The following is a 46,992-nucleotide window of genomic DNA, read 5'->3' as shown; positions in this document are numbered from 1 at the left end:
ACCGACCCCGACGGCTTCGCCTGACCCACCCCCTGTGAGCGAACGTCGGGGCCATAGCCCCGACGTTCGCTCACATCGGCGGGCTCAGTGGCGGTCGATCGCGAAGATCTTCAGGTCGTCGGGAGTGCCCTTGAGCCGGGTGTGCCAGCGCTTGCGGCGCACCGAGAGCGTCGAGGAGTCGAGGCGGCCCAGCAGGTCGCCGCGCTCGAGCACCGCCTGCCCCAGCTGCAGCCCGCCGAGCCCGACCTCGCGCGTGACGCCGGGCCTGTCGCCGGTCAGCCCGACCACCGCCCGCCCCGCGGACTCGGCGTGCCGGGCGCCGCCGAGCGAGAGCGGGTCGCCGAAGTGGGCGTCGCCGGGCAGCGCGCGGCGCACCCGCTGCACCGCCGTGCGCAGCCCCACCGAGTGGTCGAGCTCCCGGACACGCCGCCCCGCGCGGCCCAGCGCCTCGCGGGCCCGGCGTCCGCGGCTCCCGGCTCCGTCCTCGTCGGCCATGCGGTGATCCTCACGCACCGGCCGGTCGGCGCGCCCGTCAGAGGTCGGCGCGGCGCTCCGCGAGCGTGGCCGCGACGTCGCGCAGCTTGACGTTCAGGTCCTGCGACGCGCGGCGCAGCACGTCGAACGCGGCGCCGGCGTCGAGCCCGCGGCGCTCCATGAGGATGCCCTTGGCCTGCCCGATGACGTCGCGGGAGTCGAGCGCGGTCTGGAACTGGACGTCCTGCAGCTCGGCGGCCTCGGTGACCGTGACGTAGGCGAGCGCCGTCGACACGTGCGCGGCGAGCAGGAGCGCGGCCTCCCGCTCGGTGCGCCCGAAACCCCCGGTGGCGAAGCGGTAGAAGTTCAGCGCGCCCCGCAGCGGCCGCTTCTCGCCGACCGGGAAGAGCCCGACCGCGAACACGCTGCCGGCCCCGAGCTCAGCGGCGGCCGGACCGAAGCGGGGGAAGGTGGCGTCGTGGGCGAGGTCCTCGCTGCCGGCCACGCCGAGGCCGCCCGCCTCGAGCGCCCGCACGCAGGGCCCCTCCTGGTGCTCGTACTGCACCTCGTCGAGGCGCACCGCGAGCTCGTCGGAGTACGCCGGCGTCGAGTAGCCCTCGTTCCCCCCGCGGCGCAGGGTCACGCTGACGACGTCGGCCCCGGCGACGACGCGACGGCTGATGTCGACGACCCGGCTCAGGACCGCGTTCATGCCGCCGGTACCGGGGGCGGCGAGCAGCTCGCGCGTGAGGTCGCCGACCGCGTGCGCCAGCAGCCCGATGTGCGGGCCGGTCGCCGGCGCCGACCCGTTGCCCGGGTAGTCGGCCCGCCCCCTGGCGCGCTCGGTCGCGTCCTCGGCCACGAACGTCGAGCGCTCCGTGTCCCAGTCGACCTCGCTGCCCTGCCTGGTCACCGCATCTCCCCTCGGTCCGGTCGCCGCCGTGACCGCCCATGGTGCCCGGATCGGGCGCCGGGTGCCGACTACACCACGGCGAGCGCCGCCGCGACCTGTCCCGCGAGGGCCACGTTGCCGCGGTAGACCGCGACGTTGACGTCCAGACTGCGCCCCGCGGTGGCGCGGTGGACGTGATCGAGCAGGAACGGCGTGGTGTCGTGGCCGGCGATCCCGCGGTCGGCGGCGTCCGCGAGCGCCGCGTCCAGCACCGCGCGGTGCTCGGCCACGTCGAGCTGCGCCTCGGCGGCGACGGGGTTGGCCAGCAGGACCGCGCCGGACAGGCCCAGGGCGTCGCGGGCACGGACCACCGCGGCCGCCTCCTGCGGCCCGTCGACCCGCGCGGGCACCGGGACCCCGGCGTCGTGGACGTAGAAGCCGGGGAACGCGTCGGTCCGGTAGCCCAGCACGGTCACGTTGAGCGTCTCGAGCCGCTCGAGGGTCGCGGGGACGTCGAGGATCGACTTGACGCCCGCCGACACCACGAGGATCGGCACCGCGGCGAGCGCGACGAGGTCCGCCGACTCGTCGAACGTCCTCGACGCCCCGCGGTGCACGCCGCCGAGCCCGCCGGTGGCGAACACCGGGACGCCCGCGCGGTGGGCGAGCAGGGCCGTCGCGGCCACCGTCGTGCCCCCGTCGGACCCGCGGGCCACGGCCACCGGGAGGTCGCGGACGCTGAGCTTCTCGACCCCGTCCCCCGCGGCGAGCCGCACGATCTCCGCGTCCGCCAGCCCGACCGCGGGCCGGCCGCCGACCACCCCCACCGTCGCGGGCACGACCCCCGCGTCCCGCAGCAGCGCCTCGGCCTCCCGCGCGACCTCGAGGTTGCGGGGCCGGGGCAGGCCGTGGGTGAGGATTGTCGTCTCGAGGGCCACGACGGGGCGGCCCGCGGCGACCGCCGCGCGCACCTCGTCCGCGATGCGCACCGCAGGGGACATGACTGCTCCTCACTCGAACGGCCTCTGGATCATCGACGCCTTGGACGGAACCGTACGGAGCGTGACGAACACGGCGGCCGAGCCGGTCGACCCCGCGCCGACGGCCCCACCGCATCCTCCCGGCGTCCACCCCTCGGTCGAGCAGATCGTCGGCGCCCTGCGCGCCGCGGGCGACCGCGTGGTGCTGCGCCACCCCGACGGCGAGACCACCGGCGCCGGGCTGCTGGCCCTCGTCCACCGCTACGCGCGGGCGCTGACGAGCCTGGGCCTCGGCTCCGGCGACCTCGTGGCCCAGTACGCGCCGAACCGCCCCGAGGCGCTCGCCGTGCGCTACGCGACGCACCTGGTCGACGCGGGGGCGGTGTACCTGTCGGCGCCGCCCGGGGCGGACCGGCGGGCCCGCCAGCTCGAGCAGATCGACCCGGCGCTGGTCGTCGTGTTCCCGCAGACCGCGCACCTCCTGCCCGCCACGAGCGCCCCGGTGGTCGCCGTCGGGCCGGTCGCGGGCGTCCCGCGCCGTCTCGACGAGCTCGCCGCCGCGCAGTCCCCCGAGCCGTTCGCGTCGCGCTCGCGCCTGGCGGACCTCGGCACGGTGCTGTCCTCGGGCGGGACCACCGGCATCCCGAAGAGCAGCGTGCGCGACGTCGCCGCGTGGGCCGCGGCGGTCGCCACCCCGCACCGTCCGGAGCGCCGCCAGCTCGCCTCGGGCGCCGAGGCCTACCTCACCCAGATCCTCGTCGCCCAGACGCTCATCGGCGGCGGCACCGTGGTGCTGCGCGACGACTCCGAGCCCGCCGCCCTGCTCGCCGCGATCGAGGCCGAACGGATCACCGACCTGTTCCTCGTCGAGCCGCAGCTGGTCGCGCTCATGGACCACCCCGACGTCGCGCGCCGCGACCTCTCCACGCTGCGGACGCTCACCCACATCGGGGCCTCCGCGCCGCCCGCCCTGCGCCGGCGCGCCCGCGAACGCCTCGGTCCGGTGCTCCAGCACACCTACGGCGCCAGCGAGATGGGCATCGTCAGCGCGCTGCGCCCCGACGAGTACGACCCCGACGACTCCGAGCGCGCCACGAGCGCCGGGCGTGTCCTGCCCGGCGTCGAGGTCCGGTTCCGGCGCCCGGGAGAGTCGGGCTCCGACGGCGCGCTCGACCCCGGGTACGGGAGCATCGAGGTGCGCTCCGCCGCCATGGCCCACGGCTACCGCAACCGCCCCGTGGAGCAGGCCGAGCACTTCGTCGACGGCTGGTACCGCACCGGCGACCTCGGCCGCCTCGGCGCCGACGGCCACCTGCACATCCTCGGGCGGGCCGCCGACTGCGTCGTCGTCGACGGCCGGCTGGTGACGCCGACCGGTGTCGAGGACACGCTGATGCGCCTGCCCGCCGTGCGGTACGCGGTGGTGGTGGCCGACGCCGGACGACGGGTGGCCGCCGTGCAGCCGTGGGACGGCGCGACGGTCGACCCGCAGGCGTGCCGCGACGCGGTGGCCGGCGAGCACGGCGCGGACGTGGCCGCGACGCTCGTGGTCGTCGTCCTCGCCGACGTCCCGCTCACCGAGCAGGGCAAGCCCGATCGCGCCGCGATCCTCGCGCAGGCCCCGGCCGGGATGGGAGATTCCCGCCCGTGAGCGAGTACACCGTCGCCGACCACCTCATCGACCGGCTGGCGGAGCTGGGGGTGGACCGCGTGTTCGGCGTCCCCGGCGACTACAGCCTCGCGATGCTCGACCACGTCACCCACCACCCGACGGTGCGCTGGACCGGGTGCACCAACGAGCTCAACGCCGGCTACGCCGCGGACGGCTACGGGCGCCTGCGCGGGATCGCCGCGCTGTGCACGACGTTCGGAGTGGGCGAGCTCAGCGCGATCAACGCGATCGCCGGGGCCTTCGCCGAGCACGTGCCGGTCGTGCACATCGTCGGCGCGCCGGCGCTCACCTCGCAGGCCCAGCACCGCCCCGTGCACCACACCCTCGGCGACGGGGTGTTCGGCCACTTCACCGCGATGCACGCCGATATCACGTGCGCGCGGGCGTCGCTGACCCACGAGAACGCGGTGGACGAGATCGACCGGGTGCTGCGCGAGGTCCGCGACCGGCGCCTGCCCGGCTACCTCGTGGTCCCCGCCGACGTCGCCGCCGGCCCCGCGGAGCGGACCCGCCCGGCGCTCCCCGCCACCGTCGACACGACCGATCCCGAGGCGCTCGCCGGGTTCGTCGACGCCGCGCGCCGGCTGCTCGAGTCGGCGTCGACGCCCGACGACGTCGCGCTGCTCGCCGGCCTGACCGTCCACCGGCTCGGCGCCGGCGAGACGCTCGCCCGGCTGCTCGCCGCGGGCCCGCTGCCGCACGCGGTGACGCCGTGGGCGAAGAGCCTCGTCGACGAGAGCGCGCCCCGGTTCGCGGGCACCTACACCGGCGCCGCCAGCCCGCCCGCCACGCGCACGGCGGTCGAGGACGCCGCCGTGCTCGTCGTCGCGGGCGTCGTGTTCACCGACCTGGACAGCGGCATGTTCACCCAGCGGATCACGCGCCACCGCACCATCGACATCGGCCCGCGCACCGCGGCGGTCGGCGCGGCCACGTTCTCCCCGGTCGAGCTGCCGACCGCGCTGGCGGCGCTCGAGCCCCTGGTCGCCGAGGTCGCCGCGCGCCGCGCGGGCCCCGCGCCGTCGGAGCCCCTCGCCGCCCCCGCGCCCGCCGCCGGGGCCGCAGCCGACGGCGAGGCGCTGGGCCAGAACACGCTGTGGGCCGAGGTCAGCGGCTTCCTGCGCAGCGGCGACATCGTGCTCGCCGACCAGGGCACGAGCTTCTACGGGATGGCGCCGCACCGCCTGGCCGCGGGCGTCACGTTCGTCGGGCAGCCGCTGTGGGCCTCGATCGGCTACACGCTGCCGGCCCTGCTGGGCACGTGCACCGCGCTGCCCGGGCACCGCGGCGTGCTGCTCATCGGCGACGGCGCCGCGCAGATGACCGCGACCGAGCTCGCCACCGTGCTGCGCGAGCGGATCCCGGCCGTGATCGTGGTCGTCGACAACGACGGCTACACCGTCGAGCGCGCGATCCACGGGCTCGCGGAGCCCTACAACGACATCACGCCCTGGGACTGGCCCGCGCTCGCCCGCGCCCTCGGCGGCGGCGAGCACCTCGTGGCCATGCGCGCCACGACCGTCGGCGAGCTGCGCCTGGCCTTCGCGGCGGCCGCGGCGAACCCTGCGCGCGTCACGCTCGTGCAGGCCGTCGTCCCGCGCGACGACGTCCCGGACCTGCTCGCCGCCCTCACCCGGGTGCTGGGGTCGCGGCCGGCCCCGGAGCCCGCGCCGACCTCCTGAGCTCGCGGCGCATCGCGCGTCCCCCGCGGGCGTACCAGCCGGCCATCACCGCGACGGCGAGGGCGATCTCGAGCGCGGTGCCGCCGTGGTACATGACCTGCGCGCCGAGCCGGATCTCCTCGGGGGTACCGCCGTGCGCGGGCAGGGCGCGCGCGTACATCAGCTTGGCGAGCACGTCGTGGCCCGCCGCGGCGACCAGGAGCGTGAGCAGGCAACCGACGAGGCCGGGGCGGCGCGGCAGCGGGTCGGCACCGACGAGCAGGACGGCGAGCAGCAGCCCCGCGAGCACCATGTGCAGGTGGACCAGCGCCATGAGCGGCGGGTGCGCGTGGGCGAGGGCGAAGAGGTCGGTGAGGTAGAACGCCGCCATCCCGCCGAGCTCGAGCACCAGCACCACCGGCGGCGCGATCAGCAGGCGCGCGGGCCCGCTGTGCAGCACGCGCAGCAGGCGCCGGCGCCCGCCCGGGGGCAGGGCGCGCAGGGCCAGCGTCACGGGCGCGGCGAGCGCGAGCAGCAGCGGCGCGAGCATCGCGAGCAGCAGGTGGGCGACGACGTGCACGGCGAACGGGGCGGCGGGCAGCGCCAGGGCCGTGGCCGTCGCGGCGACCCCGCCCGTCGCGGCGAGCCAGCGCGGCGCCGGCCAGCGGTCGCCGCGGCGGTGCAGCCGCAGGCCGCCCGCGAGGTAGGGCAGCGCGACCACCAGCACCGCGAGGGCGGGCCAGGCGCCGGCACCGCCGCCGTGGTCGTGCATCCCGGTCACGGCGCGTCCACCCGGCGCGCCCGCCCGGTCAGCAGCACCAGCCCGAGGACGGCACCGAGCGCCCCGCTGATGTTCCAGGCGAGGTCGTAGGGCAGAAGGTCGACCTCGTAGCGGATCTGGTGCAGGCCCAGCACCTTGTGCTGGAACAGCCCGTCGTAGACCTGGAAGACGCCCCAGCCGAGCAGGCCGCCGGCCCACACCCGCTTCGGCACCGTGAGGTGGCGGCGCTGCAGGTCGGCGAACAGGAACAGCCCGACGACGATCGCGATCCAACCGCCGGCGTGGAAGAGCCCGTCGGAGACGAGGCCGGTCTCGAGCCCCGCGCCGTCGTAGAAGTGGTGCCAGTGCAGCAGCTGGTGGAATACGGTCTCGTCGAGGAAGGCGGCCACGCCGACCCCGATGAGGACGCCGGCGAGGACGGAGCGCCCGGTGGCGGTCATGCGACGTGGTGCCCGGCCCCGGCCGGGCCGCACACCGTGATTCAGCGCAGGTTCCTGTAGCCCGGGTGCACGCCGGGGGTGAGGCCCTGGTCGGCGGCGACCTTGGCGAGCAGCTCGCGCAGGCGCGCGCGCTCGTCGGCGTCCAGCGCGGCGAGCACGGCGTCGTCGTGCTCCCGGGCGACCCGCCCGATGTCCGCGAGCAGCGCGGTGCCCTCGTCGGTGAGGTGCACGGCGTGCAGCCGGCGGTCGGACGGGTTGCGGCGGCGCTCGACGAGCCCGCGCTGCTCGAGGCCGTCGACGAGCGCCACGAGCCGGGTCGCGGGGGTGCCGAGCAGCTCCGCGAGCGCCTGCTGGCTGCTGCCGGGCGCGCCCGCGACGGCGCGCAGCAGCCCGGTCTGCGGCGGGGTCAGGTCGAGCTCGCCGATGCGCTGCGCGAACGCCTGCGCGGCGTGCGTCCCGACCTGGGTGAGCAGGAAGGCACTGCCCGCGGGGGGCGGGTCGCTCGGCGGCACGGGGAGAACGATAGCCCTTGACAAACGATGCCACCACGCCGATCGTTACATCTTGTCATCGTTTACCGGCCAGAAGGACCTGCCATGGCCTCCCCGACCCGGCCCCGAGAGCTGACCTGGCCACGCGTGCTGTGGGCGGCCGGCGCGGTGCTGCTGGTCGCGATGGTCGTACACGTCGTGGCGCCGGTGCTGCTCGGCGGCCCGGTCGGCGGGCCGGTGTCGCTGCGCAAGCCCGCGACGTTCGCCGAGACCGGCTGGCTGCTGTGCTGGTCGGTCGCGATCGTGCTGCCCGCGCTGCGCACGCGCGCCTGGCAGCGCCACGTCGTCGGGGCGACGGTGCTGGCGCTCGCGCTGGGCGAGACCGCGATCATCGGGGTCCAGGCGTGGCGCGGGGTGCCCAGCCACGACAACGTCACCACCCCGCTCGACACCGTCCTCATGCGCGGCGGCGCGGCCGGGACGGCGGCGGTGTTCGTCGTCGGCATGGTCGTGCTGCTCGTGGCGACGCTGCGCTCGGGCTCCACGCCGCCCGCGCTGCGCCTCGGCGTGGCCGGCGGGTCGGCGTGCTGCTCGTCGGCTGCGCGGTCGGCATGGTCATGATCTCCACGAACAGCGGTGTCTACCGCGGCGGGATCGGCAGCGGGTTCGGGCGCACCGGCGCGTACTTCGGCCCGGACGCCGCCACGGTCGGCCCCGACCTCGCCGGGTTCCGCCCCGCCACCGCCGGCGGCGACCTCGTGCTCCCCCACGCCATCGGCGTGCACGGCCTGCTCCTGCTCGCGGTGCCCGCCGTCCTGCTCGCCGGCACCGCGCGGCGCGACCGCCTCGCCCCGGTGGCGACGATGGTCGCCGCGGTCGGCGTCGCGCTCGCGGTCCTGCTCGCGCACGCCCTGCGCATGCTGCCGCTCGACGCCCTCGGCGCCCCGGCGCTGGTGGTGCTGGCCGCATGCGCGGCGGCCTACCTGGGCGGGCTCGCCGTCACCGGGCGGGCACTGGACCATGATCGCCGTTCCGGTGACGATCGCCGTCGGATCTGACGTGGATCGTCACCGAGACCGCGACCTTGCGGCCAGGGTGCGCCGGAGGGTCGACAGGAACGTGTCCGGGTCGCCGGTCAGCTCGTGCCAATGGGTGCGCAGCACGAGCCAGCCGGCCGCCGCCAGCGCGGACTGACGGGGGCCGTCGAGCAGGAAGGCCCGCTGACCCCGGTGGTACGCCCATCCGTCGATCTCGAGGACGACCTTCTCCTCGGCGAAGACGACGTCGCCCAGCGCGCGACCGAAGCCAGGCAGGACGATCTCGGTGTTGGCCGTCCAGCCCACGATTCCGCCGTCACGCATCAGCCGGTGCGCGCGCCGCTCGGCCTCCGACCTGGCCCCGCCGCCGGCCATCACCAGGAGCTTCCCCGCCAGCGGAGCTCCCCGTCGTCCCAGCCCGCGGTGGTGCGCCTCGCGCAGGGCGGGCAGGGTCACGCGACGGCGGAGCAGGGCGTTGTCCATCACCCGTGCCCCGTGCTGCAGTCCGAGGCCCGCAGCGGCGTCCAGGACCGTCGCCGGCCGGCATGTCACCGTGAGCCGGCGACAGCGCGTCCGGTCGGCGGGCGAGATGTCACGGCGTTGCAGCCGGACGCCGTCACGAGGACGCACCTGACGCGCCACCGCGATGTCGACGAGGGCGGGTGGGCGCTCGTACAGGTCCCACCACCACGCTGCGGACAGGCCGACCAGCACCGCGCCCTCGCCGACCGACAACACCGCCGCGACCGTGCGCGACGCGGGCGTCTCCTCGTGCTCGGCGACCAGGAACACGCGAGGGCCCGCCGGCAGCCACGCGCGGGACGCGACGCGGCGACGGAGGGTTTCGTCGCTCAGGCCAGCAGCGCGGGCCTGCCCCAGGCTCACCACGCCGTGCTGGGCGCGGACGTGACGTCGGATGGCGGCGTCGGCGGACGAGGTGCTCATGCCGGGTTCGACGCAGCCGGGCACCCCACGGATCCATCCGCATCGCGGCGAGATCGTCGTCTCAGTGACGATCGCTGTCAGGTCCGACAGCGATCGTCACCCAGATCGCGATCATGGACCTCAGGCCAGGGCCAGCGGCTCCACGGCAGGCTCCGCCACGCCTAGCTGCTCCCGCAGCCGGCGCGTCACGCCCGCGTAGGCCGACGGGTCGACGGGGTTCACCTACTGCTTGAACCGGGCGCCGCGGGAGACGTCGAGGTCGCCGAGCACCTCGTCGACGTTGTGCAGCGAGAACGGAATGATCTTCGTGCCCCGGGCGTGGTGCCCGTCGGTGGCGGCGTCCATGAACGCGATCTGCCACGAGGTCCGCACGTGGCTCGTCGGCCTCGCCGCGGCGGGCGCGCCGCTGCGGTGGTCGAGCGACGAACCGGCGCGGAGTGGATCACGGGGATGGGGAGCGGGGCCTCCCCCGTGGCGTGAGCCCGTCGCCTGGTCAGCCGAGGTGGGCGATCACCGCGCGGTGGTCGCTGCCGGGCAGATCCAGCACGCGCGTGGAGCGCACCGCGATCCCGCCGCCGGCCAGCACGTGGTCGATCCGGAACCCGAGCCAGCGCGGCCAGCGGGCGGGCCAGGTCGGCGGCCCGCCGGGGGCGCGCGCGTCGCCGAGCGCGGCGAGCGCGCGGTGCTCGGTGGTGCTGTTCAGGTCGCCCGCGATCACCGTCGGACCGCCCGCCGCGGCGCGCCACGCGGCGAGGAGGTCGAGCTCGTCGGCCCAGCGCCCGACGAGCCCGGGCGTCGGGGCGACGGGGTGCGCGGCGAGCACCCGCACGTCGTCGAGCGCACCGCCGGCGACCTCGAGCCAGCCGTAGCGCCCGCCGGCCTCGACGGGCGTGACGCGGACGTCGCCGAGGCGCCGTGCCGCGAGCACCGTCGTCCACGGGCCGTCGGGGTGGTCGGGCACGCGGCGGTGTGCTCGGGGTGGGTATGCGTGCGGCGGGGGTGCGGACCAGGCGCGGTGGTCGAGGTCGCCGGTGTGCTCGGCCAGCCGCGCCACGAACCGCTCCCCCGCCTCGGGCAGGACGACGAGGTCGGGGCGCTCGGCGCACAGGATCGCCGCGAGCGCGGCCGGGTCGGCGCGGCCCTGCCAGACGTTCGCGACGAGCACCGTGAGGGTCGTCGGGCCGGGCGTCGTCCGCGCGCGACGTCGGGGACCGGCGACCACGACCCCCGCGGCGCCCGCAGCGCCGAGCGCGACCGGGCGCAGGCGCGGGGACAGGGCCGCGAGCGCGGCGACGGCACCGACGCCGCCGGCGAGCGCGGGCCGGGCGGCGAGCAGGATCGGCCACGGCCGGAGGCGCTCGCGCCCCCGGAGCTCGGGGACGAGCAGGGCGGCCGCCGCCGCGGCCCCGGCGACGACCCCCGTCCAGCGCCTCATTGACCCCCCGTCACCCCCTGGCCAGGCTGGTGGCACCGCACCGGGTGACGCGGGAGGGGGACGGCCGATGTCCGCTCAGGTGGACGGGATCCTGCAGGTCAAGCTGCCGGTCACCGATCTCTCCCGCAGCGTGGCCTGGTACCGCGCGGTGCTCGGCCTGCGCCTGTGGATGGAGTTCGTCGAGGACGGCGAGCTCTGCGGCGCGGGCCTCATCGACGACGAGGCCGGCTATACCATCGCCCTGCGGGACCGCCGCGCGACCGTCAGCGGCCCGGACCTGCGCGGCTTCGACGTCGTCGCCCTCCACCCGACCTCCTCCGCCGCGCTCGAGGCGCTCGCCGCCCGGTGCGACGAGCTCGGCGTCGAGCACTCGGGCATCCGTGGCACCCCCGACGGGTCCTACCTCGACGTCCCCGATCCCGACGGCACCGTGCTCCGCTTCTATCACTACACGGGGCCGACCGCCGGGTTCACCGGCATGGAGATGCGCGACGGCGCGTTCGTCGGCACCTACGACACGCCCCGATCCCTGGCCTGAGCCCAGACCGCCTCCGGCGCCGTGTCCGACGGGTCCATGACCGCGTCGACGCCGCGGGCCAGGATCCCGGCCATGACGACGCAGACCCGCCTGGTGAGCACGGTGATCGCCCGCCCGTGGACGGACGTCTACGCCTACGCCTCCGACCCGCGCCACCTCGCCGACTGGGCCGCCGGGCTGGCGCGCGCGCAGGTCGAGCCCGCCCCCGACCGCCCCGGCACGTGGATCGCGGACTCGCCGATGGGGCGGGTCGAGGTCACCGTCGCGCCGGAGAACGACCTCGGCGTGCTCGACTACGTCGTGCGCCTGCCCGACGGCACCGAGGTCCCGAACCCGCTTCGCGTCGTTCCGCTCGACGACGGCGCCGAGGTCGTGTTCCACGTGCGGCGCCGCGAGGGCATGAGCGAGGACGACTTCGCCGCCGACGCCGAGGCCGTCGCCCGGGACCTGGAGACCCTGCGCAGGATCCTCGAGACCGACTGATCGCCGACCCACGTTCGACATCCGCGGGGACTACGGTCCCGTCACATGACCGAGCGCGAGGTGGAGTCCGTCGCCTACCCCGGACCCGGGTCGCGGCCCTTCCGTCGCGATCTCGACCCGATCGCCCCGCACGTCATCGTGCTCTTCGGCTGCACGGGCGACCTCGCCAAGCGCAAGCTCCTCCCGGGGCTCGCCTACCTCGCCGAGTCCGAGCTCGCCCCGCAGATCCGCATCGTCGGCACCGCGATGGACGACCTCGACACCGAGGGCTTCCGCGACCTCGCCCACGACGCGGTGCAGAACCACGGGATGCACCGGCTCGCGGAGGACGACTGGGACGACTTCGCGGCCCGCCTGTCCTACGTCCCGCAGGGCGCGGGCCCCGAGGGGCTGACCTCGGCGGTCAAGGAGGCGCAGTCGCAGCTCGGCGACGACGCGCGGCTGCTGCACTACCTCTCGGTGCCGCCGAAGGCCGCACAGGCGGTCCTGGAGATGCTCCGCGACGCCGACCTCACCTCCGGCGCCCGCGTGATCATGGAGAAGCCGTTCGGCCACGACTTCGAGAGCGCGGTCAAGCTGAACGACTTCGTCCACCACGTCTTCGACGAGTCGCAGGTCTTCCGCATCGACCACTTCCTGGGCAAGGAGGCGGCGCAGAACATCCTCGCGTTCCGCTTCGCCAACGGCCTCTTCGAGCCGATCTGGAACCGGAACTTCATCGACCACGTCCAGATCGACATCCCCGAGGAGCTGGGGCTGGACACGCGCGCCTCGTTCTACGAGGCGACGGGCGCCTACAAGGACATGGTCGTCACCCACCTCATGCAGGTCATGGCGTTCGTGGCGATGGAGCCGCCCACGGCGCTGGAGCCGCGGTCGATCAGCGAGGAGAAGAACAAGGTCTTCCGCTCGATGCTGCCGATCCACCCGAGCGACGTGGTGCGGGGCCAGTTCGGCGGCTACCGCGACCACCCGGACGTCGCGAACGACTCGGACACCGAGACGTTCATCGCGCTGCGGGTCGGCCTGGACAACTGGCGCTGGGCGGGCGTCCCGTTCTACCTGCGCACCGGCAAGCGCCTGGCCGAGGGCCAGCGGATCATCTCGATCGCGTTCAAGGAGGCGCCGCGCACGATGTTCCCGCAGGGCTCGGGTGTCGGCACCCAGGGCCCGGACCACCTGACGTTCGACCTCGCCGACTCGTCGCGGGTGTCGCTGTCGTTCTACGGCAAGCGGCCGGGGCCGGGGATGCGCCTGCAGAAGCTCTCGATGCAGTTCTCCACCCAGGAGACGGGCGAGGCGTCGGACGTCCTCGAGGCCTACGAGCGGCTGATCCTCGACGCGATGCGCGGCGACCACACGCTGTTCACGACCTCGGAGGGCATCGAGTCGCTCTGGGAGCGCTCGATCCCGCTGCTCGCCGACCCGCCGCCGGTCAAGCCGTACCCCGTCGGCTCGTGGGGCCCGAACGCCATCCACCAGCTGATCGCGCCCAACGCCTGGCGCCTGCCCTTCGAACGGGCGTGGCGGGAGAAGAAGCAGTAGGGCCGGCGGTTCCCGCCGTCAGTCCGGCAGCATCGGCATCTCGAGCCCCTGGTCGCGCCCCAGCAGGGTCGCGCGGGTGACCGCGGAGAGGCCGTAGCGCTCGCGGACCTCGTCGACGGCGCTGTCGAGCTGGATCGGGTGGGTGTCCCCGGCGAAGGGCAGCTCCAGCTGGCTGCCGCCGGTGTCGTCGAGGTTGCCGACGTTCACGCCGAGCATCGTCAGGCCGCGCTCGTACATCAGCGGCGCCGCGGCCTGCGCGAGCACACGGATCGCGCCCATGATCGCGTCGGTCTCGGCGGTGGACCGGGCGAGGGTGTGCGAGCGGGTCGCGCGGCTGAAGTCGCCGAAGCGCAGCCGCAGGGTGACGGTGCGGCCCGTGCGCCCCGCCCGCCGCATGCGCCGGGTGACGCGATCGACCAGCCCCATGAGCACGGCGTCGACCCGCTCCGGCGGGATCGGCCGGTTGCCCATGGCGCGCTGCGCGCCGATCGACCGCCGGCGGCGCCCCACCTGCACGCGGCGGGGGTCGCGGCCGTGGGCGAGGGCGTCGAGGTGCCGCCCGGCGGCCTTCCCCAGCAGCGACTCGAGCCCCGGCGCGCCCATCGCCGCGAGGTCGCCCACCGTGGCGATGCCCTGGCCCCGCAGCTTGCGCGAGGTCACCTCGCCGACGCCCCACAGCACCTCGATCGGCAGCGGGTGCAGGAACTCCAGCTCGCCGCCGGGCTCGACGACGAGCAGCCCGTCGGGCTTGGCGACGCGGCTCGCGACCTTGGCCAGGAACTTCGTGCCCGCCACCCCGACCGTGATCGGCAGCCCGACGTCGTCGGCGACCTCGCGGCGCAACCGCGCGGCGATCTGCGCGGGCGGGCCGGCGATGCGCCGCAGGCCGCCGACGTCGAGGAACGCCTCGTCGATCGAGATCGGTTCGACCAGCGGCGTGACCGAGGAGAACACCGAGAAGACCGCCCGGCTGGCGCCGCTGTAGGCCTCCATGCGCGGCGGCACCACGATCGCGTCCGGGCACAGGGCGCGGGCCATGCGCCCGCCCATCGCGGTGCGCACCCCGCGGGCCTTGGCCTCGTAGCTGCAGGCGAGCACCACGCCACCGCCGACGATGACGGGCCTGCCGCGCAGCGCCGGGTCGTCGCGCTGCTCGACCGAGGCGTAGAAGGCGTCGAGATCCGCGTGCAGGATCGTCGGCTCGCCGGGCACGAACACACGTTCGCACGCCGGACCGACGCTCGGGAATCCCTTCATCGACCTCTTGCGCAAACCTGTAGATCGAGCTATAACTATGTGCACGGCAGTCAGTAGGAACGCAGTGCGTCGATGAGAGGAGATGACCGATCGTGCTGCTGAACCACGACCCCTTCGACACCTTCCGCGCCCTCGAGCGTCTCACCGGCGCTGCTCGCCAGCAGGCGGCGAGCGGCATGCCCATGGACGCGTACCGGGCGGGCGACCACTTCGTCGCCTCGTTCGACCTCCCCGGGGTCGACCCGGGATCGATCGACGTGTCGGTGGAGGGGAACGCCCTGACGGTCACCGCGGCACGCACGGCCCCCAGCGGTGACGGCGACTACCTGGTCGCCGAGCGCCCCCGCGGCCGCTACAGCCGTCAGCTCGTGCTCGGACGCGACCTCGACTCCGACCAGTTGCACGCGTCGTACACCGACGGCGTGCTGACGTTGACCATCCCGGTCGTCGAGAAGGCGAAGCCGCGTCGCATCGAGATCGAGCACGGCGGCGCCGCGACCACGATCGAGGGCGCCCGTCCCGAGCACAGCGAGGAGGCGCCGACGTCCTGACACCCCTCCGGCCCGACACGACCATCACCGAGACGTGAGCACCCGCCGGGCAGGGCCCGGCGGGTGTTCACGCGTGCTCCCGTCCTGCCCGAGAGGAGGGCCTCATGGGCGTGGAACGCCTGGACGACCTCGACTACCCGTCGCTGACCATCGGTCAGGCCGCGGAGCTCATCGGCGTGGCGCCGGCCTTCCTGCGCAGCCTCGACACCGCCGACCTGCTGCACCCGCACCGCTCGGCCGGCGGCCAGCGCCGGTACTCACGGCGGCAGGTCGACTTCGCCGCGCGGGTGCGCGAGCTGTCCGACGAGGGCCACACCATCGCGGGCGCGGCGTCGATCCTCACCCTGCGCGGTGACCTGGCCGACGCGCAGCGGGACCTCGAGACCGCCCGGGCCGAGCGGGACGAGGCCCGGACCGAGCGCGACGAGGCCCGCGCGGACCTGGAGCGCGCGCACGACGACCTGGACCGGCTGCGCCACGAGGGGTGAGACGTGTCAGTTCCGCAGCCGGAGGATGACCCGCTCGGCGCCGGGGCCGCGGCCGACGAGCTCGGCGAGCCGTCCGACCAGGCCCATCAGGTTCACGAGGCGCCACTGGAGTCCGTACTTGGCGGCGAGCGCACGCCGCGGACCCTCCTGGGCGGCAGCGTCCGTGACGACCTCCGCGCGCCCCTCGACGCTGGGCGCGTCGGGCGCCACGGTGCCGCGCCGGTCGCACGGGCGCAGGACGACGCGGGGATCGCGGCGGCTGCGCTTGACCTTCCCGCTGGCCGCGGACGTGATGACGACGAGCGCGTCGCCGTCGCGGGCCACCCAGACCGGGGTCGGCACCGGCTCCCCCGTCCGGCGGAACGTCGTCAGGGAGACGAACTCCCTGTTCCCCAGGGCGGTCACGTCGGTGGGCGCGCTCACGGATTCACCCCACCACGTCCCCGGTGCCCCGGCACGTCGGGGGGAACATGACCTCCATGGCCACCACGACCACGGCCACCACCGCCGCGGCCACCACCGCCACCGGGGCCACCACACCGTCCGGCCGACGCCGGCGCGCCCGCCCGGCCGACCTCGTCCTCGAGGGCGGCGGGGTCAAGGGCATCGGACTCGCCGGCGCCGTCGCGGCGATGACCGACCGCGGATGGACAGCGCACCGCATCTCGGGCACGTCGGCGGGCGCCCTCGTCGGCGCGATGGCCGCCGCGGGCGCGGTGGGCGAGCAGCTCGGAGAGATCACGGCGCGGCTGAACTTCCGCGAGGTCGCCGACCGCAGCGGCATCGGGCGTCTGCCGCTGGCCGGGCCCGCGCTCGCGTTCCTCGGCGGGCAGGGGCTCTACCAGGGCGAATGGCTGCACTCGTGGGTGGCCGACGAGCTCGCCGCGCTCGGCGTCCACACGTTCGGCGACCTGCGCATCGAGGACGACTCGCTGCCGCGCGACCAGCGCTACCGGCTGGTCGTGACGTGCTCGGACCTCACGCTCGGCCAGCTCGTCCGGCTGCCCTGGGACTACCGCTCGGTGTACGGGCTCGACCCCGACACCCAGTCCGTGGCCGACGCGGTGCGCGCCTCGATGGCCATCCCGTTCCTGTTCAAGCCGACCACGCTGACCAACCCCCGCACGGGCCTGACGTCGACGCTGGTCGACGGCGGCCTGCTGTCGAACTTCCCGATCGACTCGCTCGACCGCACCGACGGCCGGGAGCCGAGCTGGCCGACGTTCGGGGTCACGATCACCACCGCGCCCAAGCCCGGCATCGGCGACCGCGTCGCCCTGTTCCACTCGCGGTGGTTCGACATCCCGCAGCCCGCGCCGTTGCGCCTGCTCGAGCAGCTGATCACCACGATGATCCTCGGCCGCGACCAGGCCGTCCTCAACCAGCCGTGGGTCGCCGCGCGCACCATCCACGTCGACGCCGGCGCGGTCGGCCTGCTGGACTTCGGGATCAGCCCGGACCGGGCGCGCGCCCTCTACGAGAGCGGCTACGCCCAGGCCGCCGAGTTCCTCGAGCACTTCGACTGGCGCCGCTACAAGCGCCGCTTCCGCCGCGACAGCAGTGAGGCCGTGAGCGGCGCGGTGTGACGGGCAGACTGGTCGCGATGACCACCGGCCGTGGACCGAGCCCGCGCGTCCGCGCCGAGCGCGCCGCGCGTGAGCGGCTCGTCGCCTCGCTGCTGCGCGAGCTCGACCCGCCCGCGGTCCGCGACGGCGACACCCTCGCGCTGGCGCTGCCCGCGGGCACGCTCACCCTGGGCATCGCGTCGTGGTCGCCGACCGGGCACCACCGGCTGACCGGCGAGGTCCTCCTCGACGACCGGCCCGCGAGCCACGACGAGGTCGTCGCCGCGGTCCTCGACACCGTCGGCGGGGGCGAGCCGCCCGACCGCCTCGCCGCGCTGGTCGCCGGCAGCGTCGACCGCACCGCCCGCTACCTCGGCGCACCGGTCCGGAGCAGCGGCGACCCGACCCGTGACGCCGAGCAGGCGGTGCGCTACGGCCACCCGCTCCACCCCACCCCCAAGAGCGCCGAGGGGCTCGACGACGCCGACCTCGCCGCCTGGATGCCCGAGCTCGGCGCGTCGTTCGTCCTGCACCACCTCGCGGTGCGGCCCGACCTGGTGCTCACGGGCGGCACGCCGGGCGACCCGCCGCCGGCGGTGGCGGCGCGCCTGCCCGCGGGCTGGACGGCGCTGCCCGTGCACCCGTTCCAGGCCGGGGTGCTCGCCCGCGACCCCACGCTCGCGCTGCTCGAGGCCGAGGGCGCCGTGCGGTGGCTCGGGCCGCTCGGCGACCCGGTGTGGCCGACGTCCTCGGTGCGCACGGTCGTCGACGGGGCGACCGGGGCGTCGTGGAAGCTCCCGCTGCGCGCCCGCCTCACCCACTTCGTGCGCACCACGCCGCTCGAGCACGCCCGTCGCGCGACCGACGCCGCGGCGGTGGTGGCGGGGCTCGGGGCGCTGCCGCCGGGCTTCGGGGTGATCACCGACCGCGGGTTCGCCACCCTCGACCCCGCGGTCGGGGGCGAGCGGCTCACCGCCGACCTCACCGTCATCACCCGCGCGCCCTTCCCGCCCGGCCGTCCCCGGGTGCTCGCCGCGCTGCTCGAGGACGGCCCGCAGGGCGAGGAGCCGCCGCTGCTCAGCGAGGTGCGCGCCGCCGGCGACGTCCACGCGTGGCTGCGCCGCTGGCTCTCGGTGTCGCTGGTGCCCCTGCTGCGGCTGTTCGGGTCCGCGGGCCTGGGGTTCGAGGCGCACCCGCAGAACACGCTCGTGGTCACCGACGCCGGCGGGTGGCCGACGGCCTGCTGGGTGCGCGACCTCGAGGGCGCCCACCTGCGCCGCGACCACCTCCCGGCCGGCGTGGCCGCGGACTCCCCGCTCGTCTACTCCCCCGAGGAGGCGTGGCAGCGCCTGCGCTACCACGGGGTGGTCAACCACCTCGCCCTGCTCGTCGCCGTCCTCGGCCGGCACACCGTCGGCGAGCGGGCGCTGTGGGGCACGGTCGCGGCGGTGCTCGCGGAGGTGACCGACCCCGACGCCGCGCCGTGGGCGCACGACCTGGCGACCAGCCCGACGCTGCCCGCCAAGGCGCACCTGCGCAGCTGGGCGGCCGGGCGCGGCGAGGACCCGGTGTTTGTCGACCTGCCGAACCCGATCAGGATGGGCCCATGAGCTTCACGCACGTCGTCACGTTCTCCTGGACCGGCGACGCGGCCGACGACCCCGCCGTGGTCGACGGGATCGCCGAGAGCCTGCGCCGCTGGGTCGCCGAGGCCGACCTCCCCGGCCTGCGGTCGTGGACGTGCGGGACCGACGCCGGCCTCGCCGCGAACAACGCCGACTTCGCCGTGGTCGCCGTGTTCGACGACGTCGACGCCTACACCGCCTACCGCGACGACCCCGAGCACCGCCGGATCATCGACGAGCAGATCGCGCACCGTGTGGGGCAGCGCACGGCGGTGCAGTTCGCGGGCTGATGCCCGCAGGCGCACGATCGGGCCATGACGGGCTTCGAGCTCGGGACCGACGGGCCCGGCACCATCCTGGTCGGGGTCGACGGGTCGATCACCTCGCTGCGCGCCGGCGCGTACGCCGCGGGGCTCGCGCGCCGCCAGCACGCCCACCTGCTCGTCGTCACGGTGGCGACCACGTCGTCGCTGGCGGCCATGGCCCCCGGCGCGCTCGCGGTGCTGAGCGACACCGCCCAGCAGCTGGCCGCCGAGGTGCAGGGCGAGGCCAAGCGCTACCTCGAGGACCTCGCGCTGACCGGCGAGCTCGTGCGCGTGGCGGGCGATCCTTACCACGAGATCGTGCGGCTGGCCGACGAGCGGCGGGTCGACCTCGTCGTGGTCGGCGCCTCGACCAGCGCCGGGCACCGCATCGTCGGCTCGCTCGCGGGCCGGCTCGTGCGCGCGGGGAAGTGGCCGGTCACGGTGGTCCCCTGACAACCACCCATCCAGCCCAGCGGCGGTCGCACCGCTTCACCTACAGTGAACCGGGTCGCTACTCCCGCCGTGCCCCCGAGGTCGCCGTGACCACCCGCTTGACCCCCGCCAGCCCCACCCACCTGGCGCCGTCGTACGCGACGCCGGCCTGGCTGCTGCGAGGGCTCACCAACGAGCCCGGGGTGCTGAGCCTCTACGCGGGGCGGCTGCGGCTGACGACGAGCACCGGCGTCGTCTTCGACGCGCCGCTCGGCGCGGTCGAGCGGCTGGCCTTCCCCTGGTACCACGGCTCGAGCGGAATGCGGATCACCGTGGGCGGGCGCCGCCACCGGGTCACGCTGACCCGTCCGAAGGGGTCGGCGTTCCCGGCGCCGCGCCTGCTGGACGCCTCGCGCTCGGAGCCCGGCGTCGAGCGCAGCAACGGCGTCACCGTGCACACGGTGCTGCAGGGCCGGGGGGCCGGGCGCGTCTGGCGCACGCTGCTCGACGTCTGAGGACGCCGGCTCAGCCCATGTCCGGCTGACCGACGGGCATCGGCTGGCGGGCGCAGACCGTCTCGTCATCGTCTCGTCGTCGGAGCGCGCACCCTCCGACATCTCGGTGGCCGTCAGGCCCATGCCCGAGCCGCCGCCGGCGAGAAGGTCACCTCGGGTGGCGGGACCCGCCGACCTAGGTCACGCTGACCTATGTGTGGGTGGACGTCCTTCTGCTGAGCCAGCTGGCCCGGCGCCCGTCGCACGGCTACGAGCTGCGCCGCCGCGTCGAGGCCGCCACGGGCATCAAGCTTCACAACAACTCGCTCTACCCGGCGCTGCGGCGCTTCGGGGAGGCCGGCGCGGTCACCCGCACGCTCGAGCCGCAGGAGGGGCGCCCGCCGCGGCACGTCTACACGCTCACCGACGTCGGCCGCGAGCTGCTCCACGACCAGCTCGCCGACCTGCCCGAGGAGCTCGCGGGCGACGAGGCCGAGTTCCTGGCGCGCCTCGCCGGCTTCGGGCGGCTCTCGCCCGACGAGCGGCGCGGCGTCCTCGCCGCCCGCGGGCGGGTGCTCGCCGAGCGGCGCACGCGCCTCGCGGGCCTCGCCGAGGCCGCCGACGACCCCTGGGCCGGCCTCGTCCTCGACGAGGTCCTGCGCCGCATCCGCGAGGAGCAGGCCTGGCTCGACCGGCTCGCCTCCCGCACCGACGATCCGACCGTGCCCGACCCCGGCGAGGAGACGACGTGACCACCACCAGCACCAGCTCGACCGCGCACGACCCCACCGGAGACCAGGCCCCGGATCTGCCCCAGCTGCCCTTCCCGCGCGAGGGCGTGCTGGCGATCTCCCCGCTCTACGAGCGCCTGCGCGCCGCCGGGCCGATCACCCGCGTGCGGACGCCCGCCGGCGACGTGGTGTGGCTGGTGACCCGCTACGAGGAGGCCAAGGCCCTCTTCGCCGACCGTCGCCTCGGCCGGTCGCACCCGAAGCCGGAGGAGGCCGCGCGCGTCTCGGACGCCGGCGTGATGGCCGGCCCGACCGGCGAGCACGAGCACGAGGACGCCGACCACGCGAGCATGCGGCGCCTGCTCACCCCCGCCTTCTCGGCGAAGCGGATGCGCCGCCTGCACGACCGGGTCGCCGAGCTCGCCGAGGGCCTGGTCGACGGCCTCGCGCCCGGCGAGGACGGCGTCGTCGACCTCCACGCCGGGTTCTCCGTGCCGCTGCCGATCTTCGTGATCTGCGAGCTGCTGGGCGTGCCCGTCTCCGACCGCGTCTACTTCAAGGACCTCTCCGAGCGCATGGCCACCCTGACCGGCGACGACCCGGCGGTCGCCCGCGCCGAGTTCGAGCGCTACACGGCCGGTCTGGCCGCGGCCAAGCGCGCCGAGCCCGGCGAGGACGTCATCTCCGACCTCGTCGCGGCCCAGGAGCACGACCCGCGCCTCACCGACGCCCGCGTCGCCGAGCTGACCGCGGGCCTGCTGTTCGCGGGCCACGAGACGACGGTCAACCGGCTCTCGCTGGGCGTCGTGCTGCTGCTCGTCAACCCCGAGGTGCGCGACCGGCTCGTCGCCGACCCGGAGGGCTCGGTCGACGCGGTCGTCGAGGAGGTCCTGCGCCTCGCCGAGCCCGGCGGGATGGGGCTGCTGCGCTACGCGCACGAGGACGTCGTCGTCGGCGACGGGGCCGACGCGGTCACCATCGCGCGCGGCGACGGGGTCGTCATCGTCACCAGCGCCGCCAACCGCGACGAGGGCGCCTTCGACCACGCCGGCGCGTTCGACCCCGACCGCAGCCCCAACCCGCACCTGTCCTTCGGGCACGGGCCGCACTTCTGCATCGGGGCGAGCCTCGCCCGCACGGAGCTGCGCGTCGGGCTGACGACGCTGTTCACACGCGTGCCCGGGCTGGCGCTGGCCGTCGACCCCGACTCGCTGACCCTGCACACCGAGCGGCTCACGGGCGGGCTGGACACCCTGCCGGTGCGCCTCCCCGGGCAGGGTGGCTCTAGAGCTCCTCGCGGCGGGTCACGAGGGTCTCGGCGACGTCGCGGAGCTTGACGTTGAGGTCCTGCGAGGTCCGCCGCAGCACGTCGAACGCCTCGTCGGCGGTCAGGCCCCGGCGTTCCATGAGCACACCCTTGGCCTGGCCGATGACGTCGCGGCTGCGCAGCGCGTCGAGCAGCTGGGACTCTCGCAGCTCCGAGGCCGTTCGGGCCTGCACCGCGTTGATCGCCGTGGCCGCGTGCGCGGCGAGGACCAGGGCGAGGTCGCGGTCGACGGCGTCGAGCCCGTCGGCCGACCACGAGTAGAAGTTCAGGGAGCCGAAGCGCGGCGGGGCGCCGCCGGGGAACATGCCGGTGGCGAGCACCGCACCGAGCTCGAGGTCCTCGGCGGCGCGGGCGCCGAACACCGGCCAGGTGACGTCCGGCCCGACCATCCGGTCGAGGGCGGCGCCGACGCCGGTGCGGTGCATGGCGGTGTGGCTCGGGCCCTCGCCCACCTCGTCCTGCAGGGCGTCGGCCTTCTGCGCGACGGGGTGGCTCGCGACCACCGTGTCGAGGCGGCCGTCGGGGTTGCGCAGCACGACCGAGACGACGTCGGCGCCGGGCACGATCGCGTGCGCGGCCTCGACGACCCGTTCGACCACGCCGACGACCCCGCGCTCGGCGGGCACGGCGAACAGCGAGTCGGCGAGGGCCACGAACGCGCTGGCGAGGCCCTCGTCGATCGCGCCGGACTCCGACGTGCTGTCGACGGTCATGGTGGTGCACCTTCGTGTCGCGCGGAACGGGGCGGGTCCGGAGAAGTATCCGTGACCGCGCCGCTCCTGTTACGCGCAGGCCCCGTCGTGGGCCGTGGGTCACACGCCCGGCTACCGGGCGATCAGCTGGCCCAGACGCTTCGTCAGCTTCACGTTCTCGCGGTAGTCGACCGGCACGACGATCACCGACGGCTTGTCGCGACGGTCGAACGCCTCCTTGAGGGCAGGCCGGAACTCGTCGGCCGACTCGATGCGCCGCGCGTGGCAACCGAGGCCCTGCGACACCGCGACCAGGTCGGGCGTCGTGAACTCGGTGCCGAAGTGGTGCCCGAACTCCACCTCCTGCTTCCAGGAGATGAGCCCGTAGTCGTTGTCCTCCCACACCACGTTGACCGGCGCGACGCCGAGGCGTGTCGCCGTGGCCAGCTCGGCCATGTTCATCATGAAGCCGCCGTCGCCGGACAGCGCCACCACGCGGCGCTCAGGCTCGACCAGCGCCGCCGAGACGCCGCCGGGCACGGCGATCCCCATCGAGCAGAAGCCGTTGGAGATGATGCAGGTGTTCGGCGAGTAGGTCGGGTAGTGCCGCGCGATCCACATCTTGTGGGCGCCGACGTCGCTGATGAGGATGTCCTCGTCGTCCATCTCGGCGCGCAGCTCGGCGAGGATGCGCTGCGGCTTCATCGGGAAGTCGCCGGTCTCGGCCTCGGCGCTCTGGCCGGCCTCCGTGATCTCCTCGGTGAGCGACTCGCGCACCCGGCGGTGCAGGTGGACGTCCTCGTAGTGGTGCTCGTCGGTGAGGCCCTCGTTGATCGCCCAGAGGGTCGCGGCGACGTCGCCGACGATCTCGACGGTCGGGCGGTAGGCGTCGTCGACCTCGGCGGGGTCGAAGTCGATGTGCAGCAGCCGCTTGGTGCGCCCGATGTTCCAGCGCGCGGGCGGCCACTCGACCATGTCGTAGCCGACGGCGATGACCAGGTCGGCGGCCTCGAAGACCTCGGTGACGTAGTCGCGCGAGCCGAGCCCGACCGCGTAGAGGCTGCGCTCGTGGCGGTCGGACAGCGCGCCCTTGCCCATGAAGGTCATGCCGGCGTAGATGCCGGTGGTCTCGACGAAGCGCTGCAGCTGGCGGCTGACGCGCGTGCGCACGCAGCCCTGCCCGACCAGCAGGACCGGGCGCTCGGCGCGCGCGATCAGGTCGAGCGCGGCCTCGATCGACTTCTCGTCCGGGACGGGGCGGCGCACCTTCTCCGGCGGCACGATCGGCGCGGACTCCACCTCGTGCTTGGCGATGTCCTCGGGCAGCTCGACGTGCGTCGCGCCGGGCTTCTCGGCCACCGCCAGCTTGAACGCCTTGCGCAGCACCTCGGGGATCGTCGTCTCGTCGCGCAGCGAGGTCGTCCACTTGGTGATGGGCGAGAACATGTTGACCACGTTCATGGCCTGGTGCGACTCCTTGTGCAGGCGCGTCGTCGCGCCCTGCCCGGTGATCGCCACCACCGGGGAGTTGTCCATGTTCGCGTTGGCGACCCCGGTGACGAGGTTGGCCGCGCCCGGCCCCAGCGTCGACAGGCACACGCCCGGCTGGCCGGTGAGGCGCCCGTAGACGTCGGCCATGAACGCCGCGCCCGCCTCGTGGTGGGTGGGCACGAAGCGCACGGACGACTCGCGCATCGACATGAGGAGATCGGCGTTCTCCTCGCCCGGCACGCCGAAGACGTACTCGACGCCCTCCGCCTCGAGACACCGCAGGAACAGGTCGCTCGCCCTCATCTGTCGGTCCCACTCTCCGGAGATCGATGCGCCGTCGGACCACGGACTGATGCCCATGAGGGCCGTCGGGCACACCCCGGACTGCTCATCCGGCGTCCCCATCGGGCGGTTCAGCGCTGTCGGACGCGCGTGGTGGTCCCCGTCCCGGCGCCGGCGGCCTGCTCGGAGCCCGCGAGGCCGGACACGGACTCGAGCGTGTCGCCGATCTTGAGGTCGTTGAGGAAGATCGTCGCGGACTCGGCCGGACCGTCGGTGTGGCGGTAGATGCCCGTCTTGAGGTAGTCGAACGAGTCGATCATCGTGCCGCGCGGCGGGCGGAAGTCCTGCAGGACCGGCCGGCCCTCGCGGTGGACCGAGACGGACCCGCCGCCGATCGCGAAGCTGATGTCCATCTGGACGTCGAGGTTCCGGCCCGCCTGCACGGGGCCGAGGTCGCGCACGCGGTCGCCCACGTTGGCGAGCCAGAGGCGCCCGTCGACGACCTCGAGCGCCACCGGCGGCGAGGTGTTGCTGCCGCCGTCGTGCAGCTGCCAGATGACCTGCCAGTCCCGGGTGTCGACGGGGAAGTCCGGCGGCAGGAAGGCGCTGTAGCCGAAGAAGAGACGCTGGCCCTCGCGGATGTTCTGCGCCTCCTCCGGGCGCACCTCCGAGCGCTCCGCGCCGCCGGGCACCTCGAGCTTGACCGCCCGCCGCCCGGGCACGTTCGGACTCTCGACCTCCTCGGGCGCCAGCCCGCCGCCCTCGACGTTGCCGCCGTTCGAGTCCTGAAAGCCCGCCAGACCGGACGTGAGCGCCCAGATGGCGCCGGTGTCGGTGCCGGCGGAACCGGTGTCCGGGGTGCCGGTGGTGCCGGTGGTGCCGGTGGCGCCGGTGCTGGTCGTGCCGTTCGCGTCGTCCTCGCACGGGCGGGCGTCGGGGTCGGAGGTGCGCGAGCCGCCGATGCCGGCGAGGTCGTCGGGGGGCGTGGTGGACCGGGGCGGCGAGCCGGAGCCGCTCGACCCGGCCGAGCCGCCACCCGTGCCGGGCGGACAGGTGCGGTCACCGGTGATCGATCCCGAGCCCTCGCCGGGTGGCGTGGTCGTGCGTGGCGCCGAGCCGGTGCCGGTGCCGGTGCCGTCGGGCGGCGTGGTCGAGCGGGGCTGCGACCCGGTGCCGGTGCTCCCGCCCGGCGGTGCCGTCGACCGCGGCTCGTCCGCGCCGTCCGCGTCGCCGTCGTACGACCCACCGGAACCGGACGGGGGCACCGCGGTCGAGCCGCCGGACCCCGAGCCGGGCGCGGTCGTGGTCGCCGGGACCTGCGCCTCCCCGCCGGTGCCGGTCGACGTCCCGGGGTCGGCCGGGTATGCGCCGCCGTCAGGCTCGAGATCGCCGGCGGGCGCGTCCTCGGCCGTCGCGGTCCCGGAACCGGTCGGCGTGCTGCCCGGGAGCTCCGGCGCGCCCGTCCCCGGCGCCGTGGTCTCGTACCCCGCGCCGCCGGGCGCCGTGGTCTCATACGCGGAGCCGCCTGACGCCGAACCACCCGACGCCGACCCACCCGGCGCGGAGCTGCCCGGCGCCGTCGTCTCGTCCGCCGAACCACCCGACGTCGTGCCATCCGGCGCGGACCTGCCCGGCGCCGCGGTCTCGTCGGTCGAGCCACCCGACGTCGTCCCATCCGGCGCGGTGGTCTCGTCCGTCGAGCCGTCCGGCGTCGCGGGGCCCGGTGTCTCGTCGCCACCGGCGGGCGCGCGCGACGAGGTCGCCGGGGCACCCGACGAGGCCGGCGCGCCGGCGGGGTTCGTCGTGGCCCCGCCCGAGGCCGGGAGCGAGGTGATGAGGCGCCTCAGCGAGTCGGACGCCCACCGGGTGGCCGGGGTGTCCGGCGCGACCTCGAGCTCGTCGTACCCGGCGTGCGCCGGCGACGCGACGGCCTGTTCCAGCGAGGGCGGGGTGGTGCCGGGCGCGGTGGCGCACACGGGGTCCTCGGGCGCGCAGACCTGGATGGTGCGCGACGCGAGCGATCCGAACCCGCCCTCGCGGGCCGGGAGCACGCCCTGGCCGGTGACGCCGTCGGGCACCGTGCGGGCGTCCGGATCGCGGGCCGGGTCGCCGAAGAGGCCGACGGCGAGGATGCGGTCGGCCGCGACCCCGGGCGCCTGACCGGCTCCGATGCGCGCGGCGACGTCGCCCGCCACCTGCGCGCCCTGGGAGTAGCCGAACAGCATGACGCGGCTGTCGGGGCACCCGGCGAGCTGCGCGGCGACCTGGTCGGTGAGCGCGGAGACGGCCTGCTGCTCGCCGGCCCCGACCTCGGGCCCGGGTACCGCGATGACCGCGAGGCGCGGCCCGACCCGCTGGACGAGCGGGTCGGTGAGGGCCGCGAGGGTCTCGCCCCCGCCGGCCCCGCTGCCGTTGACCGCGAACAGCGCGACATCCCGGCACTCTGCGGGGGCCGGGTCGCCGGGCGCCGCCACCGTCACGACGTCGGTGCCGACGGCGCCGACCGTCAGCGTCGCGGCCAGCGCCGCCGCGAATGCGAGGACGCCGACCGGCCGGCGGCGGGGTCGGGCGACCACACCGGCCAGCACCGGCGCCCGCCGGCCCGGGGACCGGGGCGAGCGCCGACGACCGAGCTGCTCCCAGCCGGCAACCGCGCGCGGGGCGCGCGCGTCGTCGACCTCGCCGTCGGGGTGGACCACGAGCGGCCAGGAGCTCCAGGGGCTCGCCAGCTCCACCCGGACCGGCCGTCCGAGCCGTGCCGCCCGGCTCGCCGCGAACGCCAGGCCCTCGCGGTGCGGGTCTGTGCCGCGCCCGAGCTCGACCGGGGCACCGTCGACGTGCAGCGGCACGCGCCCGGGCGCGCGGTCGACCCGCAGGCGCACCACGGGCGTCGCGGGTACCGGGCGGCCGAACCGGTCGACCACCCGCTCCGTGGCGCTCACCCGCCACCGCCCAGCGCCGACCGCCCCATGCCCCGCCCTCCACCGCTGTGCCCGGCCGCGGCCGGGGCGGGGCGGGCCCGGCCCGGTCTCGGGAACCGGGCCGGGTCGCCCTCGCCGCGCCAGCTAAGGCGAACGCCGGGGGGCGTGGGTGCGCTTTGGGGGAACCCGGGCGAACTGTTCCCGATCGCAAACGTCGTCGGCGTGTCGCGCGATCGAGGATGTGGCGATCCTGGCGTTGAGTGCCAGCGATGCCGCATCGCTGGTACGCCCCCCGCTACCCCAGCGCGTCGCGCAGGAACGCGACCTGGAGGAGGAGCAGGTTCTCGGCGACGACCTCCTGCGGGGTCATGTGCGTGACACCCGAGAGCGGCAGCACCGTGTGCGGGTGTCCGGCCGCGAGCAGGGACGACGAGAGCCGCAGGGTGTGGGCGGCGACGACGTTGTCGTCGGCGAGCCCGTGCACGAGCATCAGCGGACGCGCCGGCGTGCCCGTCTCGTCGGTGATCGACGAGCGCGCGTACGCGTCGGGGTGCGTGTCGGGGTGGCCGAGGTAGCGCTCGGTGTAGTGGGTGTCGTAGAGGCGCCAGTCGGTCACCGGCGCGCCCGCCACCGCGGCGTGGAACACGTCGGGACGACGCAGCACCGCGAGCGCCGCGAGGTACCCGCCGAACGACCACCCGCGGATGCCGACGCGGTCGAGGTCCAGGTCGCCGACCTGCTCCGCGGCCGCGTGCAGGGCCGCGACCTGGTCGTCGAGCACCGGGCCGGCGAGGTCGCCCCACACCGCCCGCTCGTAGGCCGGCCCCTGGCCCGGCGTACCGCGGCCGTCGGCGACCACGACGGCGAAGCCCTGGTCGGCGAACCACTGCGAGGTCAGGAACATCGCGCGCGTCGCGAGGACCCGCTGGGCGTGCGGGCCGCCGTACGGGTCGAGCAGGACGGGGAGCTTGCGCGAGCCCGGCACGTGCCCGGTGGGCAGCACGACGGCGACCGACGGCCCGCCCCGGTCGGTCGCGATCCGCCGGACCGCGGGCTGGAGCCCCGGCGACTCCGCGTGCGAGGCCACGCCGACCGTGCGGCCGTCGGCGCGCAGCGCGTAGGTGCGCACCCCGTCGTTGTCGAGGTCGCCGCCCGCCAGCACGGTCACCCCGCCCGCGCGTCGGCCGGCCCAGACGCCGTACTGCGGGCCGACGCGCGTCGCTCCCCCGTGCCGCGACCAGGCCCAGAGCGTCACGTCCTCGGGCCGCTCGGAGGCGGTGAACAGCACGGTGTCGCCGTCGACGTCGGCCACCGCGCGCACCTGCAGCCCGAGCGGGGTGACGACCTCGTCCCCGACCACCAGCCGGCGCGTGTCGTCGCTGTCGGCGCACCGCACGAGCGCGCCGTCGCCGAGGTGGGCGGGCACGCCGGGCACGAGGTCCACCCAGACGTCGTCGGTCTCGCTGACCAGCACCGACGACTCGCCGGTGTCGGGGTCGACGCGGCGGTGGTCCACCCGGCGCTGGTCGCGCGTCGACACCGTGACCAGCAGGTCGTGGGTGTCCCACGTGACGCCGGCGAGGTACTCGGTGCCGTCGCCGAGGTCGACGGGCACCCGCGTGCCGTCGAGGTCCACCAGCGCGAGCGTCACGTCGGCGTTCGCGGTGCCGGCGGCCGGGTAGGCGGTCTCGACGGGGGCGCGGTCGGGGTGGGCCGGGTCGGCGATCCACCAGCGCGTCACCGGGGCGTCGTCGACGCGCGCGACGGCGAGCTGCGAGCCGTCGGGCGACCACCAGTACCCCCGGTAGCGGTTCATCTCCTCGGCGGCGACGAACTCGGCGAGCCCCCAGCTCACCCCCGGCCCGTCGTCCTCCGCCGGTCCGGCCAGCACGTGCGTGGTCCCGGTCGACAGCTCGTGGACGTGCAGTGTGCCCGCGCGGACGAAGGCGACCCGGGCGCCCGTCGGGTCCGGGCGCGGGTCGACGACCGGGCCGTCGACGGGAAGGGGCGCCGCCTGCGCGCCGGGGACGAGGTCGACGGTGAACGCCCGCCCCGACAGCACGAACACGGCGAGCCGGGCGGCCGCGTCGAGGGCGTACTCGACGACGCCGCCGGACTGCTCGCGCACGCGCTCGCGGCGGGCGCGCTCCTCGGGCGGGAGGTCCTCCTCGCCGGGGACGTCGAGGTCACGGGGGTCGACGAGCAGGTGCTCCTCGCCGGAGGCGACGTCGAGCAGCCACAGGCAGGTCAGCGGATCGTCGCCGGCGCGGCTGCGCAGCAGGACGACCCGGGCGCCGTCCGGCGAGACCGTCGGGCGCCGCGGCGCGCCGAGGGTGAACCGGCGGGTGGCGGCCTGGCGACGGGGGAAGCTCGACACACCGCGCAGTGTGCCCGGCTCGCACGGAGAAGGTGCTGGACCGCGGCGGATAGGCTCGGCGCGTGGCGGAGACGGAACGGCGCAAGATCGCCCTGACCGGGATCAAGCCCAGCGGCGAGCCGCACCTGGGCAACTACGTGGGCGCGATCCGGCCCGCACTCGAGCTGGCGCGGACGTCGGACTTCGAGTCGCGGTACTTCATCGCCGACCAGCACGCCCTCACCGGGACGCCCGCCGCCGGCGACATCGCGGCGTGGACCCGCTCGGTCGCCGCGACGTGGATCGCCGCCGGCCTCGACCCCGAGCGCACCGTCTTCTACAAGCAGTCCGACGTGCCCGAGACGTTCGAGCTGACGTGGATCCTGTCGTGCGTCACCGGCAAGGGCCTGATGAACCGCGCCCACGCCTACAAGGCCGCCCGCGACCGCAACGTCGCCGCCGGCGAGGACCCGGACGCCGGGATCAACATGGGCCTCTACGAGTACCCGGTGCTCATGGCCGCCGACATCCTGATCATGGAGTCGGACCTCGTGCCGGTCGGTCGTGACCAGCTGCAGCACGTGGAGATCGCCGCGGACGTCGCCGGCAGCTTCAACCACCGCTACGGCGAGGGCTTCCGTCTGCGCATCCCCGAGGCCGTCGTGCCGCCCGAGACGACGGGCCACACGCTGCCGGGTCTGGACGGCCGCAAGATGAGCAAGTCCTACGACAACTACATCCCGCTGTTCCTGCCCGCGCCGAAGCTCAAGAAGCTGGTGCGCCGCATCCCGACCGACTCCACGCCGGTCGAGGCGCCGAAGGACCCGGACTCGTCGGCGGTGTTCCAGATCCTCGCGCAGTTCGCCGAGCCCGACGTCGTGGCCGACACCCGCAAGCGGCTCGAGGCGGGCGGCGTGGGGTGGGGCGACCTGAAGAGCCAGCTCGCCGACGTGCTCGAGGCGCAGCTCGGGCCGCTGCGCGCCCGCTACGAGGAGCTCGTCGCGCCCGGCAGCGAGCTGGACGCGATCCTCGCCCGCGGCGGCGAGATCGCCCGCGAGCAGGCCGCGCGGACGCTGCGCGGGGTGCGCCGCGCGGTGGGCGTCGAGATCTAGGGGTCAGCGCGCGGTGGTGGCGCGGTCGTCGGCGTGCCCGCGGGGCGCCGGCAGCCCGTCGGCGAGGTCGCTCGCCAGCTCGTCCCAGCCCGCCCGACGGCTCAGCTCGTCGGGGGTCTCCGGCATCGCGGGCAGCTCGCCCAGCCAGAGGCGCAGCGGGCCGGTGTCGAGGGGACGCAGCGCCTCCTCGGGGTCGGTGGCCTCCGCGCGGCGTCGCAGCCAGGTGCCGAGCACCAGCGCCGTCGCGACCGAGGCGAGGCACCAGCCGACCACCAGGACAGCGACCCACATGAGGACCGGCACGAGCACCTCCGACGTCGGGGGCGGACCGCGGTGACCGAGCGTGCCCGGGAGCCCACCGCGTGCGTTGCCCCGAGGATGACATCCCGGACGTGGCCGCGGGGCCGCTATCACTCGATCGGACGTCGGGACTTCGACCGTTCACCGCTCCGGAGTGACCGCCGACGGTCGGATCACCGCCGTTCGTCGCCGGTCGTACTCCGTTCGCCGCGGATCAGGCCGCTCGACTGAACGCGTTCTCAGGTGGCGTCCAGCGCAGCGGCGATACGCCCGGCGACCGCAGCAGACTCGTCCGGGTCGCCGTACGGGTGGCGGGGTCCGAGGAAGAAACGCAGGCCGTCCTTCGGGCGTCGCGGGATGACGTGCAGGTGCAGGTGGGGCACCGACTGGCTGATCACGTTGTTGATCATGATCAGGGAGCCCGGAGCCTCCATCGCGGTCTCGACGGCGCGCTCGAGGCGCTGGGCGAGCGTGAAGAAGCCCGGCAGCTCGTCGGGCGGGAGGTCGGCCAGCGTCGTCACGTGGGTGCGCGGCACGAGCAGGACGTGGCCGTGGAAGACGGGCGACGTGTCGAGGAGCGCCATCGTCGACGGGCCGTCGTGGACGACGTCGGCCCGACCGTCGCCGGCGATGACCGCGCAGAAGGCGCAGGGCTTGGTCTTGCGCGGAGGCACCCGCGGAGCCTGTCACGACCCTCCGGACGCTTCCGCGAGGGCCGTTATGGTGGGGAGGACATGGGTGCACCGAGGATGCTGGTGATCGGCCACGAGGTCTCCCCCGAGACCGCGCTGGTCCAGGCCGGGACGTTGGTCGGCTGGGCGGCGGAGCACGGGGTGGAGATCGTGCCGGGGGTCGCCGGCGGGGCGCTGCCCGCCCCCGAGACGCTCGACGCGATCGCCGTGCTCGGCTCTGCGGAGGGCGCGTGGGACGACGACGTGCCCTGGCTCGCCGACGAGATCGCCTACCTGCACGCGGCGGTCGATGTGGGCGTCCCGCTGCTCGGCTTCTGCTTCGGCGGGCAGCTGCTCGCCCGCGTCCTCGGCGGTACCGCCCACGCCGCGGACGGGCGCCACGAGAACGGCTGGCGCGAGATCACCACCGTCGCGCCGGAGATCGTGTCGCCCGGCCCGTGGATGGAGTTCCACTTCGACACGTTCACCCCGCCCCCGCAGGCCGAGGTGCTCGCGACGTCCGAGCGCTGCACCCAGGCGTTCCGCGAGGGCGCGCACCTGGGCGTGCAGTTCCACCCCGAGATCACCCCCGCCGAGCTCGAGACGTGGATCGCGCGCTGGACCGGGACGCCGCTGGAGGCCCGCCTGCCCGAGCTGGGCGTCGACCCGGAGGCACTGCGGGCCGAGACCGCCGCCCGGGCCGAGGAGTCCCGCGCCGCGAGCTGGGTGCTCTTCGACGCCTTCGCCGAGCGCGCCGGCCTCCTGCCCGACCCCGCGGTGCGATGACGGCGGCCGCGATGAAGGTCCGCATCGGCATCGGTGCCGGGCCCTCGCGCCACGACCCGGCCGCGGCGACGCTCGAGCTCGTCGACGGGTGCGAGGCGCGGGGCATCGACTCGGTGTGGTTCCCCGACCGGATCGCGGCGCCGGCCGTGGAGCCGATCGTGGCGATGGGCTGGGCCGTGGGTCGCACGAGCGCCCTCAAGGTCGGGAGCGGCGTGATCGTCCTGCCCGGTCGCAACCCGGCGGTCGTCGCGGCGCAGCTCGCCTCGCTGGCGGCCCTCGCGCCGAAGCGCATCCTGCCGGTGTTCGGTCTGCGCCCCGCCACGGCGGAAGAGCGGACCGCCTACCCCGTGCCCGGTCCCCGCGCCGAGGTCTTCGAGGAGGCCCTGACCGTCGTGCGGCGGCTGCTCACCGAGGAGTCGGTGACCTTCCACGGCGCGTTCTTCACCCTCGACGACGCCACCGTGGAGCCGCGCGCGGCGCGCCCGCTCGATCTGTGGCTCGGTGGCCTGGTGCCGGCGGCGCTGCGGCGGGTCGGGCGGCTGGCCGATGGCTGGCTGGCCTCGTTCGTCACCCCGGCCGAGGCCGGCGCCGCCCGCGCGACGATCGCCGCCGCGGCCACCGAGGCGGGCCGCGAGGTCGAGGAGGACCACTACGGCACGAACCTCCTCGTGCTGCCGCCCGGCACCTCCGAGCGGGACGCCGACCGCGCCCGCGCCTCCTCGGCCCACCGGCGCCCCGACCTCGACGCGCCCGACCTCGTCGCCGACGGCTGGGACGATGCACGCCGGCGGGTGGCGCGGTTCGTGGACGAGGGGATCACGAAGTTCGTCGTGCGCCCGGCCGTGGCGCCGGCGTCGTGGCCGGGGTTCCTCGACGAGTTCGCCGAGCACCTCGTGCCCCTCGAGACCTGATCCGTCTCAGAAGGGTGGGGGTCGTCGGGGTGGTGCGGGGCCGGCGGTGTCGGTGGCCTGTGGGGCTTGCTGTGTGGGGCTCGTGCCGAATGTGGCGGCGTGGTGGGCGGCGGATGTGCCGGCCCCGAGAAGCCCCCGAGACCCCGAACCCAGATCACGGAACGATGGCGATCCCCGTCGGAGCGCAGGTCAGAGGCCGCGGCTGGCCAGCACCCGTGTCAGCGCGATCTCCAGGACCACGCGGGCCGGATTGACGCGCGGCGGGTGGTAGCGCTCGGTGTAGCGGCGCTCGCCGTCCTCCACCGAGGCCGGGTCGTCGCGCACCACCGCGAGCCCCTCGATCGTCGACCACCGTCGCCCGTCGACCTGGGTGAGCGCCACCCGCGCACCCTCCTCGCCGCCCAGACGCACGTGGCGGGCCTTGGCGCTGTGCCCCGAGGTCAGGACCCGGGCGATGGCCGTGTCGAGGTCCAGCGTGCAGTTCACCGGCACCACGTGCGGCGACCCGTCCCGGCGCAGGGTCGTGATCGTGCTGACGCGGTAGTCACGCCAGAACTGCGCGAACTCCTCGCCGCGGGCGCGCAGATCGGAGGGCGTGACGGTTGGCGTCGGGGTCATCCGGCGATGGTGCCCCGCGCCGCGATCACCCGCCCGGGGTGGGGGTGCGCGTCACGGTGGTGGCGATCCAGGCCCAGAACCGGGGATCCATCGGCGACATCGTCGGGATCGCCATCTGCGGCTCCACCGCGGCGGAGCCGGACGAGTCGCCGTTGCCGATCGACTCGTTGACGACGTTCGACTCGCCCGAGTCGCCGGAGGCGGTGGTGCGGCGCGAGGTCGGGCCGGAGCTCCCCGACGAGGAGTCCGAGTCGTCGCTGCTCGCGGTGGACCGGGAGGTCGAGCGTCGCGTGGTCGGGTCGGAGCTCTCGTCGTCGCCGTCCGACGCCGCGCTCGAGCTGGACCGTGCGCTCGGGCGGGTGCTCGGGTCCGACGAGGAGTCCGTCGACCCCGCCGACGGGGACGCGGTGGCCGAGCGAGTCCGCGAGCGAGGGGTCGACGTCTCGTCGTCGTCCGGGGAGCCCGTGGTCGTCCGGGCCCGGGTCGATTCCGCGGTCGCGTCTCCCTCGGGCGCCGACGTCGACCGTGCCGAGCCGTCGGAGCGCCGCTCGACGGACCCGTCGGGCGCCGTGGTGGTCCGGTTGCGGGTGGTCAGCGACGCCCCGGTGGTGGGGTCGACCGTGGTGGTGGTGCCCGCCTCGCGGTCGACGGTGGTGGTGACACCGGTGGACGGGTCGGTGGTGGTCACCGGCGCCGACCGGTCCTCGTCGGACACCTCCGTCGCGTCGGTCGGCAGCGGCCAGCCCTCGGGCGTGGGCTGGGTCCGCCGGGCGGTGCCGCCGGGTGCGGTCTCGGTCCCCGTGTCGTCGCGGATGTCGCCCGGGCCGTCGGGGTCACCGTAGGTGGGCCAGCCCTCGGGCGTGGCGGAGTCGGTGGGCAGCTCGAGCGTCGGCCGGCCCCCGGTGGACGGCGGAGCGCTGGTGGTCGCCTCGCCGGTGCGACGCGCGGGTGTCTCGTCGGCCGCGCCGGGCACGAGGTCCGGGAGCAGCCCGCCACCGCCCCCACCCTCGCCGCCGCGCCCGCCCTCACGCCCATAGCCGCCGCCGTTGCCCCCGCCGTTGTCACCGGCACCGCCCCGATCGGCGTCGCGACCGCGTGCGGGTGCGGCCTCTCCGCCCGGTCGGCGTCGCCATCCCGTCCGGCACCGCCGTCGCCGCCCCGTCCGGCACCGCCGTCGACGCCGCCCCCGTCGCCACCGCCGCCGTTGCCGCCGCCGTTGCCACCGCCGGGCAGGAGATCGGGCAGCAGGCCACCGCCGTCCCCGCCGCGCGCGGGCGCGTCGTCGTCGCGAGCGGCCCCGCCGCCGTTCCCGGCACCACCACCGCGACCACCGGACGACCCGGTGGGTTCGTCGCGCGTCGGGTCGGGCAGCAGCGGCAGGTCGAGCACCGGGCCCGGGTCGTCGTCGGTGGTCGCCGTGCGGGCCGGATCCGTGGGGCCCCGGGTGTCGGGCGGGCTCGCCGGGTCGGCCGCCGGAGCGGGGGCGGGCGCGCCGCCGGCACCGGGCAGCGGCACCGGGTCGACGCCGGGGACCAGCTCGTCGAAGCCCGGCGGGGCCGCCGCCGTGCCCTCCGAGCCGGGGAAGGCGGGCTCGCCGGGTGCGGCCGGCGCGGGGTCGAGCGCCCGCGACCCGGGCAGCGGGATCGGCGTCAGCGGCGGCGCGACGTCGTCGGGGAGGGAGTCGGGGAGGGCGCTGCCGGGCGCTGCCGCGTCGGTGCGGGGCGCGTCCGGGAGGGCCTGGGCGGCGTCGTCGCCGGTGGGCTCACGCGAGCCCAGGGAGCCGTCGGAGGAGTCGTCGACCTCGTCGGAGGTGGTCGGCACGTCGCTCGCGTTGCCGGTCAGGCCCGCCGCGTCGTCCCGGGGGCCACCCGGCACGACCGCGGTCCCGATGCCGAAGAGCGCCGCCACCAGCGCCACCGTGAACAGGCTCGTGACCACGATGTTGCGCGGCGTGCGGAACGGCCACGGTCGCGGACGCGGTGCCGGGTTCCAGCCTCGGGACGAGGTGGACGGCATGCAACCCCCTTCGCAACACGCCCGCCCCCGACAGCGGTCCCGGGCTCCAGCGGCCCCGGAGATCCGTACGGTACGCCGCCGCCCTGTCCCGGGTCAGCCGTTTCGTGGTGTCCGCGAAGAAATCGGCGGGCACCATGGAGCGCGTGAGGGCGCACTCCCCGTGACCGCGGACCGGGCATCCCCCCACCTCGAGCTCGACCTGGCCGCGGTACGCCACGCCTATCGCACGATGCGCACCGCCCTGCCCGGCGTCGAGCTCTGCTACGCGGTGAAGGCCAACCCGCACCCCGACGTCCTCGCCCTCCTCGTCGCCGAGGGCGCCTCGTTCGACCTCGCCAGCGTCGGGGAGCTCGACCTCTGCCTGCTCGCCGGCGCCCGCCCCGCCGGGCTGTCCTGGGGCAACCCGGTGAAGAAGGTCACCGACGTCCGCGCCGCCCGGGCCGCGGGCGTCACGCGCTTCACCACCGATTCCCCCGCCGACGTCGACCTCCTCGCGCGCGAGGTCCCGGGCGCCACCGTCGGGGTCCGGCTCGCCGCCGGCGACGACGGGTCGGCGACCCCGTTCGCCGGCAAGTTCGGCGCCACCGAGGACGAGGCCGTCGCGCTGCTCGAGCGGGCGCGCGCCGCCGGCCTCGACGCCGCGGGCATCGGGTTCCACGTCGGCTCCCAGCAGCGCGAGCCGAGCGCCTGGACCCGCGCCATCGACGCCTCGGCCCGCGTGGCCGCCCGCCTCGGCGACCACGCCCCGCGCGAGCTGAACCTGGGCGGCGGGTTCCCCACCACCCACGCCGGCGGGCTCACCCCCGACGTCGACGCGTGCGCCGCGGCGATCCGCGACGCCCTCGCCCGGCACGCCGGCCGGTGGCGCCCACGCCCGTACGCCGAGCCCGGCCGGGCCCTCGTCGCCGACGCGGGGGTGCTGCGCGCCGAGGTCGTCCTCGTCGCGCAGCGCGCCGGGCGGCGCTGGGTCTACCTCGACGTGGGCCGCTACCAGGGCCTCGCCGAGACCGAGGGAGAGATGATCGTCTACCGCCTGCGTACGCCCGGCCGCGGCGGGGAAACCGGACCGGTCGTGCTCGCCGGACCGACCTGCGACGGCGACGACGTCCTCTACCGCGACGCCGACGTCCGCCTCCCGCTCGACCTCGGGCCGGGCGACGTCGTCGAGTTCCTCGGCGCCGGCGCCTACACCTCCAGCTACGCCTCGGTGGGCTTCAACGGCCTGCCGCCCCTGCCGACCCACGTCCGGCACGACCCCATCGCGACCCACGCCACGATCGAGACCCCGGAGGAAGGTGGAATTGACCACCACACCAGCCAGCACTAAGCCCGCGACGTTCGCCGGACGCCACGTGCTCGCCGAACTGCGCGGCGTCGACCCCGCCGTGCTCGGCGACGAGCAGCGGATCGGCGACGGCCTGCGCCGCGCGCTCGACGCCGGCGGCGCGACCGTCCTCGACGTCGTCGCGCACCGGTTCGAGCCGCAGGGCACGACGGTCCTGGCGCTGCTCGCCGAGTCGCACGCCTCGGTGCACGCCTACCCCGAGGCCTCGGCGGCGTTCGTGGACGTGTTCACCTGCGGCATCCAGGCCGATCCCGAGCTCGTGGTCGACGCCCTCGGCCGCGAGCTGGGCGCGAGCGAGGTGCGCGCGCAGGTCGTGGCGCGCGGCGCCGGGCTGGCCCCGGCCGCCGGCGGGCGTGAGGTCGACGAGCCGCTCGCCGCGGGCATGCGCCGGCGCTGGCGTCTCGACGAGGTGCTCTTTCGCGGCCGCACGCAGTGGCAGGACATGATGGTCGCCCGCACGGCCCAGGGGATCACGCTGTTCTGCGACGGCGAGCGGCAGTCCACCGAGGCGAGCCAGCTCGTCTACCACGAGGCGCTCGCCGTGCCCCCGATGCTGCTGGCCGACCGTCTGGAGTCGGTGCTGGTGGTCGGTTCCTCGGAGGGCGTCGTGTCCCAGCTCGCGGTGGCCGCCGGCGCCGCGCGCGTCGACCACGTCGACATCGACACCGAGTGCGTCCGCCGGTGCGCCGAGCTGCTCCCCTACGGCTACACGCCCGACGAGCTGGCCGACGCCGAGGCCGGGCGCGGTCCGGTGCGCATGCACTACGCCGACGGCTGGCAGTTCCTCGTCGACGCCGCCGCCCGCGGCGACCGGTGGGACGTCGTCATCGTCGACCTGCCCGACGAGCCCGTCGAGATCACCGACCCGGCCCAGCACGCCCGCCTCTACGGCGAGGAGTTCCTGCGGCGGTGCTCCGGGGTCCTCGCCCCCGGCGGCGTCGTCTGCTCGCAGGCCGGCTGCCCCACGCTCTGGCGCCACGACACGCTCGCGCGCATGACCCGTCGCTTCGACGACGTCTTCGCCGCCGTGCTGCCGTACTGCTCCGACGAGCACGAGTGGGCCTACCTCAGCGGGCGCGTCGACCCCGTCGACGACCCGGTCGAGCGCGCGATCGCGCGCCTCGACCGCTTCCCCGCGCTGACGTCGATCGATGCCGACGCCCTGCGCCGCGGGGCGGTGCTGCCGTTCGCCGTGCGGACGTCGGCGACCTGACGCGCGGGGGCTGCCCTCACCCCGACGAGAGCGCCGCCGACAGCTTCTCCGGGATCCCGGGGGCCTTGGACCACGCCTTGGTCTCCGGGTCCTGGACCACGACGACGTACACGTTGCGGCCGGTGACGGCGACCTCGTCGGCGGAGCGGTAGACGGTGAACCCGAGCGTGAAGCTGGTCGTCCCCTGCCGCTCGCACTCGACCTCGACGCGTGCGTCGTCGCGCCACCGCACCGAGCCGCCGTAGTCGAGCTCCGAGTGCACGACCATGACGTCGACGCCGGAGGCGATGAGGTCGGGGTAGGACAGCCCGACGTGGTCGAGGAAGCCGGTGAAGGCCTCGTCGAACCACGTCAGGTAGTGGCCGTTGAACACGACGCCCTGCTGGTCGACCTCCGCGTACCGCGGCACGATCGGGAACGCGTAAGTCATCGGGTCGAGCTCCGCTCCGCTGCGTCTCCCGGTGTCACTGGCGCAGCTCCGGGAAGTCCTCGTCGCGGAACTCGCCCTCGGGGGCGGCGTCGGACGACGGGCCGGGGCGCAGCTCGTCCTCGCGGTCCCGCAGCTCGACCCGACGGATCTTCCCGGAGATCGTCTTGGGCAGCTCGTAGAACTCGAGGCGCCGCACCCGCTTGTAGGCCGGCAGGTTCTCGCGGGCGTGGCGCAGGATCGCCAGCGCCGTGTCGCGCGAGGGCTCGTACCGCGACGACAGCACGACGTAGGCCTTCGGCACGGCCAGGCGCAGCGGGTCCGGCGACGGCACGACCGCGGCCTCGGCGACCGCCTCGTGCTCGATCAGCACGCTCTCGAGCTCGAACGGGCTGATGCGGTAGTCCGACGCCTTGAACACGTCGTCGGAGCGGCCGATGTAGGTGATGTAGCCGTCCTCGTCGCGCGAGCCGACGTCGCCGGTGTGGTACACCCCGCCGCGCATGACCTCGTCGTTGCGCTCCGGGTCGTCCTTGTAGCCGACCATGAGGCCGAGCGGCCGGCCGACCGCGCCGTCCTGGAGGTCGATGCAGATCTCGCCCTCGTCGCCGCGCTCGCCGGTGACCGGGTCGACCAGCACGATCGGGTAGCCCGGCAGCGGGCGACCCATCGAGCCGTCCTTCACCGGCTGGCCGGGCGGGTTGCCGATCTGCAGCGTCGACTCGGTCTGCCCGAAGCCGTCGCGGATGGTCATGCCCCACGACTCGCGGACCTGCTCGATGACCTCGGGGTTCAGCGGCTCGCCGGCGCCCACGAGCTCGCGCACCGGCACCTGCACGCGCGTGAGGTCGGCCTGGATGAGCATCCGCCACACCGTGGGCGGCGCGCAGAAGGTGCTGACGCCCTTCTCCACCATGACGTCGAGCAGCTTGTCGGCGTCGAACTTCGTGTAGTTGTAGATGAAGATCGTCGCCTCGGCGATCCACGGCGCGAACACGTTCGACCACGCGTGCTTGGCCCAGCCCGGCGAGGCGACGTTCAGGTGCACGTCACCGGGCTGCAGGCCGATCCAGTACATCGTCGAGAGGTGCCCGACGGGGTAGCTCGTGTGCGTGTGCTCGACGAGCTTGGGCTTCGCCGTCGTGCCCGAGGTGAAGTACAGGAGCAGGGTGTCGCTGCCCTTGGTGGGCCCGTCCGCGGTGAACTCGGCGGGGGCGTCGTACGCGCCGGCGAAGTCGAGCCAGGGCTCGGTGATGCGGTCGCCGACGGCGATCCGGGTGTAGTCGCCGGGCACGTCGTCGAACTTGTCGACGTCGGCGTCGCGGACCACGACGTGGCGCGCGTTGCCGCGGTCGATGCGGTCGCGCAGGTCGGCGGGCCCGAGCATCGGCGTCGACGGGATGAGGATCGCGCCGAGCTTCATCGCCGCGAGGATCGTCTCCCACAGCTCCACCTGGTTGGCGAGCATGAGGATGATCCGGTCGCCGCGCTGCACGCCCTGCGCCCGCAGCCAGTTGGCGACGCGGTTGGACCGCTCGCTCATGTCGGCGAAGGAGTACCGGGTCTCGCGACCGTCCTCCTCGACGATCCACAGCGCGGGGCGCTGCGCGGTGCCGGGTTCGGAGCCGATGGCGTCGAAGTGCTCGAGGGCCCAGTTGAACTCGTCGAGCTGCGGCCAGCGGAAGTCGCGCAGGGCCGCGTCGTAGTCGGTCCGTCGTTCGAGCAGCTCGTCCCGCGCCCGTCGGAACTCCGTCGCGGCCTTGCTGAGCTCGGGCACTGCGGTGACCCCTTCCGTACGCCGATGGCGAGGCGGTTCTACCACCTCGCCACCGGCGCAGGGAGACGGAGCGCAGCGGGAGCTCGACCGTGGGGCGCGGACCCCGCTACCTGAAGAGCTTCCGCAGAATGATCAGCCCCACGAGCGCGCCGGCGGCGTAGACCGCGTACTTGACGCGGGGGTCGGCCCACTTCTGCGCGGCCATCTCCTTGCCCTGCTCCGAGAGCCGCTGCGGGTTCGCCCGCTCCGACAGCTCGTCGAGCGCTCCGGCGAGCGCCTCGCGCGCCTGCTGGATCTCCTTCTCGATGGCGTCCGTGTCCCGTGCCACGGCACCTCCCCGTGTGGTCGTCGGTCGCGCTGACCGTCGCTCTGTTCGCGACCGGCCGGTGGTCGGCGGCTATCCTGCCCGCCCGTGACCGCCGATACCCGCCTGGCCCCCGGTCAACCCGCGCCGGACTTCTCGCTGACCTCCGATCAGGGGGAGACGGTGTCGCTCGCGGACCACCGCGGACACCGTGTCCTCGTGTACTTCTACCCCGCCGCGATGACCCCGGGGTGCACCAAGGAGGCCTGCGACTTCCGGGACAACCTGGCGACGTTCAACGACGCCGACGTCACCGTCCTGGGGATCTCGCCGGACAAGCCGGAGAAGCTCGCGAAGTTCCGCGACAAGGAGGGCCTGACCTTCCCGCTGCTCTCCGACCCGGACAAGTCGGTCATGCAGGCGTGGGGCGCCTGGGGCGAGAAGACGATGTACGGGAAGACCACGACCGGTGTGATCCGATCGACGTTCCTCGTCGACGCCGACGGGAACATCGAGGAAGCGCAGTACGGCGTGAAGGCCACCGGCCACGTGGGCCGGCTGCTGCGCGACCTGACGCTGTAGGGAGTACCGGCGACGGGATTCGAACCCGCACTGTGCGGCACCTAAAGCCGCCCTCTCTGCCCGTTGGAGTACGCCGGTGGGGTCGTTGCGGGCAACGCGCTCTCGCTGTCGTCCCTGACGATACGAGGGCCGACCTCTACAGGAACGCCCGGACCGCCGCCGCGACCTCGTTCGCCGCCTCCAGCGGCACGAAGTGGCCCACGTCCTCGAGGTGGTGCACGCCGCGCAGGTCGGTGTACGCGCGGTCCAGGCCCTCGGCGAGCCGCGGCGGGAACAGCGGGTCCCGGTCGCCCCAGAGCACGGTGGTCGGCACGGTGACCGGCGCCGGCGGGTCCTTGCCGCGCAGCGCGAGCGCCGTGCGCAGGGTCGCCGAGCCCGCGCGGTACCAGTTCACCGACACCGTGAACGCCCCCGGCCGCGCGTAGGCCTCCACGAGCTCGTCGGTGACCCCCTCTCGCGCCGCGATCCCCCGGGCGCCCCAGTGCGACCAGAAGTGCTCGAGGTACGCCCGGACGTTCGCCGCCGACCCGTCGACCAGGTTCTCGACGAGCTCGAGCTGGTGGAAGTCCTGGTACCAGAACTCGGCGCGGTGGTCGTCGTCGAGCGAGGCCGCCGCGGCCCCGGGGTGGATCGCGTTGCCCAGCACCAGCGCGCGCACCCGCTCGGGCGCCGTCCGGGCGAGGTGCGTCGCGGTCGTCGACCCCACGTCGTAGCCGACCAGGACCGCGTCGTCGAACCCGAGGTGGTCCATCAGCTCGAGCACGGCGGCGCCCTGCGCGTCCCGGCCGAAGTCGGTGGCCGGACGGTCGACGTCCCCGGGGCGGAAGGAGGCGCCGAAGCCGAGCAGATCCGGGACGACGACCTGGGCGTCGCGCTCGAGCAGCGGCAGCAGGGCGCGGTAGTCGGACGCGGCGCCGGGCCAGCCGTGCAGGCAGACCACCGGGACGCCGTTGCCCTCGTGCGCGTACGAGATCACGTGGCAGTCCCCGATCCCTCGACGGCGAGCACCCGGAATCCCGCGTGCGACGACAGGCGCGTGGCCGGGTGGCCCTGCTCGCCGAGCCAGCGGGCGAGCGAGTCCGAGCCCAGGTTCTTGCTGACGACCAGGTACGACGTCCCGTCGACGCGCGGCAGCCAGCGCAGCAGCAGCTCGTGCAGCGCGGCCTTGCCCGAGCGGATCGGCGGGTTCGACCAGAGCTCGGCGAAGCGGACGTCCTCGGGGACCTCGTCGGGCCGGCAGGCGCGGACGTTGGTCAGCCTCGCCGCCGCCGCGTTGGCCCGCACGAGGTCCAGCGCGCGGTCGTTGACGTCGACGGCCCAGACCGTGGCCGCGGGGCGCCGGGCGGCGATCCAGAGCGCGATCGGCCCGTAGCCGCAGCCGAGGTCGAGCACGTTCCCGCTCGCGGCGGGGTCGGGGGCGTTCTCGAGCAGCACACGGGTGCCCTTGTCGAGCCGGCCGCGGGAGAACACCCCGGAGTCGGTGGTGAGGTCGAGCGCCACCCCGCCGATCTCGAGCCGGAACGGGACCGGGTCGGACGGCGAGGTCGGCTGCTCGGAGAAGTACTGGTCGGTCACGGCGGACACGACGCGATCAGGGGAGCACGCCGATAGGGGAGCCGGATCATCGGACGAGCTCGGTGAGCCTCGGGATCAGCGCCCGCAGCGCGCGCGACCGGTGGGAGACCGCGTCCTTCTCGTCCGGAGCCATCTCCGCCGACGTGCGCGACTCGCCCTCGGGCACGAACGCCGGGTCGTAGCCGAAGCCGTTGGTGCCACGCGGGAGGCGGATGAGGCGCCCGGGCCAGCGCTCGACCACGACGATCTCGCGCCCGTCGGGCTGCGCGGCCGCGGCGGCGCAGACGAACGCCGCGCCGCGGCGCTCCTCGGGGACGTCGGCCATCTGGTCGAGGACGAGCGCGAGGTTGGCAGCGTCGCGCTCGACGCGCGTGCCGCTGCGGCCCGACCAGCGCGCCGAGAGCACCCCCGGCATCCCGTTCAGCGCGTCGACGGCGAGCCCCGAGTCGTCGGCCACGGCGAGCAGCCCGGTGGCCCGCGCCGCGTCGCGGGCCTTGGCCAGGGCGTTCTCCTCGAACGTCGCGCCGGTCTCGGGCGCCTCGGGGAACTCGGGCACGTCGTCGAGCCCGACCACCTCGAGCCCCTGCGAGGACGTCAGCCGACGGAGCTCCGCGAGCTTCGCGTCGTTCCTCGTCGCCAGCAGCACCGTCACGGGGGCAGACGCAGCGGAACGGGGCTCGACCATCAGGACAACTCCCCCGGGTACGGCTCGGCGAGGGCGGCGGCCTGCAGCTCGGTGAGGCGCGCGCACCCGGCCAGGGCGTTGTCGAGCATCGCGTCGAGGGTGGCGCGGGTGTAGGTCGCGCCCTCGCCCGTGCCCTGGATCTCGACGAGCGTGCCGGTGTCGGTGGCCACGACGTTCATGTCCACCTCGGCGCGCGAGTCCTCCTCGTAGGGCAGGTCGAGGCGCACGCGGCCGTCGACGACGCCCACGGACACCGCCGCGATCGAGCACGACAGCGGCTGCGGGTCGGCGAGTCGCTTGTGGTGGCGCAACCACGTGACGGCGTCCGCGAGGGCGACGTAGGCGCCCGTGATCGCGGCGGTGCGGGTGCCGCCGTCGGCCTGGAGCACGTCGCAGTCGAGCTGGATGGTGTTCTCGCCGAGCGCGCGCAGGTCGATCGCGGCGCGCAGCGCGCGGCCGACGAGGCGGCTGATCTCGTGGGTGCGCCCGCCGACGCGGCCCTTGACCGACTCGCGGTCGCTGCGCGTGTGCGTCGCCGACGGGAGCATCGCGTACTCCGCGGTGAGCCAGCCCAGGCCGCTGCCCTGGCGCCAGCGCGGCACGCCCTCGGTGACGCTGGCCGCGCACAGGACCGTCGTCTGCCCGAAGGAGACGAGCACCGACCCGGCGGGGTGCTGCTGGAACCCGCGCTGGATGGTGATCTCGCGGAGCTCGTCGTCCGCCCTGCCGTCGCTGCGTGCCACGGGCGCCCACCCTAGGAGCCACCCGGCACCCCGGCCGCCGTCGGGCTAGCTTGGACGGTCGTGCGTACTGTGCCTGCCGGGGGCCGGACCGGGCTCGTGCTGTTCGCGAGCTGCCTGGCGCAGTTCATGGTCGTGCTCGACGTCTCGATCGTGAACGTGGCGCTGCCCTCCATGCGCGACGCGCTCGGGTTCGACGCCGAGGGTCTCGCCTGGGTGATCAACGCCTACACGCTCGCGTTCGCGGGCTTCCTGCTGCTCGGGGGCCGGGCCGCGGACCTCTTCGGGCGCCGGCGCGTGTTCCTCGTGGGGCTCGGGCTCTTCGGGCTCGCGAGCCTCATCGGGGGCCTCGCCAACCACCCCGCGCTGCTGCTCGCGGCCCGCGCCGTGCAGGGCCTGGGCGGGGCGGTCCTCTCCCCCGCCTCGCTGGCGATCCTGCAGACGACCTACCCCGAGGGCGCGGCGCGCTCGCGGGCGTTCGGGTGGTGGGCCGCGATGGGCGGGATCGGCGGCGCCGCGGGCGGGCTCGCCGGCGGCGTGCTGGTCGGCCTGCTGAGCTGGCGCTGGATCTTCCTGGTCAACGTGCCGGTGGTGGCGGTGACCGCGGTGCTGACACTCGCCGTCGTCCGCGAGACGCGCGACGAGAGCCGTCCCCGCCTCGACGTCGCGGGCGCGGTGCTGGTGACGTCCGGCCTGGTCGCGCTGGTCTACGGCGTGGTGTCGCTGGAGTCCGAGCCGTGGGTGTCGCTGTCCGTGCTGGGCGCGACGGCCGTGGCGGCGGTGCTGCTGACCGCGTTCGTGCTCACCCAGCTGCGCAGCCGCCGACCGCTCGTGCCGCTGTCGGTGTTCCGCATCCGCTCGGTGTCGACCGCCAACGTCGTCATCCTGCTCATCACGTCGGCGATGTTCTCAATGTGGTTCTTCGTCTCGCTGCACATGCAGGACGTGCTGGGCTTCGACGCGCTCACCGCGGGGCTCGCGTTCCTGCCGCAGTCGTTCTCGGTGGTGATCGGCTCGCAGATCTCGTCGCGGCTGCTGCCGCGCGTCGGGCCCCGGGCCGTGCTCGTCGGGGGCGGCACGGCCACCGCGGCGGGCTTCGCCTGGTTCGCGTTCCTCACCCCGACGACGAGCTGGGCCGCCGGCGTCCTCGGGCCCGGCATCGCGGTGACCCTCGGCATCGGTCTCGTCTTCCCGGCGGTGACGACCGCGGCGACGACCGGGGTCCCTGGCGGGCTCGCGGGCCTGGTCAGCGGCCTGGTCACGACGTCGCGGCAGATCGGCGGCGCGGTGGGGCTCTCGGTGCTCTCGACGCTCGCGGCGGCGCACACCGCGGCGCTCGTGGCCGCGGGCACGGCGGCCCCGGTCGCGCAGACGGCGGGCACGACGCGCGCGTTCGCCGTCTCGGCCGTGGTGGTCGCGGCGGCGGTGGTGGTCGCGCTGTTCGTGCCGGCCCCGCGGCGCGTCGAGGACCAGGAACCCGCCCGCGTCTAGATCGTGTAGCGGCCGTCGGGGACGACGAGCTCGGCGGGGCCGGAGAACTCCTCGCGGGCCTCGGCGAGCAGCGCCCCGGCGTCCGCCCAGGCCGGCACGTGCGTGAGGAGCAGCCGCCGGACACCGGCGTCGCGGGCGGTCCGCCCGGCCTGGCGGCCGGAGAGGTGGACGCCGGGCGGGCGCTCCGGGCCGTCGCTCCACGTCGATTCGCAGAGCAGCACGTCGGCGCCGCGCGCGAGCTCGGTCAGCGCGCGGCACGGCCCGGTGTCGCCGGAGTAGACGAGCGAGCGCCCCTCGTACTCGAGGCGGATGCCGTAGGCCTCGCAGGGGTGGTCGACCGGCGCGCTGGTGAGCGCGACGGGGCCGACCGCGGCCGGGCCCTGGGCGAAGGGGCGGTGGGAGAAGACGTCGGTGAGGTCGGTGGCCACGCGCTCGTCGGACGAGGGCGCGTACGCCACGGCCAGGCGCACCTCGGACTCGGTCGGCCCGTGCAGCGGCACGACCTTGCCGGGCCCGTCGGGGTGGTAGCGCCGGTGGACGATCAGCCC

Annotated in this window: 50 protein-coding genes and 1 tRNA gene (1 of these 51 cut by a window edge); 24 read left to right on the top strand and 27 right to left on the bottom strand. The window is 75.2% G+C overall.

Features of this window, described 5'->3' with window-relative positions; genetic code table 11:
- Window positions 1-84: 84 nt before the first annotated feature.
- The 3 genes from PHK61_RS05855 to PHK61_RS05845 all read right to left on the bottom strand — a co-directional run bounded on the left by PHK61_RS05855 (window position 85) and on the right by PHK61_RS05845 (window position 2,367).
- The gene (locus PHK61_RS05855; protein WP_274280015.1) at window positions 85-495 is read right to left on the bottom strand and encodes a hypothetical protein; all 411 of its coding nucleotides are present in this window, start codon (window positions 493-495) and stop codon (window positions 85-87) included.
- Between the two features lie 37 nt (window positions 496-532).
- A complete protein-coding gene (locus PHK61_RS05850) occupies window positions 533-1,387 on the bottom strand; it encodes an ANTAR domain-containing protein (protein WP_274280014.1) in 855 nt (284 codons plus the stop codon).
- A 68-nt stretch (window positions 1,388-1,455) separates the two neighbouring features.
- A complete protein-coding gene (locus tag PHK61_RS05845) occupies window positions 1,456-2,367 on the bottom strand; it encodes a pseudouridine-5'-phosphate glycosidase (RefSeq protein WP_274280013.1) in 912 nt (303 codons plus the stop codon).
- 61 nt (window positions 2,368-2,428) lie between these two features.
- Between PHK61_RS05845 and PHK61_RS05840 the strand changes: the two genes are divergently transcribed.
- On the top strand, window positions 2,429-3,997 hold the full coding sequence (locus tag PHK61_RS05840; protein WP_274280012.1) for a class I adenylate-forming enzyme family protein: 1,569 nt from the start codon (window positions 2,429-2,431) through the stop codon (window positions 3,995-3,997).
- Entirely contained in the window at window positions 3,994-5,700 is a 1,707-nt protein-coding gene (locus PHK61_RS05835; protein WP_274280011.1) for an alpha-keto acid decarboxylase family protein, read from the top strand. Before PHK61_RS05840 ends, PHK61_RS05835 begins: the two co-directional genes overlap by 4 nt.
- Here PHK61_RS05835 and PHK61_RS05830 read toward each other — a convergent pair.
- Genes PHK61_RS05830 through PHK61_RS05820 form a run of 3 tightly spaced genes read right to left on the bottom strand, consistent with a single transcriptional unit; the run spans window position 5,648 to window position 7,412 of the window.
- A complete protein-coding gene (locus PHK61_RS05830; protein WP_274280039.1) occupies window positions 5,648-6,451 on the bottom strand; it encodes a cytochrome c oxidase assembly protein in 804 nt (267 codons plus the stop codon). The two genes, PHK61_RS05835 and PHK61_RS05830, sit on opposite strands and share 53 nt — an antisense overlap.
- Before the next feature lie 5 nt (window positions 6,452-6,456).
- On the bottom strand, window positions 6,457-6,900 hold the full coding sequence (locus tag PHK61_RS05825) for a DUF2243 domain-containing protein (protein ID WP_274280010.1): 444 nt from the start codon (window positions 6,898-6,900) through the stop codon (window positions 6,457-6,459).
- A gap of 41 nt (window positions 6,901-6,941) precedes the next feature.
- On the bottom strand, window positions 6,942-7,412 hold the full coding sequence (locus tag PHK61_RS05820; protein WP_274280009.1) for a MarR family winged helix-turn-helix transcriptional regulator: 471 nt from the start codon (window positions 7,410-7,412) through the stop codon (window positions 6,942-6,944).
- An 84-nt stretch (window positions 7,413-7,496) separates the two neighbouring features.
- Between PHK61_RS05820 and PHK61_RS05815 the strand changes: the two genes are divergently transcribed.
- Together PHK61_RS05815 and PHK61_RS05810 are read left to right on the top strand one after the other, a co-directional pair.
- Complete coding sequence (locus tag PHK61_RS05815) at window positions 7,497-8,012, top strand: hypothetical protein (protein WP_274280008.1); 516 nt, start codon at window positions 7,497-7,499, stop codon at window positions 8,010-8,012.
- A complete protein-coding gene (locus tag PHK61_RS05810) occupies window positions 8,009-8,449 on the top strand; it encodes a hypothetical protein (protein WP_274280007.1) in 441 nt (146 codons plus the stop codon). Before PHK61_RS05815 ends, PHK61_RS05810 begins: the two co-directional genes overlap by 4 nt.
- A 9-nt stretch (window positions 8,450-8,458) precedes the next feature.
- Here the strand turns inward: PHK61_RS05810 and PHK61_RS05805 are convergent, their stop codons facing one another.
- The 3 genes from PHK61_RS05805 to PHK61_RS05795 form a co-directional block, all read right to left on the bottom strand.
- A complete protein-coding gene (locus PHK61_RS05805; RefSeq protein WP_274280006.1) occupies window positions 8,459-9,373 on the bottom strand; it encodes an endonuclease domain-containing protein in 915 nt (304 codons plus the stop codon).
- 222 nt (window positions 9,374-9,595) lie between these two features.
- Window positions 9,596-9,745: a hypothetical protein gene (locus tag PHK61_RS05800; RefSeq protein ID WP_274280005.1), complete on the bottom strand. Its 150-nt coding sequence runs from the start codon at window positions 9,743-9,745 to the stop codon at window positions 9,596-9,598.
- Between the two features lie 121 nt (window positions 9,746-9,866).
- Complete coding sequence (locus tag PHK61_RS05795) at window positions 9,867-10,808, bottom strand: endonuclease/exonuclease/phosphatase family protein (RefSeq protein WP_274280004.1); 942 nt, start codon at window positions 10,806-10,808, stop codon at window positions 9,867-9,869.
- A gap of 67 nt (window positions 10,809-10,875) precedes the next feature.
- Between PHK61_RS05795 and PHK61_RS05790 the strand changes: the two genes are divergently transcribed.
- The 3 genes from PHK61_RS05790 to zwf all read left to right on the top strand — a co-directional run bounded on the left by PHK61_RS05790 (window position 10,876) and on the right by zwf (window position 13,374).
- Complete coding sequence (locus tag PHK61_RS05790; RefSeq protein ID WP_274280003.1) at window positions 10,876-11,346, top strand: VOC family protein; 471 nt, start codon at window positions 10,876-10,878, stop codon at window positions 11,344-11,346.
- Between the two features lie 72 nt (window positions 11,347-11,418).
- Window positions 11,419-11,829 carry an SRPBCC family protein gene (locus PHK61_RS05785; protein WP_274280002.1) on the top strand — a complete coding sequence of 137 codons (411 nt, stop codon included), beginning with the start codon at window positions 11,419-11,421 and terminating at the stop codon, window positions 11,827-11,829.
- Between the two features lie 45 nt (window positions 11,830-11,874).
- The gene (gene zwf, locus PHK61_RS05780; RefSeq protein ID WP_274280001.1) at window positions 11,875-13,374 is read left to right on the top strand and encodes a glucose-6-phosphate dehydrogenase; all 1,500 of its coding nucleotides are present in this window, start codon (window positions 11,875-11,877) and stop codon (window positions 13,372-13,374) included.
- 18 nt (window positions 13,375-13,392) lie between these two features.
- Here the strand turns inward: zwf and dinB are convergent, their stop codons facing one another.
- Window positions 13,393-14,592: a DNA polymerase IV gene (dinB, locus tag PHK61_RS05775; RefSeq protein ID WP_274280038.1), complete on the bottom strand. Its 1,200-nt coding sequence runs from the start codon at window positions 14,590-14,592 to the stop codon at window positions 13,393-13,395.
- A gap of 131 nt (window positions 14,593-14,723) precedes the next feature.
- On the opposite strand from dinB, the gene PHK61_RS05770 reads away from it, so the two are divergent.
- Window positions 14,724-15,182 (top strand): Hsp20/alpha crystallin family protein, encoded by a 459-nt coding sequence (locus tag PHK61_RS05770; RefSeq protein ID WP_274280000.1) that lies wholly within the window; start codon window positions 14,724-14,726, stop codon window positions 15,180-15,182.
- 104 nt (window positions 15,183-15,286) lie between these two features.
- Complete coding sequence (locus PHK61_RS05765; RefSeq protein WP_274279999.1) at window positions 15,287-15,670, top strand: MerR family transcriptional regulator; 384 nt, start codon at window positions 15,287-15,289, stop codon at window positions 15,668-15,670.
- Between the two features lie 6 nt (window positions 15,671-15,676).
- On the opposite strand, the gene PHK61_RS05760 is transcribed toward PHK61_RS05765, so the two are convergent.
- Complete coding sequence (locus PHK61_RS05760; protein ID WP_274279998.1) at window positions 15,677-16,093, bottom strand: PPOX class F420-dependent oxidoreductase; 417 nt, start codon at window positions 16,091-16,093, stop codon at window positions 15,677-15,679.
- A 56-nt stretch (window positions 16,094-16,149) separates the two neighbouring features.
- On the opposite strand from PHK61_RS05760, the gene PHK61_RS05755 reads away from it, so the two are divergent.
- The 7 genes from PHK61_RS05755 to PHK61_RS05725 all read left to right on the top strand — a co-directional run bounded on the left by PHK61_RS05755 (window position 16,150) and on the right by PHK61_RS05725 (window position 22,159).
- A complete protein-coding gene (locus PHK61_RS05755) occupies window positions 16,150-17,256 on the top strand; it encodes a patatin-like phospholipase family protein (protein WP_274279997.1) in 1,107 nt (368 codons plus the stop codon).
- A gap of 17 nt (window positions 17,257-17,273) precedes the next feature.
- Window positions 17,274-18,845, top strand: coding sequence for an IucA/IucC family protein (locus tag PHK61_RS05750; protein ID WP_274279996.1), 1,572 nt, complete (start codon window positions 17,274-17,276; stop codon window positions 18,843-18,845).
- Entirely contained in the window at window positions 18,842-19,150 is a 309-nt protein-coding gene (locus PHK61_RS05745; RefSeq protein WP_274279995.1) for a Dabb family protein, read from the top strand. The genes PHK61_RS05750 and PHK61_RS05745 overlap by 4 nt, the downstream gene beginning before the upstream one ends.
- Window positions 19,151-19,174: 24 nt before the next feature.
- Window positions 19,175-19,618, top strand: coding sequence for a universal stress protein (locus PHK61_RS05740; RefSeq protein WP_274279994.1), 444 nt, complete (start codon window positions 19,175-19,177; stop codon window positions 19,616-19,618).
- Window positions 19,619-19,704: 86 nt separating this feature from the next.
- Window positions 19,705-20,112, top strand: a complete 408-nt coding sequence (locus PHK61_RS05735; RefSeq protein WP_274279993.1) for a hypothetical protein — start codon at window positions 19,705-19,707, stop codon at window positions 20,110-20,112.
- A 200-nt stretch (window positions 20,113-20,312) separates the two neighbouring features.
- Window positions 20,313-20,843 carry a PadR family transcriptional regulator gene (locus tag PHK61_RS05730; protein ID WP_274279992.1) on the top strand — a complete coding sequence of 177 codons (531 nt, stop codon included), beginning with the start codon at window positions 20,313-20,315 and terminating at the stop codon, window positions 20,841-20,843.
- The gene (locus PHK61_RS05725) at window positions 20,840-22,159 is read left to right on the top strand and encodes a cytochrome P450 (RefSeq protein ID WP_274279991.1); all 1,320 of its coding nucleotides are present in this window, start codon (window positions 20,840-20,842) and stop codon (window positions 22,157-22,159) included. The genes PHK61_RS05730 and PHK61_RS05725 overlap by 4 nt, the downstream gene beginning before the upstream one ends.
- Here the strand turns inward: PHK61_RS05725 and PHK61_RS05720 are convergent.
- The 4 genes from PHK61_RS05720 to PHK61_RS05705 all read right to left on the bottom strand — a co-directional run bounded on the left by PHK61_RS05720 (window position 22,107) and on the right by PHK61_RS05705 (window position 29,912).
- Window positions 22,107-22,862: an ANTAR domain-containing protein gene (locus tag PHK61_RS05720; RefSeq protein ID WP_274279990.1), complete on the bottom strand. Its 756-nt coding sequence runs from the start codon at window positions 22,860-22,862 to the stop codon at window positions 22,107-22,109. The two genes, PHK61_RS05725 and PHK61_RS05720, sit on opposite strands and share 53 nt — an antisense overlap.
- Window positions 22,863-22,973: 111 nt before the next feature.
- A complete protein-coding gene (locus tag PHK61_RS05715) occupies window positions 22,974-24,635 on the bottom strand; it encodes an acetolactate synthase large subunit (RefSeq protein WP_274279989.1) in 1,662 nt (553 codons plus the stop codon).
- A gap of 110 nt (window positions 24,636-24,745) precedes the next feature.
- Window positions 24,746-27,556 carry a cutinase family protein gene (locus PHK61_RS05710; RefSeq protein WP_274279988.1) on the bottom strand — a complete coding sequence of 937 codons (2,811 nt, stop codon included), beginning with the start codon at window positions 27,554-27,556 and terminating at the stop codon, window positions 24,746-24,748.
- A 274-nt stretch (window positions 27,557-27,830) separates the two neighbouring features.
- Window positions 27,831-29,912, bottom strand: coding sequence for a S9 family peptidase (locus PHK61_RS05705; protein ID WP_274279987.1), 2,082 nt, complete (start codon window positions 29,910-29,912; stop codon window positions 27,831-27,833).
- Between the two features lie 62 nt (window positions 29,913-29,974).
- Here PHK61_RS05705 and PHK61_RS05700 point away from each other — a divergent pair, with 62 nt between their 5' ends.
- The gene (locus tag PHK61_RS05700; protein ID WP_274279986.1) at window positions 29,975-31,003 is read left to right on the top strand and encodes a tryptophan--tRNA ligase; all 1,029 of its coding nucleotides are present in this window, start codon (window positions 29,975-29,977) and stop codon (window positions 31,001-31,003) included.
- A 3-nt stretch (window positions 31,004-31,006) separates the two neighbouring features.
- Here PHK61_RS05700 and PHK61_RS05695 read toward each other — a convergent pair whose 3' ends face one another.
- Window positions 31,007-31,306: a hypothetical protein gene (locus PHK61_RS05695; RefSeq protein WP_274279985.1), complete on the bottom strand. Its 300-nt coding sequence runs from the start codon at window positions 31,304-31,306 to the stop codon at window positions 31,007-31,009.
- Between the two features lie 236 nt (window positions 31,307-31,542).
- Window positions 31,543-31,977 carry an HIT family protein gene (locus PHK61_RS05690; protein WP_274279984.1) on the bottom strand — a complete coding sequence of 145 codons (435 nt, stop codon included), beginning with the start codon at window positions 31,975-31,977 and terminating at the stop codon, window positions 31,543-31,545.
- Between the two features lie 60 nt (window positions 31,978-32,037).
- Here PHK61_RS05690 and PHK61_RS05685 point away from each other — a divergent pair, with 60 nt between their 5' ends.
- Window positions 32,038-32,760, top strand: a complete 723-nt coding sequence (locus tag PHK61_RS05685; protein WP_274279983.1) for a type 1 glutamine amidotransferase — start codon at window positions 32,038-32,040, stop codon at window positions 32,758-32,760.
- The gene (locus PHK61_RS05680) at window positions 32,757-33,671 is read left to right on the top strand and encodes a TIGR03854 family LLM class F420-dependent oxidoreductase (RefSeq protein WP_274279982.1); all 915 of its coding nucleotides are present in this window, start codon (window positions 32,757-32,759) and stop codon (window positions 33,669-33,671) included. The genes PHK61_RS05685 and PHK61_RS05680 overlap by 4 nt, the downstream gene beginning before the upstream one ends.
- Before the next feature lie 189 nt (window positions 33,672-33,860).
- Here PHK61_RS05680 and PHK61_RS05675 read toward each other — a convergent pair whose 3' ends face one another.
- Window positions 33,861-34,289, bottom strand: coding sequence for a pyridoxamine 5'-phosphate oxidase family protein (locus tag PHK61_RS05675; RefSeq protein ID WP_274279981.1), 429 nt, complete (start codon window positions 34,287-34,289; stop codon window positions 33,861-33,863).
- A gap of 44 nt (window positions 34,290-34,333) precedes the next feature.
- Between PHK61_RS05675 and PHK61_RS05670 the strand changes: the two genes are divergently transcribed.
- The 3 genes from PHK61_RS05670 to speD all read left to right on the top strand — a co-directional run bounded on the left by PHK61_RS05670 (window position 34,334) and on the right by speD (window position 38,863).
- Window positions 34,334-35,131 (top strand): hypothetical protein, encoded by a 798-nt coding sequence (locus tag PHK61_RS05670; RefSeq protein WP_274279980.1) that lies wholly within the window; start codon window positions 34,334-34,336, stop codon window positions 35,129-35,131.
- Window positions 35,132-36,465: 1,334 nt separating this feature from the next.
- Entirely contained in the window at window positions 36,466-37,632 is a 1,167-nt protein-coding gene (locus PHK61_RS05665) for a type III PLP-dependent enzyme (protein WP_274279979.1), read from the top strand.
- On the top strand, window positions 37,607-38,863 hold the full coding sequence (gene speD, locus PHK61_RS05655) for an adenosylmethionine decarboxylase (protein ID WP_337993928.1): 1,257 nt from the start codon (window positions 37,607-37,609) through the stop codon (window positions 38,861-38,863). Before PHK61_RS05665 ends, speD begins: the two co-directional genes overlap by 26 nt.
- 16 nt (window positions 38,864-38,879) lie before the next feature.
- On the opposite strand, the gene PHK61_RS05650 is transcribed toward speD, so the two are convergent.
- The 3 genes from PHK61_RS05650 to PHK61_RS05640 all read right to left on the bottom strand — a co-directional run bounded on the left by PHK61_RS05650 (window position 38,880) and on the right by PHK61_RS05640 (window position 41,395).
- Window positions 38,880-39,293, bottom strand: a complete 414-nt coding sequence (locus PHK61_RS05650; protein WP_274279978.1) for an acyl-CoA thioesterase — start codon at window positions 39,291-39,293, stop codon at window positions 38,880-38,882.
- Window positions 39,294-39,327: 34 nt separating this feature from the next.
- Window positions 39,328-41,067, bottom strand: a complete 1,740-nt coding sequence (locus PHK61_RS05645; protein WP_274279977.1) for an AMP-binding protein — start codon at window positions 41,065-41,067, stop codon at window positions 39,328-39,330.
- 106 nt (window positions 41,068-41,173) lie between these two features.
- The gene (locus PHK61_RS05640; protein ID WP_274279976.1) at window positions 41,174-41,395 is read right to left on the bottom strand and encodes a DUF3618 domain-containing protein; all 222 of its coding nucleotides are present in this window, start codon (window positions 41,393-41,395) and stop codon (window positions 41,174-41,176) included.
- An 84-nt stretch (window positions 41,396-41,479) separates the two neighbouring features.
- Here PHK61_RS05640 and bcp point away from each other — a divergent pair, with 84 nt between their 5' ends.
- Window positions 41,480-41,953 (top strand): thioredoxin-dependent thiol peroxidase, encoded by a 474-nt coding sequence (gene bcp, locus PHK61_RS05635; protein ID WP_274279975.1) that lies wholly within the window; start codon window positions 41,480-41,482, stop codon window positions 41,951-41,953.
- A 4-nt stretch (window positions 41,954-41,957) separates the two neighbouring features.
- Here the strand turns inward: bcp and PHK61_RS05630 are convergent.
- The 5 genes from PHK61_RS05630 to rph all read right to left on the bottom strand — a co-directional run bounded on the left by PHK61_RS05630 (window position 41,958) and on the right by rph (window position 44,956).
- Window positions 41,958-42,031: transfer RNA gene (locus PHK61_RS05630), tRNA-Leu, on the bottom strand.
- 58 nt (window positions 42,032-42,089) lie between these two features.
- Window positions 42,090-42,929 carry an alpha/beta fold hydrolase gene (locus PHK61_RS05625; RefSeq protein ID WP_274279974.1) on the bottom strand — a complete coding sequence of 280 codons (840 nt, stop codon included), beginning with the start codon at window positions 42,927-42,929 and terminating at the stop codon, window positions 42,090-42,092.
- Window positions 42,926-43,537: a class I SAM-dependent methyltransferase gene (locus PHK61_RS05620; RefSeq protein ID WP_274279973.1), complete on the bottom strand. Its 612-nt coding sequence runs from the start codon at window positions 43,535-43,537 to the stop codon at window positions 42,926-42,928. The genes PHK61_RS05625 and PHK61_RS05620 overlap by 4 nt, the downstream gene beginning before the upstream one ends.
- 37 nt (window positions 43,538-43,574) lie before the next feature.
- Window positions 43,575-44,213, bottom strand: a complete 639-nt coding sequence (gene rdgB / locus PHK61_RS05615) for an RdgB/HAM1 family non-canonical purine NTP pyrophosphatase (protein WP_420791354.1) — start codon at window positions 44,211-44,213, stop codon at window positions 43,575-43,577.
- Window positions 44,213-44,956, bottom strand: a complete 744-nt coding sequence (gene rph / locus PHK61_RS05610; protein WP_274279971.1) for a ribonuclease PH — start codon at window positions 44,954-44,956, stop codon at window positions 44,213-44,215. The genes rdgB and rph overlap by 1 nt, the downstream gene beginning before the upstream one ends.
- Before the next feature lie 60 nt (window positions 44,957-45,016).
- On the opposite strand from rph, the gene PHK61_RS05605 reads away from it, so the two are divergent.
- The gene (locus PHK61_RS05605) at window positions 45,017-46,444 is read left to right on the top strand and encodes a DHA2 family efflux MFS transporter permease subunit (RefSeq protein ID WP_274279970.1); all 1,428 of its coding nucleotides are present in this window, start codon (window positions 45,017-45,019) and stop codon (window positions 46,442-46,444) included.
- Here PHK61_RS05605 and PHK61_RS05600 read toward each other — a convergent pair.
- Window positions 46,441-46,992, bottom strand: partial view of an MBL fold metallo-hydrolase gene (locus tag PHK61_RS05600; RefSeq protein WP_274279969.1) — the 3' portion only. 207 nt of this gene lie beyond the right edge of the window; 552 of the gene's 759 nt are visible here — the last part of the coding sequence; its start codon lies beyond the right edge, outside the window; its stop codon occupies window positions 46,441-46,443. The genes PHK61_RS05605 and PHK61_RS05600 overlap by 4 nt on opposite strands.

Source organism: Actinomycetospora lutea (assembly GCF_028737205.1).
Lineage (GTDB): Bacteria > Actinomycetota > Actinomycetes > Mycobacteriales > Pseudonocardiaceae > Actinomycetospora > Actinomycetospora lutea.
Note: the sequence above shows the minus strand (reverse complement) of the source record. Positions and strands in the feature narration are given on the sequence as shown.

Bases quoted from the DNA above. Each gene is read 5' to 3' on its own strand.
- PHK61_RS05855 (WP_274280015.1), bottom strand. From the start codon at position 495: ATGGCCGACGAGGACGGAGCCGGGAGCCGCGGACGCCGGGCCCGCGAG.
- PHK61_RS05845 (WP_274280013.1), bottom strand. From the start codon at position 2,367: ATGTCCCCTGCGGTGCGCATCGCGGACGAGGTGCGCGCGGCGGTCGCC.
- PHK61_RS05830 (WP_274280039.1), bottom strand. From the start codon at position 6,451: ATGCACGACCACGGCGGCGGTGCCGGCGCCTGGCCCGCCCTCGCGGTG.
- PHK61_RS05825 (WP_274280010.1), bottom strand. From the start codon at position 6,900: ATGACCGCCACCGGGCGCTCCGTCCTCGCCGGCGTCCTCATCGGGGTC.
- PHK61_RS05815 (WP_274280008.1), top strand. From the start codon at position 7,497: ATGGCCTCCCCGACCCGGCCCCGAGAGCTGACCTGGCCACGCGTGCTG.
- PHK61_RS05810 (WP_274280007.1), top strand. From the start codon at position 8,009: ATGATCTCCACGAACAGCGGTGTCTACCGCGGCGGGATCGGCAGCGGG.
- PHK61_RS05805 (WP_274280006.1), bottom strand. From the start codon at position 9,373: ATGAGCACCTCGTCCGCCGACGCCGCCATCCGACGTCACGTCCGCGCC.
- PHK61_RS05795 (WP_274280004.1), bottom strand. From the start codon at position 10,808: ATGAGGCGCTGGACGGGGGTCGTCGCCGGGGCCGCGGCGGCGGCCGCC.
- PHK61_RS05790 (WP_274280003.1), top strand. From the start codon at position 10,876: ATGTCCGCTCAGGTGGACGGGATCCTGCAGGTCAAGCTGCCGGTCACC.
- PHK61_RS05785 (WP_274280002.1), top strand. From the start codon at position 11,419: ATGACGACGCAGACCCGCCTGGTGAGCACGGTGATCGCCCGCCCGTGG.
- zwf (WP_274280001.1), top strand. From the start codon at position 11,875: ATGACCGAGCGCGAGGTGGAGTCCGTCGCCTACCCCGGACCCGGGTCG.
- PHK61_RS05765 (WP_274279999.1), top strand. From the start codon at position 15,287: ATGGGCGTGGAACGCCTGGACGACCTCGACTACCCGTCGCTGACCATC.
- PHK61_RS05755 (WP_274279997.1), top strand. From the start codon at position 16,150: ATGGCCACCACGACCACGGCCACCACCGCCGCGGCCACCACCGCCACC.
- PHK61_RS05750 (WP_274279996.1), top strand. From the start codon at position 17,274: ATGACCACCGGCCGTGGACCGAGCCCGCGCGTCCGCGCCGAGCGCGCC.
- PHK61_RS05745 (WP_274279995.1), top strand. From the start codon at position 18,842: ATGAGCTTCACGCACGTCGTCACGTTCTCCTGGACCGGCGACGCGGCC.
- PHK61_RS05740 (WP_274279994.1), top strand. From the start codon at position 19,175: ATGACGGGCTTCGAGCTCGGGACCGACGGGCCCGGCACCATCCTGGTC.
- PHK61_RS05720 (WP_274279990.1), bottom strand. From the start codon at position 22,862: ATGACCGTCGACAGCACGTCGGAGTCCGGCGCGATCGACGAGGGCCTC.
- PHK61_RS05715 (WP_274279989.1), bottom strand. From the start codon at position 24,635: ATGAGGGCGAGCGACCTGTTCCTGCGGTGTCTCGAGGCGGAGGGCGTC.
- PHK61_RS05685 (WP_274279983.1), top strand. From the start codon at position 32,038: ATGGGTGCACCGAGGATGCTGGTGATCGGCCACGAGGTCTCCCCCGAG.
- PHK61_RS05680 (WP_274279982.1), top strand. From the start codon at position 32,757: ATGACGGCGGCCGCGATGAAGGTCCGCATCGGCATCGGTGCCGGGCCC.
- PHK61_RS05675 (WP_274279981.1), bottom strand. From the start codon at position 34,289: ATGACCCCGACGCCAACCGTCACGCCCTCCGATCTGCGCGCCCGCGGC.
- PHK61_RS05650 (WP_274279978.1), bottom strand. From the start codon at position 39,293: ATGACTTACGCGTTCCCGATCGTGCCGCGGTACGCGGAGGTCGACCAG.
- rdgB (WP_420791354.1), bottom strand. From the start codon at position 44,213: ATGGTCGAGCCCCGTTCCGCTGCGTCTGCCCCCGTGACGGTGCTGCTG.